The organism is Salininema proteolyticum, from assembly GCF_042685645.1.
Taxonomy (GTDB): Bacteria; Actinomycetota; Actinomycetes; order Mycobacteriales; family Micromonosporaceae; genus Salininema; species Salininema proteolyticum.
The window spans coordinates 2,209,407-2,266,306 of the sequence record NZ_JBHUNX010000001.1 but is presented as its reverse complement, the minus strand read 5'-3'; the positions used below and the strand labels follow the sequence as shown (position 1 = coordinate 2,266,306).

At 69.9% G+C, this 56,900-nt stretch carries 49 protein-coding genes (1 of these 49 only partly in view); 31 read left to right on the top strand and 18 right to left on the bottom strand.

Annotated features, from left to right (window positions below):
- Positions 1-51: 51 nt before the first annotated feature.
- Positions 52-567, bottom strand: coding sequence for a hypothetical protein (locus tag ACFTE1_RS10530; protein WP_380622064.1), 516 nt, complete (start codon positions 565-567; stop codon positions 52-54).
- 181 nt (positions 568-748) lie between these two features.
- Between ACFTE1_RS10530 and ACFTE1_RS10525 the strand changes: the two genes are divergently transcribed.
- Positions 749-1,693: an NADP-dependent oxidoreductase gene (locus ACFTE1_RS10525; protein WP_380622066.1), complete on the top strand. Its 945-nt coding sequence runs from the start codon at positions 749-751 to the stop codon at positions 1,691-1,693.
- 34 nt (positions 1,694-1,727) lie between these two features.
- Here the strand turns inward: ACFTE1_RS10525 and ACFTE1_RS10520 are convergent, their stop codons facing one another.
- The 3 genes from ACFTE1_RS10520 to ACFTE1_RS10510 form a co-directional block, all read right to left on the bottom strand.
- On the bottom strand, positions 1,728-3,599 hold the full coding sequence (locus ACFTE1_RS10520) for an endonuclease/exonuclease/phosphatase family protein (RefSeq protein ID WP_380622069.1): 1,872 nt from the start codon (positions 3,597-3,599) through the stop codon (positions 1,728-1,730).
- Positions 3,600-3,825: 226 nt separating this feature from the next.
- Positions 3,826-4,785: an ADP-ribosylglycohydrolase family protein gene (locus ACFTE1_RS10515; protein ID WP_380622071.1), complete on the bottom strand. Its 960-nt coding sequence runs from the start codon at positions 4,783-4,785 to the stop codon at positions 3,826-3,828.
- A gap of 152 nt (positions 4,786-4,937) precedes the next feature.
- Positions 4,938-5,870: a COX15/CtaA family protein gene (locus ACFTE1_RS10510; RefSeq protein WP_380622073.1), complete on the bottom strand. Its 933-nt coding sequence runs from the start codon at positions 5,868-5,870 to the stop codon at positions 4,938-4,940.
- Positions 5,871-5,969: 99 nt separating this feature from the next.
- On the opposite strand from ACFTE1_RS10510, the gene ACFTE1_RS10505 reads away from it, so the two are divergent.
- From ACFTE1_RS10505 to ACFTE1_RS10455, 11 genes are all read left to right on the top strand, one after another.
- Positions 5,970-6,683: a helix-turn-helix transcriptional regulator gene (locus ACFTE1_RS10505; RefSeq protein ID WP_380622076.1), complete on the top strand. Its 714-nt coding sequence runs from the start codon at positions 5,970-5,972 to the stop codon at positions 6,681-6,683.
- A 7-nt stretch (positions 6,684-6,690) separates the two neighbouring features.
- Entirely contained in the window at positions 6,691-8,124 is a 1,434-nt protein-coding gene (gene sufB / locus ACFTE1_RS10500) for a Fe-S cluster assembly protein SufB (protein WP_380622078.1), read from the top strand.
- A gap of 51 nt (positions 8,125-8,175) precedes the next feature.
- Complete coding sequence (sufD, locus tag ACFTE1_RS10495; protein ID WP_380622080.1) at positions 8,176-9,345, top strand: Fe-S cluster assembly protein SufD; 1,170 nt, start codon at positions 8,176-8,178, stop codon at positions 9,343-9,345.
- Entirely contained in the window at positions 9,342-9,680 is a 339-nt protein-coding gene (locus ACFTE1_RS10490; RefSeq protein ID WP_380622082.1) for a bifunctional 3-phenylpropionate/cinnamic acid dioxygenase ferredoxin subunit, read from the top strand. The genes sufD and ACFTE1_RS10490 overlap by 4 nt, the downstream gene beginning before the upstream one ends.
- 44 nt (positions 9,681-9,724) lie before the next feature.
- On the top strand, positions 9,725-10,483 hold the full coding sequence (sufC, locus tag ACFTE1_RS10485) for a Fe-S cluster assembly ATPase SufC (RefSeq protein ID WP_380622084.1): 759 nt from the start codon (positions 9,725-9,727) through the stop codon (positions 10,481-10,483).
- A gap of 103 nt (positions 10,484-10,586) precedes the next feature.
- Positions 10,587-11,855 carry a cysteine desulfurase gene (locus ACFTE1_RS10480; protein ID WP_380622086.1) on the top strand — a complete coding sequence of 423 codons (1,269 nt, stop codon included), beginning with the start codon at positions 10,587-10,589 and terminating at the stop codon, positions 11,853-11,855.
- Between the two features lie 27 nt (positions 11,856-11,882).
- Positions 11,883-12,329 (top strand): Fe-S cluster assembly sulfur transfer protein SufU, encoded by a 447-nt coding sequence (gene sufU / locus ACFTE1_RS10475; RefSeq protein WP_380622088.1) that lies wholly within the window; start codon positions 11,883-11,885, stop codon positions 12,327-12,329.
- Positions 12,330-12,338: 9 nt separating this feature from the next.
- Positions 12,339-12,734 (top strand): metal-sulfur cluster assembly factor, encoded by a 396-nt coding sequence (locus ACFTE1_RS10470; protein WP_380622090.1) that lies wholly within the window; start codon positions 12,339-12,341, stop codon positions 12,732-12,734.
- 74 nt (positions 12,735-12,808) lie between these two features.
- Positions 12,809-13,483 carry an acVLRF1 family peptidyl-tRNA hydrolase gene (locus ACFTE1_RS10465; protein WP_380622092.1) on the top strand — a complete coding sequence of 225 codons (675 nt, stop codon included), beginning with the start codon at positions 12,809-12,811 and terminating at the stop codon, positions 13,481-13,483.
- A 223-nt stretch (positions 13,484-13,706) separates the two neighbouring features.
- Entirely contained in the window at positions 13,707-14,825 is a 1,119-nt protein-coding gene (locus tag ACFTE1_RS10460) for a S1 family peptidase (RefSeq protein WP_380622095.1), read from the top strand.
- A gap of 217 nt (positions 14,826-15,042) precedes the next feature.
- Entirely contained in the window at positions 15,043-15,720 is a 678-nt protein-coding gene (locus tag ACFTE1_RS10455) for an LPXTG cell wall anchor domain-containing protein (RefSeq protein WP_380622098.1), read from the top strand.
- A gap of 192 nt (positions 15,721-15,912) precedes the next feature.
- Here ACFTE1_RS10455 and ACFTE1_RS10450 read toward each other — a convergent pair whose 3' ends face one another.
- The 5 genes from ACFTE1_RS10450 to ACFTE1_RS10430 form a co-directional block, all read right to left on the bottom strand.
- Positions 15,913-16,146, bottom strand: a complete 234-nt coding sequence (locus ACFTE1_RS10450) for a LapA family protein (protein WP_380622100.1) — start codon at positions 16,144-16,146, stop codon at positions 15,913-15,915.
- Positions 16,147-16,156: 10 nt separating this feature from the next.
- Positions 16,157-17,845, bottom strand: a complete 1,689-nt coding sequence (locus ACFTE1_RS10445; protein WP_380622102.1) for an MDR family MFS transporter — start codon at positions 17,843-17,845, stop codon at positions 16,157-16,159.
- A 105-nt stretch (positions 17,846-17,950) separates the two neighbouring features.
- Positions 17,951-18,670: a type 1 glutamine amidotransferase gene (locus tag ACFTE1_RS10440; protein WP_380622104.1), complete on the bottom strand. Its 720-nt coding sequence runs from the start codon at positions 18,668-18,670 to the stop codon at positions 17,951-17,953.
- A 165-nt stretch (positions 18,671-18,835) separates the two neighbouring features.
- The gene (locus ACFTE1_RS10435) at positions 18,836-19,444 is read right to left on the bottom strand and encodes a response regulator transcription factor (protein WP_380622106.1); all 609 of its coding nucleotides are present in this window, start codon (positions 19,442-19,444) and stop codon (positions 18,836-18,838) included.
- On the bottom strand, positions 19,441-20,589 hold the full coding sequence (locus ACFTE1_RS10430; protein WP_380622108.1) for a sensor histidine kinase: 1,149 nt from the start codon (positions 20,587-20,589) through the stop codon (positions 19,441-19,443). The genes ACFTE1_RS10435 and ACFTE1_RS10430 overlap by 4 nt, the downstream gene beginning before the upstream one ends.
- Before the next feature lie 50 nt (positions 20,590-20,639).
- Here ACFTE1_RS10430 and ACFTE1_RS10425 point away from each other — a divergent pair, with 50 nt between their 5' ends.
- Genes ACFTE1_RS10425 through ACFTE1_RS10415 form a run of 3 tightly spaced genes read left to right on the top strand, consistent with a single transcriptional unit; the run spans position 20,640 to position 22,653 of the window.
- Positions 20,640-21,683 (top strand): ABC transporter ATP-binding protein, encoded by a 1,044-nt coding sequence (locus tag ACFTE1_RS10425; protein ID WP_380622110.1) that lies wholly within the window; start codon positions 20,640-20,642, stop codon positions 21,681-21,683.
- 11 nt (positions 21,684-21,694) lie between these two features.
- On the top strand, positions 21,695-22,435 hold the full coding sequence (locus tag ACFTE1_RS10420; protein ID WP_380622113.1) for a hypothetical protein: 741 nt from the start codon (positions 21,695-21,697) through the stop codon (positions 22,433-22,435).
- Positions 22,436-22,446: 11 nt separating this feature from the next.
- Complete coding sequence (locus ACFTE1_RS10415; RefSeq protein ID WP_380622116.1) at positions 22,447-22,653, top strand: hypothetical protein; 207 nt, start codon at positions 22,447-22,449, stop codon at positions 22,651-22,653.
- A gap of 70 nt (positions 22,654-22,723) precedes the next feature.
- Here ACFTE1_RS10415 and ACFTE1_RS10410 read toward each other — a convergent pair whose 3' ends face one another.
- A complete protein-coding gene (locus tag ACFTE1_RS10410) occupies positions 22,724-23,968 on the bottom strand; it encodes a Mur ligase family protein (RefSeq protein WP_380622237.1) in 1,245 nt (414 codons plus the stop codon).
- Between the two features lie 252 nt (positions 23,969-24,220).
- On the opposite strand from ACFTE1_RS10410, the gene mraZ reads away from it, so the two are divergent.
- The 5 genes from mraZ to ACFTE1_RS10385 all read left to right on the top strand — a co-directional run bounded on the left by mraZ (position 24,221) and on the right by ACFTE1_RS10385 (position 29,755).
- Positions 24,221-24,655, top strand: a complete 435-nt coding sequence (gene mraZ / locus ACFTE1_RS10405; protein WP_380622118.1) for a division/cell wall cluster transcriptional repressor MraZ — start codon at positions 24,221-24,223, stop codon at positions 24,653-24,655.
- Complete coding sequence (gene rsmH / locus ACFTE1_RS10400) at positions 24,652-25,611, top strand: 16S rRNA (cytosine(1402)-N(4))-methyltransferase RsmH (RefSeq protein WP_380622121.1); 960 nt, start codon at positions 24,652-24,654, stop codon at positions 25,609-25,611. The genes mraZ and rsmH overlap by 4 nt, the downstream gene beginning before the upstream one ends.
- Positions 25,612-25,613: 2 nt before the next feature.
- Positions 25,614-26,195 (top strand): hypothetical protein, encoded by a 582-nt coding sequence (locus ACFTE1_RS10395; RefSeq protein ID WP_380622123.1) that lies wholly within the window; start codon positions 25,614-25,616, stop codon positions 26,193-26,195.
- Positions 26,196-28,463 carry a peptidoglycan D,D-transpeptidase FtsI family protein gene (locus tag ACFTE1_RS10390; RefSeq protein WP_380622124.1) on the top strand — a complete coding sequence of 756 codons (2,268 nt, stop codon included), beginning with the start codon at positions 26,196-26,198 and terminating at the stop codon, positions 28,461-28,463.
- Between the two features lie 350 nt (positions 28,464-28,813).
- Entirely contained in the window at positions 28,814-29,755 is a 942-nt protein-coding gene (locus ACFTE1_RS10385) for a proteasome assembly chaperone family protein (RefSeq protein ID WP_380622125.1), read from the top strand.
- 68 nt (positions 29,756-29,823) lie between these two features.
- Here the strand turns inward: ACFTE1_RS10385 and typA are convergent, their stop codons facing one another.
- A complete protein-coding gene (gene typA, locus ACFTE1_RS10380; protein WP_380622127.1) occupies positions 29,824-31,692 on the bottom strand; it encodes a translational GTPase TypA in 1,869 nt (622 codons plus the stop codon).
- A gap of 324 nt (positions 31,693-32,016) precedes the next feature.
- On the opposite strand from typA, the gene ACFTE1_RS10375 reads away from it, so the two are divergent.
- The 5 genes from ACFTE1_RS10375 (at position 32,017) to ACFTE1_RS10355 (ending at position 38,481) form a co-directional block, all read left to right on the top strand.
- Positions 32,017-33,336, top strand: coding sequence for an RNA-guided endonuclease InsQ/TnpB family protein (locus ACFTE1_RS10375; protein WP_380622129.1), 1,320 nt, complete (start codon positions 32,017-32,019; stop codon positions 33,334-33,336).
- A 49-nt stretch (positions 33,337-33,385) separates the two neighbouring features.
- Positions 33,386-34,471: a sporangiospore maturation cell wall hydrolase GsmA gene (gsmA, locus tag ACFTE1_RS10370; protein ID WP_380622132.1), complete on the top strand. Its 1,086-nt coding sequence runs from the start codon at positions 33,386-33,388 to the stop codon at positions 34,469-34,471.
- A 66-nt stretch (positions 34,472-34,537) separates the two neighbouring features.
- The gene (locus ACFTE1_RS10365; RefSeq protein WP_380622134.1) at positions 34,538-35,353 is read left to right on the top strand and encodes an ABC transporter ATP-binding protein; all 816 of its coding nucleotides are present in this window, start codon (positions 34,538-34,540) and stop codon (positions 35,351-35,353) included.
- A 45-nt stretch (positions 35,354-35,398) separates the two neighbouring features.
- Complete coding sequence (locus tag ACFTE1_RS10360; protein WP_380622137.1) at positions 35,399-36,385, top strand: ABC transporter substrate-binding protein; 987 nt, start codon at positions 35,399-35,401, stop codon at positions 36,383-36,385.
- Positions 36,385-38,481 carry an iron ABC transporter permease gene (locus ACFTE1_RS10355; protein ID WP_380622140.1) on the top strand — a complete coding sequence of 699 codons (2,097 nt, stop codon included), beginning with the start codon at positions 36,385-36,387 and terminating at the stop codon, positions 38,479-38,481. Before ACFTE1_RS10360 ends, ACFTE1_RS10355 begins: the two co-directional genes overlap by 1 nt.
- 85 nt (positions 38,482-38,566) lie before the next feature.
- On the opposite strand, the gene ACFTE1_RS10350 is transcribed toward ACFTE1_RS10355, so the two are convergent.
- Positions 38,567-39,742 carry a macrolide family glycosyltransferase gene (locus ACFTE1_RS10350; RefSeq protein ID WP_380622142.1) on the bottom strand — a complete coding sequence of 392 codons (1,176 nt, stop codon included), beginning with the start codon at positions 39,740-39,742 and terminating at the stop codon, positions 38,567-38,569.
- A gap of 356 nt (positions 39,743-40,098) precedes the next feature.
- Between ACFTE1_RS10350 and ACFTE1_RS10345 the strand changes: the two genes are divergently transcribed.
- From ACFTE1_RS10345 to ACFTE1_RS10330, 4 genes are all read left to right on the top strand, one after another.
- Complete coding sequence (locus tag ACFTE1_RS10345; RefSeq protein ID WP_380622145.1) at positions 40,099-41,970, top strand: CASTOR/POLLUX-related putative ion channel; 1,872 nt, start codon at positions 40,099-40,101, stop codon at positions 41,968-41,970.
- Positions 41,971-42,106: 136 nt separating this feature from the next.
- Positions 42,107-42,832, top strand: coding sequence for a class I SAM-dependent methyltransferase (locus ACFTE1_RS10340; RefSeq protein ID WP_380622147.1), 726 nt, complete (start codon positions 42,107-42,109; stop codon positions 42,830-42,832).
- Between the two features lie 288 nt (positions 42,833-43,120).
- Entirely contained in the window at positions 43,121-44,293 is a 1,173-nt protein-coding gene (locus ACFTE1_RS10335; protein WP_380622149.1) for a cytochrome P450, read from the top strand.
- Positions 44,290-44,502, top strand: a complete 213-nt coding sequence (locus ACFTE1_RS10330; RefSeq protein ID WP_380622151.1) for a ferredoxin — start codon at positions 44,290-44,292, stop codon at positions 44,500-44,502. Before ACFTE1_RS10335 ends, ACFTE1_RS10330 begins: the two co-directional genes overlap by 4 nt.
- A gap of 285 nt (positions 44,503-44,787) precedes the next feature.
- On the opposite strand, the gene ACFTE1_RS10325 is transcribed toward ACFTE1_RS10330, so the two are convergent.
- A complete protein-coding gene (locus ACFTE1_RS10325; protein ID WP_380622153.1) occupies positions 44,788-45,858 on the bottom strand; it encodes an epoxide hydrolase family protein in 1,071 nt (356 codons plus the stop codon).
- A gap of 63 nt (positions 45,859-45,921) precedes the next feature.
- Between ACFTE1_RS10325 and ACFTE1_RS10320 the strand changes: the two genes are divergently transcribed.
- Positions 45,922-46,896, top strand: coding sequence for a helix-turn-helix transcriptional regulator (locus tag ACFTE1_RS10320; protein WP_380622155.1), 975 nt, complete (start codon positions 45,922-45,924; stop codon positions 46,894-46,896).
- A 186-nt stretch (positions 46,897-47,082) separates the two neighbouring features.
- Here ACFTE1_RS10320 and ACFTE1_RS10315 read toward each other — a convergent pair whose 3' ends face one another.
- Positions 47,083-47,952, bottom strand: coding sequence for a hypothetical protein (locus ACFTE1_RS10315; protein WP_380622158.1), 870 nt, complete (start codon positions 47,950-47,952; stop codon positions 47,083-47,085).
- Positions 47,953-48,276: 324 nt separating this feature from the next.
- Here ACFTE1_RS10315 and ACFTE1_RS10310 point away from each other — a divergent pair, with 324 nt between their 5' ends.
- Positions 48,277-53,382 (top strand): S8 family serine peptidase, encoded by a 5,106-nt coding sequence (locus tag ACFTE1_RS10310; RefSeq protein ID WP_380622161.1) that lies wholly within the window; start codon positions 48,277-48,279, stop codon positions 53,380-53,382.
- Between the two features lie 413 nt (positions 53,383-53,795).
- On the opposite strand, the gene ACFTE1_RS10305 is transcribed toward ACFTE1_RS10310, so the two are convergent.
- From ACFTE1_RS10305 to ACFTE1_RS10290, 4 genes are all read right to left on the bottom strand, one after another.
- Positions 53,796-54,749 (bottom strand): LuxR C-terminal-related transcriptional regulator, encoded by a 954-nt coding sequence (locus ACFTE1_RS10305; RefSeq protein WP_380622163.1) that lies wholly within the window; start codon positions 54,747-54,749, stop codon positions 53,796-53,798.
- A 247-nt stretch (positions 54,750-54,996) separates the two neighbouring features.
- A complete protein-coding gene (locus ACFTE1_RS10300) occupies positions 54,997-55,206 on the bottom strand; it encodes a hypothetical protein (RefSeq protein WP_380622165.1) in 210 nt (69 codons plus the stop codon).
- 182 nt (positions 55,207-55,388) lie between these two features.
- Complete coding sequence (locus tag ACFTE1_RS10295; RefSeq protein WP_380622167.1) at positions 55,389-56,159, bottom strand: SDR family NAD(P)-dependent oxidoreductase; 771 nt, start codon at positions 56,157-56,159, stop codon at positions 55,389-55,391.
- 69 nt (positions 56,160-56,228) lie between these two features.
- Positions 56,229-56,900 carry the 3' portion of a helix-turn-helix transcriptional regulator gene (locus ACFTE1_RS10290; RefSeq protein WP_380622170.1) on the bottom strand. The gene runs 279 nt beyond the window's last position, so 672 of the gene's 951 nt are visible here — the last part of the coding sequence; its start codon lies off the right edge, out of view — the gene reads right to left on this strand; the stop codon is at positions 56,229-56,231.

The window sequence follows — 56,900 nt, the reverse complement described above, 5'->3', positions numbered from 1 at the left end:
CGCGGGATTGTTGGCGTGCCTACCCCACGGTTAAAACCGGGGGTCTGCGCACTACGGATTTTCGATCGTCGCCGACAGGACGGCCATGGCCGCCATGGACCCGTCGCCGGCCGTATCCGTCAGGGCGGGGAAGTTCGACGGCCCGAAGACGAAGGGACGCAGGTCGAACCCCGGTTGACCGACGGGGAACGGTCCGCGCGCCCACTTTTCCACCCGCCTGTCGAAGCAGAGGACGTTCATATACGCCGGCACTCCCCAACGGTGGGCGACATTGGCGATATAGGCGGGCCAGGCCCAGCGCCTTTTCCCTCCTTCGGCACTCGTCGGCTTGTCAACGCTACGTTGGACCTCGTTGACGATGGCGGCGGTGATCGGTTCGCCTGACCTGCACACGCTGACGTTGTCGCAGTTGAGAGAGCGGATCTTGGTGTCGCTCGCCACCTCTGACCCGGGCAGTACGGTATCGCAGGGAGGTCGGTCCAGTCCGGCGAGAGTGAGCAGGTCGAGTGCGATTTCCGGCTGCCGCTGGAGGATCCTCAGCGGCACTTCGTGTTCTGCTGTGACCATCGCCTTAGCATAAGAATCGGCGGGCCGCAGCCGTTCGCGCGACGCACACTGTCTTCAGTCGGATAGCGGACAGAGGGAAGCGGCGCTAATCCCATCGCTGTCAAGGAGGGGTTTCCTCTTTCCCGCCAAAGCCACTGCGTTACCGTCTTGGGAGAAGCGACTTTTCTACAGGAGGTGCTCGATGCGCGCAGTGGCAGCCGACAGCCTGGACGTCGATCCGACGGTCCAAGAGGTCCCCGACCCGCGACCCGGAGCGGGGGAGCTGCTCGTCGAAGTGAAGGCGGCGGCCATCAACCCGTTCGACCACAAGGTGGCACGAGGGGAGATCCTGCCGGACCTGCCCCGCGACTTCCCCTATGTGTACGGAGGCGACTTCGCGGGCGTCGTCACCGCACTCGGCGAGGGCGCCGGGAGCTTCTCCGTGGGAGACAAGGTCTTCGGACAGTTCCTCTCCAATCCCGGCGGTCACGGGTCGAACGCCGAGTACGTCGCGGTCCCGGAGAAGGGAGCCGTCACCGCTATCCCCGAGGGCGTCTCCTTCGCCGAAGCCGCGTCCATCGGCACCGCCGGCATGACCGCGCAGCAGATCGTCGACTCCGCCAACCTCAACGCCGGGGAGTCCCTGCTGATCATCGGCGCGGGGGGAGGCGTCGGGTCCTTCCTGATCCAGCTCGCCGCAGCTCGCGACCTCCGAGTCATCGCGGCGACGCGTGGCGACGAGCGGGCACGCCTCGGCGGGTTCGGGGCCGCCCGCACGATCGACGTCGACGAAGAGAGCCTCGGAGAGGCCGTCCGCGACGAGTACCCCGACGGAGTCGACGCGCTGGTCGACCTCGCCTCGCAGGACTCCGAGGTCTTCGCCCAGCACGCGGCGCTCGTAGGCGACGGCGGAGTGGCCCTGACGACCAACTTCGTGGCCGACGAGTCCCGGACGCCGGGGAACATCGAGGTGATCAACTTCGGCATGCAGGGCTCGGCGAGCTCCCTCGACACCGTCGCGGCGGCGATCGCCGCCGCGACCCTGAAGGCCCCCATCGAGTACAGCGTCTCGATCGACGAGGCCCCGGAGCGCATCGCGGAACTGCGGTCGGGCAAGGGGCGCGGCAAGGCCGTCATCGTCTTCTAGAAGCCTGGGAACAGCGCGAGAAGGGCCGGCGGGTTCACCGCCGGCCCTTCTCGTCCAGAGTGAGCGTCGCGGCGATCGGGCGGTGGTCGGAGTGGCGGACGGCGGGATTGTCCGCCTCGGCGGCCGAGACGCCGGGCGAGGCGAGGATGTGGTCGATCTGCGCGCCGTCCCCCAGCGAAGTGGGGAAAGGCCGGTAGGGCGCGAGCGGGTCCTCCAAGCCCCAGCCGGTCAGCCTGTCCCAGGCCGATCCGGTCGGTCCGGCGGGAGAGAGGTTGAGGTCCCCGGCGACGATCACGTGCCGCCCCTCCTCGACGGCCGTGCCAACGCGCCTGCCGAGCGAGTTGACCTGCCAGTAGTCGGCCCACGATCCGTCCTCCTCGTAGGCGGGCTGGAAGTGCGTCGCGAAAAGGGAGACGGGTTCGCGGTGCCAGTCGAACCGCGCCTCCAACGCCTGGGCGCCGGTCGGGCCGCTCTCCGGGAGCGGGCGGCTGCGCGTTTCCACGGGGAACCGGCTCAGGAGCGCGTCGCCCCAGAGGGAGTCGGCGGCGGGTGCCCAGTGGACCTCCATATCCATCGCGGCGGCGAACTCCCGCAGGGTGTCTTGCCCGCCGTTGAGCATCCAGCCGCGATCGACCTCGGTCAGCACGACGAGGTCGGCGTCGAGGTTCCGCAGCGCCGCGATCTGTTCGGGGACGGCGTAGCCCCCGTCCTGGCCGAAGCCCATTCGGATGTTATAGGCGGCCAGGCGAATGGAGTCGGGAACGGCCGTCGTGGCAGGCGCGGCGGGCAGGTGGGCCACGACGATCCCGGCCGCGGCGGCCAGAGCCGGAACGACCGCCCACCGCTTGCGGAACGGCGGTGTCAGGAGCGGCTGGCACTCGCGCGATGACCGGTGCACGGCGAAGGCGGCCGCGGTGAGAGCGGCGGCGGCGAGGAACGGCACCGATCCGTTCGGATAACCCATGTCGTAGGCGGCGAAATAGGCGAAGGTCAGCAGCAGGAACGCGAGGAAGCCGAGCAGCAGCCAGGTGGAGGGACTGCCGTTCGGGCGGCGGGGCAGTGCGCAGGCCTGGCCCAGCAGGAAGGCCAGCGCGAGGAAGCCGACGGCGGAGAACGCGACCGCCGGAAGCCCGGGCCCGTCGCCGCCGACGCGGGTGGCGAAGGTGGTCAGTGCGGTGCCGAGGACGAGGATCCCGCCCCACAGCCAAGGGCCCGGCCGTATCTCGCTCTTGAAGCCGATGACGCCGAACGCCGCCCACGCTGCCGTCGGAGCGGCCAGGGCGACGGCGAAGGGGGCGGTCCCGGTCGAGGCGATCGCGAACGGGCCGTTGGCGAAGTACAGCAGGCTCAGGAACAGGGCCGGGCCGAGCAGGAAGAACGAGGCGGGGTGGCTCTCGGCGGCGTGGTGGCGGGCGCCGATGACGGCGGCGATCGCGGCGAGCGCGAGCAGACCGCCCACGGCGGTCGGAACGAGGCCGTCGCGCCAGACGAGGTCGGGGCCGGGCCAGAGGGCGCCCAGGGTCGTGCGGGCGGCGACGGCCAGGAAGACCGACGCGAAGAAGGCGCGGACCGGGATGAACCGGGTCGCCAGCGCGAGATAGGTGAGTGCGGCGACCGTGCCCGCGGTCGCCGTGGCGGCCATGGGCCACCCGTCGGGGGTGAAGGGGAGGGCGGTCCGGGCCGCTATCGCGCCGAGGGCGAAGAATCGCAGGAGGGCGACCTTGCGGCGGAGCCGCCCCGTCAGGAGGAGCAGGGCGAAGGGCAGGAGGAAGGTTCCCAGGGCGTAGGCGCCCATCAGTTCGGCGGGGGTGCTCCCCGCGTCGCCTACGACGGTGGTGAGGCCCGGCAGGAAGACCGCCAGGAGCTCCAGGAGTAGGTAGGACAGGAGGGCAAGTTCGAAACGCACACGCATAGTGAATCCTGTCTATATTTTTGGTGGGATTCAGGATGCCATAAAATCGTGCGCGAGTGAAGGGGGAGGTCACGGGGGATAACCGGCCAGTAGGGGTAGGGGAGGCGCCGTGTCGGCCGATCCCGTTTCGGGACAGGGGAAGCGATGTCTCCGCGGTCGCGGCGGCTCGGCTCGCAGGGGCCGGGAATCCGCCACGACCCGGTGTGTGGTCCTCAGGACCTCAGTGGAACTCCTTGGCCAGGCGGCCGCCGATCTTCAGGATCGTCGCCTGTCCCTCCACCTGTTTCCACTGGTCGGGCAGAGCCCCTTCTCCGAACGCGGCGCCCACCAGGTTCCCGCAGACCGACCCGGTCGAGTCGGAGTCGCCTCCGTGCGACACCGCGGCGGTCAGGGCCGAAGCGGGGTCGGGGGCTCCCAGCGCGCAGTACACGCCGATGCCGAGCGCCTCCTCGGCCGTCCACCCCTCGCCGAGGTGGCGCGCCGATCCCGGCTCGGGCGGAATGCGCCCCGCCAGTTCGTAGGCGGCGTTTAGCGCGTCGGCCGTCTCGGAGGAGGAGGGGTCGCGCTGGAGGTAGAGGAGGGTGTCGTCGACGGCCCGGTTGAGGTCGGCGCCGTTCATGATGTGGGCGGTGATCATGGCGAACGCCCCGGCCGCCTCGGCCGCGGTCGGGTGCCCGTGGGTGATGGTCGCACAGCGGGCGGAGAGGTCGTAGGCGGCTTCGGGGGATAGTCCCATCAGCCCGAACGGGGCCGAGCGCATGACGGTTCCGCAGCCCTTGGAGTCGGGGTTGACGCCCGGGCGGCCCCCGTTGCGGAGTCCGGTGATGCAGGCCTGCCCCGGGGCGCGCCTGTTGTAGAGCCATTCCTCGGAGGCGAGCCCGTGGGCGTGCACGTGGGGCATGGGGAGGCGCTGCGTGTCGAGCCAGTCCAGGTAGGACTTGCGGACGGCGCCGAACTCCTTGCCCGGCCGCGCCTCCAGCAGGCCCTGGGCGGTGAAGAGCGTCATCTGGGTGTCGTCGGAGACGAGGTTGCTGTGCATGTCCCGCACCCCTCCGCTCCCGAACTCGCGCTCGATGGCGCTCCAGGAATGGAACTCGACCCGGTAGCCCAGGGCATCGCCTATGGCGCCTCCGAGGAGGCAGCCGTTGATTCTCTCCGTCGGGGATGGAATGTGAGACATGGCATAGAGTGTAAGTCACTCCTGCGACAGCGCCTCATGCAGTCCGAACCGTCACCCGCGGTGAGGGATCGGCCCGATTCGCACGGGTTCTCGCGGCCCCGGCGGAACCTTCCGCGTCCGCGGGCGGGACCGGCACGTGCCGCGCGAAGCGTTCAGCCGGCCTGGGCGGCGACCGGCTCGCTCTTCTTCGGCTCGGGGACCGTCTCCCTCAGGCGCACCGAGAACTGCAGCGACACGGCCGCGATCATGAGCAGCGCCGAGCCGAGCATGTGCATGCCCACGAGTATTTCGGGCAGGTCGGTGTAGTACTGGACGTATCCGATGAGGCCCTGGCCGGCGATGACGGCGACCAGCGCCCAGCCGGCGCGCTTGACCCGCTCGTGCGCCGAGACGGACTTGAACACCAGCATCATGGCGACGACCAGGCCGATCAGCAGCCAGACCCCGTCGGCGTGCAGCTGCGTCACGGCGGCGGGGTCGAAGCCGGTGCGGCGTGCGTTCTCGTCGCCGGCGTGGGGGCCGGAGGCGGTCACGAGGACCCCCAGCGCGATGACCGCCGCCGAGACCCCGAGGACGACGCGCACCAGGGCGGTGATCCACCGGTCGGTCAGGGCCAGGCGCGGCCCGTCGCTCTCGCCGGCGCGGACGAACAGGGTGGTGGCCAGGGCGACCAGCACCATGGAGAAGAGGAAGTGGGAGCTGACCACGTAGGGGTTGAGGTCGCTCCAGACGGTGATGCCCCCGATGACGCCCTGGAAGGGCATGCCGGCGAGGATGACCGCGGAGAGCGTGACGAGGCCCTTGCGGCGGGGGCGCTGGAGCCACGCGGCGACGAGGGTGATCGCGGCGATCGCGATGAGGACGCCGGTGAGGGTGCGGTTGCCGAACTCGATCGCGCCGTGGACGCCCATCTCGCGCGTGGCGACGAGGGAGTCCTCGGTGCACTTGGGCCACTCGGAGCAGCCCAGGCCGGAACCGGTCAGGCGGACGGCCCCGCCGGTGACTATGATTCCGACGTTGGCGATGAGATTGGCCAGGGCCCAGCCCCGGAGTGCCTTCTGGGAGGCGAACCAGCGGTGCAACACGCCCACACCATAGCCCCGGGCGCACTGGCTGGTCCGTCACACTCCCGCCCTCAGAGATCGACGCCGCAGAACTATTTTAGTAACATTATAGTTGTGGAAATGGTGACGAGGGCTACGAGCAGTCACTCGACCGAGGGGGAGACCCGTCGGCGAGTGTCGGAGCTCCTGCTGGAACGCGGTCACGCGACCGTCAGCGAGCTCGCCTGCGCCCTGGGCATCTCCGCCACCGCGACCCGGCGTCACCTCGACGCCATGGAGGCCGAGGGGCAGGTCGAGTCGACCCGCCCGAAGGCCGCCGGAAGGGGGAGGCCGGCCAAGCACTACCGGCTGTCCGCCGGAGCACGGCAGAATTTCGGACATACGTACGATAACGTGGCTCTGGAGGCCCTGCGGTGGATACGCGACAGGGAGGGCGACGGGGCCGTGCAGTCCTTCGCCGAGTCCCAGGTCGCCATGCTCGAGGAACGCTGCCGGCAGGCGCTGGAGGACTGCGAGTCGGACGACCCGTGGCACAAGGCGCAGGCTCTGGCGGGGGCGCTCTCGGGCGAGGGATACGTCGCCACGGCCTCCACGCTCGCCGGAGGGGGCCAGCTGTGCCAGCACCACTGCCCCGTGGCGGGGGTGGCGGCGGAGTTTCCGCAACTGTGCGAAGCCGAGACAAGGGTCATCAGCAAGCTCTTGGGCGTCCACGTGCAGCGCCTGGCGACCATCGCCAACGGCGACGGAGTCTGCACGACCTACGTCCCGGGCCCGGTACCGTTGCCCGACCCCGCGTGCCGAGCCGACAAGACACAACCGACAGGTCAGAGGTGAGATTTAGATGACCGACGTGAAGAACACCGGTCAGCTGACCCAGGATGAGGCCCTGGAGTCGCTGAAGAATTACGAGTACGGCTGGTCCGACCCGGACGCCGCCGGCGCCAAGGCGAAGCGCGGCCTGACCGAGCAGGTCGTCCGCGACATCTCCGAGCGCAAGAGCGAGCCCGACTGGATGCTCCAGCGCCGTCTCAAGGGTCTGAAGCTCTTCGACCGCAAGCCGATGCCCAACTGGGGCGCGGACCTGTCAGGTATCGACTTCGACCGCATCAAGTACTACGTCGAGGCCTCTGAGAAGCAGGCCGAGAGCTGGGAAGACCTTCCCGAGGACATCAAGAAGACCTACGACAAGCTGGGCATCCCCGAGGCCGAGCGCCAGCAGCTGGTCTCCGGCGTGGCCGCCCAGTACGAGTCGACGGTGCTCTACCACTCCATCCGCGAGGACCTGGAGCAGCAGGGCGTCATCTTCATGGACACCGACACCGGCCTCCGCGAGCACCCCGAGCTGTTCGAGGAGTTCTTCGGAACGGTCATCCCCACCGGCGACAACAAGTTCGCCGCGCTGAACACCTCCGTGTGGTCCGGCGGATCGTTCATCTACGTCCCCAAGGGCGTCCACGTCGACATCCCGCTGCAGGCCTACTTCCGCATCAACACGGAGAACATGGGCCAGTTCGAGCGCACGCTCATCATCGCCGACGAGGGCTCCTTCGTCCACTACATCGAGGGCTGCACCGCGCCGGTCTACTCCTCCGACTCGCTGCACTCGGCCGTCGTGGAGATCGTGGTCAAGAAGGACGCGCGCGTCCGCTACACGACCATCCAGAACTGGTCGAACAACGTCTACAACCTGGTCACCAAGCGCGCCGTGTGCGAGCAGGGGGCGGCCATGGAATGGGTCGACGGCAACCTCGGCTCCAAGGTGACGATGAAGTACCCGGCGGTCGTCATGACCGGCGAGCACGCCAAGGGAGAGGTCCTGTCCGTGGCCATGGCCGGCGCCGGCCAGCACCAGGACACCGGCGCGAAGATGACCCACGCCGCGCCGAACACCTCCTCCAGCATCATCTCCAAGTCCATCTCGCGCGCCGGGGGACGCACCTCCTACCGCGGACTCGTGCAGGTCAACGACGGGGCGTCCAAGTCCGCCTCCACGGTCAAGTGCGACGCGCTGCTGGTCGACACCGTCTCGCGCTCCGACACCTACCCGTACGTCGACATCCGCGAGGACGACGTGGACATGGGCCACGAGGCCACGGTTTCCAAGGTCGGCGAGGACCAGCTGTTCTACCTCATGAGCCGCGGCCTCACCGAGGACGAGGCCATGGCGATGATCGTCCGCGGCTTCATCGAGCCGATCGCCAAGGAACTGCCGATGGAGTACGCCCTGGAGCTCAACCGCCTGATCGAGCTCCAGATGGAAGGCGCCGTCGGGTAGCGGCCGCGAGCAGACAGACCGAAGCCTCCAGAGAGACTGAAAGACACACGCATGAGCATTGAGGTAGCCGCCAGGCCCCACTCCCACGGAGCCGGATCCGAGAAGCCTCCGAAGACCAAGTCGCAGAACCTGCGCTCCTTCAAGGCCGCCGACTTCCCGGCCCTGACCGGCCGGGAGGAGGACTGGCGCTTCACGCCGGTCGCGCGGTTGAAGGGCCTGGACAAGGACGACACCGCCAAGGCCGACACGGTCAAGCGCACCGCGCCGTCCGTGCCCGCCGGGGTCAAGGTCGAGACCATCGCCAAGGACGACCCGCGCCTGGGCTCCATCCTGACGCCCTTCGAGCGTCCCAGCGCCCTGGCCTGGGAGAACTCGAAGGACGCACTGCTGGTGACCGTCGAGGGCAAGGTCGAGGATCCGCTGCGCCTCGACATCCTCGGCGAGGGCGCCGAGGGCGCGAACTGGGCCCACATGTACATCGACGTGGCCGCCGAGGCCGAGGCGACGCTGGTCATGCACCACACCGGCTCGGCCGTCCTGTCCGACAACGTCGAGATCGCCGTGGGCGACCACGCCACGCTCGACCTCGTCTCGATCGTCGAGTGGGACCGCGACGCGGTCCACGTGCAGCACCAGAAGGCCCGCCTGGGCCGCGAGTCCAAGCTCAACCACCTCGCCGTCTCCCTCGGCGGGGACCTGGTCCGCCACTTCCTGTCGATCGACTTCGCCGGCAAGGGCGGCGACGTGGACGCCTACGGGCTCTACTTCGCCGAGGGCGGCCAGCACCTGGAGCACCGCCAGCTGGTCGACCACTCGGTCCCCGACTGCCGCTCCAACGTCGCCTACCGGGGCGCCCTGCAGGGCCGGGACGCGCACACCGTCTGGGTCGGCGACGTCCTCATCGAGGCCGAGGCCACCGGCACCGACACCTACGAGGTCAACCGCAACCTCGTGCTGACCGACGGCGCCCGCGCCGACTCGGTGCCCAACCTCGAGATCGAGACCGGCGAGATCGTCTCCGCCGGCCACGCCTCGGCGACCGGCCGGTTCGACGAGGAGCACCTGTTCTACCTGCGCTCCCGCGGTATCCCGGAGGACGAGGCCCGCCGCCTGGTCGTCCAGGGCTTCTTCAACGAGATCCTCGTGAAGGTCCCCGGCGACGAGCTGCGCGAGCACCTGATCGAGGCCGTCCTGGCCCGACTGGAGGAGAGCGCCCGATGAGCGGCGACTTCCTCCACGTCTGCCCGCTGGGCGACCTGCCCGACGGGGAGGCCGTCCGCGCCGAGATCGACGACCTGGCCATCGCGCTGGTCCGCAAGGGAGACGAGGTCTACGCGATCTCCGACAAGTGCAGCCACGCCGACGTCGCCCTCTCCGAGGGGGACGTCGAGGACTGCACCATCGAGTGCTGGCTGCACGGGTCGACGTTCGACCTGCGCAGCGGGAAGCCGACGGTGCCTCCCGCCACCATCCCCGTCGACACCTACCCGGTGGAGGTGCGCGACGGCGAGGTGTACCTGAGCCTCACACCGCAAGGGTCCGCCGACGCGGCCTGAGACAACACGAAGCTTTATATCCCGAAGGAATACTGGTAAAGAAAATGAGCACTCTGGAAATCCGCGACCTGCACGTTTCGGTCAACACCGACGAGGGCGCCAAGCCGATCCTCCACGGAGTCGACCTGACGATCAAGTCGGGCGAGACGCACGCCATCATGGGCCCCAACGGCTCGGGCAAGTCCACCCTGGCCTACTCCCTGGCCGGCCACCCGAAGTACGAGATCACCTCGGGCTCGGTCACCCTGGACGGCGAGGACGTCCTCGAGATGGAGGTCGACGAGCGGGCCCGCGCCGGCCTGTTCCTGGCCATGCAGTACCCCGTCGAGGTCCCCGGCGTGAGCGTCTCGAACTTCCTGCGCACCGCCAAGACCGCCATCGACGGCGAGGCTCCGAAGATCCGCACCTGGATGAAGGAGCTCAACGGCGCCATGTCCGAGCTGAAGATGGACCCCGCGTTCATCAACCGCAACGTCAACGAGGGCTTCTCCGGCGGTGAGAAGAAGCGCCACGAGATCGTCCAGATGGAGCTGCTCAAGCCCAAGATGGCGATCCTCGACGAGACCGACTCCGGCCTGGACGTCGACGCCCTGCGCGTCGTCTCCGAGGGCGTCAACCACGCCAAGGAGACCACCGACACCGGGCTGCTGCTCATCACGCACTACACCCGCATCCTCCGTTACGTCAAGCCCGACTTCGTCCACGTCTTCGTGGCCGGGAAGATCGCCGAGGAAGGCGGTCCGGAGCTGGCCGACAAGCTCGAGGAAGAGGGCTACGCCGCCTACGAGGCCGCCGCGGCCTAGGACCACCGCGCCGGGGCGGCCCGCCCGCCGCCCCGGCGGACCCCTCGCCCTCAACGGGGCCCTGTATCCGAAACACTCCTCGCGACAGTTAAGAGGGAATGCAGTGACAGCATCACCGACGTTCGACGTGGAGGCCCTCCGCGCGGACTTCCCCATACTCGACCGCCAGGTCAACGGCCACCCGCTGGCCTACCTGGACTCGGCCGCCACCTCGCAGCGCCCGGTGCAGGTGGAGGAGGCCGTGCGAGCGTTCACGCGCCATTCCAACGCCAACATCTCCCGCTCGGTCCACACGCTGGGCGCCGAGGCCACCGAGGCCTACGAGGGCGCCCGCGCGCGCATCGCCCGCTTCATCGGCGCTCCCGCCGCCGAAGAGGTCGTCTTCACCAAGAACTCCACCGAGTCGATCAACCTGGTCGCCTACGCCTTCCAGAACGCCGGCGTCGAGAAGGGCTCCGACCCGCGCTTCATCCTCGGACCCGGCGACGAGATCGTGGTGACCGAGATGGAGCACCACGCCAACCTCGTTCCCTGGCAGCAGCTGGCCGAGCACACCGGCGCCACGCTCAAGTGGCTGGGCATCACCGACGCCGGCCGCCTCGACCTGTCGAACCTCGACGAGGTCGTCACCGAGCGGACCAAGATCGTCTCCTTCGTCCACGTCTCCAACCTCCTGGGGACGATCAACCCGACCGAGCAGATCGTCCGGCGCGCCAGAGAGGTCGGCGCCCTGGTCGCGATCGACGGCTCCCAGGCCGTCCCGCACCTGCCGGTGGACGTCTCCGCCATCGGCGCGGACTTCTACGCCTTCACCGGCCACAAGATGCTCGGTCCGACCGGCATCGGCGCCCTGTGGGGGCGCTCCGAGCTGCTCGCGGCGATGCCGCCGTTCATCTCCGGCGGGTCCATGATCGAGACGGTCACCATGGAGCGCACCACCTTCGCCGCGCCCCCGGCCCGCTTCGAGGCCGGGACGCCGCCGATCGCGGAGGCCGTGGGCATGGCCGCCGCCGCCGACTACCTCGACAAGATCGGCATGGAGGCGGTCCGCGACCACGAGCGCGACCTGGCCGCCTACATGCTGCGGCGCCTCGGGGACGTCGACGGGCTCACCGTCGTCGGCCCGCGCGACACCGCCGACCGCGGGGCCACGGTATCGTTCGACATCGCCGGAGTCCACCCGCACGACGTCGGGCAGGTGCTCGACGCGGACGGCGTGGCCGTGCGCGTGGGCCACCACTGCGCCAAGCCGACCTGCATCCGGTTCGACGTGAACGCGACGACCCGCGCGAGCGCCTACGTGTACACGACCACCGAGGAAATAGACCGCCTGGTAGAGGCGTTGGACAAGGTGCGCGGCGTCTTCGCCTGACACCGCCGAGTCCGATAAGGGAAGCATATGAATCTGGACGAGCTTTATCAGGAAGTGATCCTCGATCACTACAAGAACCCGCGCGGTGCGGGCCTGCGCGACCCCTTCGAGGGGGAGTCGCACCAGGTCAACCCGACGTGCGGTGACGAGATCACGTTGCGTGTCCACCTGGAGGGCGACAAGGTCGCCGACGTGTCCTACGAGAACGTGGGATGCTCGATCTCGAAGGCCTCCGCCTCGGTCATGTACGAGTTGATCAAGGACGTCGAGGTCGGCTCCGCCATGGAGAAGCTCCGGGAGTTCACCGAGCTGATGAACTCCAAGGGCCAGGGGGAGGCCGACGAGGAGACCCTCGAGGACGGTGTCGCGTTCGCGGGCGTCTCGAAGTACCCCATGCGCGTCAAGTGCGCGCTGCTGGGATGGATGGCATTCAAGGACGCCCTGGTCAAGGCCGAGGCCGGACACGAGAACTAGGAGGGGACCATGAGCGAGACCCAGGCTGAGACCCCGGCCGCCGAGACGGCCGAGGAGACCCCGTCGCAGGACGGGGCGGAGAAAGTGAAGCACGAGGACATCCTCGAGGCCATGAAGGACGTCGTCGACCCCGAGCTGGGCATCAACGTCGTCGACCTGGGCCTGGTGTACGGCGTGCACGTCGACGAGGAGCTGACGGCGACGATGGACATGACGCTCACGTCGGCGGCCTGTCCGCTGACCGACGTCATCGAGGACCAGACCCGCTCGGCGCTCACCGAGGGACCCGGCGGGGGACTGGTGAAGGACGTCCGCATCAACTGGGTGTGGATTCCGCCGTGGGGTCCGGACAAGATCACCGACGACGGACGCGACCAGCTGCGCGCTCTGGGCTTCAACGTCTAGGGTGAGTTAGTCTTGGAGGGACCGGCCCGCGGGCCGGTCCCTTTTCGTATACCCCCGGACAGGAAGGCACTGCCATGGCCCGAGTTCGCCCGGCCCCCGGCGGCGGCCGCGTCGTCGAGGTCGAGCCCGAGCGGCTCGACCGGTGGATCGGCGGCTTCGCGGAGCGCAACGGCGGCATCGCGTCCCGCGAGCTTGCAGGGGACGTCTGGACCCTCCGGGGCGGTGACGGCACCGTCGCCGAGGTGACGTGGCTGCTCGATCCGGGGGCGCCCGTCCGCTGGAACGCCGACGGGATCGCGGTGGAGAACTTCCCGCTGGCCGCCGAGTCCGAGCTGCGCCTTCCCCGCCGCTACGGGATCCTGGTGGTGCGCAAGGGTGCCCACAGCGTCGCGATCGTGGACGAGCGGGGGCGGGTGGTGCGTTCCAAGACGGACTCCTCCTATGTGCAGGGCAAGACCAAGGCCGGCGGGCAGTCCCAGCAGCGCTTCGCACGGCGCCGGGGCGAGCAGGCCAAGGCGGCGCAGAAGAAGGCCGTCGCCGCCGTCCGCGCGGTTCTCGGGGCGGCCGAGTTCGACGTGCTGGTCGCCGGCGGCCCGGCCGAGTCGGTGCTGTCCGAGGCTGGGCTCGCCTCCTTCCGGCCCTCCGTCCACTTCGGCGACGTGGGGGAGCCCAAGCGGGCCCTGGCCCTGGAGCTGTGGGAGCGGGCGCGGTCCTTTGAGATCCTCGTACGCGGGGGTGTACAGGGATAACCCTTGCCCCCGGGCCCCGGTTCGTCAATGTGCGGGGTCCGGTGCGGCGTCCGGGCACCATTCTGGGCAATCGGTACAGTCTCTGAATCAATACTTCTATACATCAACATATTCCGATAGTCTCTAGCCATCGGCGGGCCGAGGTCCGCCGGATCCACACAACAGGGCCACCGGGCGAACACGCAGCCCCTCCCGGTGCCACAAAGGACAAGGATTGCACACTATGGCTAGAACGCACAGGAGCTTCGGCCGGGCCTTGAGACGGCTGGGGGTGGTCGCCGCGGCCTCCGCGGCGCTCCTCATCGGCTCATTCTCCGCCACCGGCGCGGTCGCCAACGAGACCGAGGGCGACGTCGGCGCGAACATCGTCGGCGGCGGCCCCGCGACCGAGGAGTACCCGTTCATGGCGGCTCTGCTCAGCGGCGGACGCCAGATCTGCGGTGCCACGCTCGTCTCGGACCGCTGGCTCGTCACCGCCGCGCACTGCACCGGCGGCAGCATGTCGGTGCGGCTCGGCTCGCACAACCGCTCCAGCGGCGGCGAGGTCGTCCCGGTGTCCCAGTACATCAACCACCCCAGCTACAACGGCGGGAACCACGACATCGCCCTGCTGGAGCTGTCGCGGTCGGTCTCCTTCGAGCCCGCCCAGATGGCGTCCTCCGCTCCCGGCAGCGGAACCGGCGTGCGCCTGCTCGGATGGGGCCAGACCTGCCCGCAGCGCGGCTGCGACGGTGGATCGGAGACGTTGAAGGAGCTCAACACCAGCGTGCTGGCGTCCTCCAACTGTCAGACGTGGGGTCAGGGCGACCTCTGCATCGACGGCAGCACCTCCCAGACCGCCTGTTACGGCGACTCCGGCGGACCGGCCCTGCAGAGCACCGGGTCCGGCTGGGTCCTCGTGGGCGACACCTCGCGGGCCGGGGACTACAACTCCACCTGCGGGACCGGCAATGTCATCTACACCTCGGTGGCCGACCACCGCGACTGGATCGACCAGTACGTCGACGGCTCCGACCCCGGACCCGGTCCGGGCGGCTGCGAGGACCGCTCCAACGGCGAGAACGGCTCCCTGTCCAACGGGCAGACCGCGGTCCACCCCGACGGCAGCTACTTCCAGGCCGGGGCCGGCTCCCACAGCGGGTGCCTGAAGGGCCCGGACGGGACCGACTTCGACCTGCACCTGCAGCGCTGGAACGGTTCTTACTGGCAGACGGTCGCCTCGGGCACCACGCCCCAGTCGGAGGAGACGGTCTCCTACGACGGATCGGCCGGCTACTACCGCTGGATCGCCGAGTCCTACAGCGGTTCCGGGTCCTACTCCATCGGATGGGACCAGCCGTAGGCATTGCCGAATAGAGAGGGGCTCGAGTTTCCCGGGCTCCTCCGCACCGGCCGGTGGCCGGCGGAACGGCGACCCCGTCCGCCGGTCACCGGCTTGTCACCGCCGTGCATAGGACAGTCAATAGAAGACTCTCATTTTTCCTGGTGATACGATTTTCGCGTCCATGATTCCGCCCGCGCGGACACCACCCCGACCCGTCTTATCCAGGAGGATTTCCTTGCCCCCCAAGACACTGATTCGCGGCGGAGCCGCGATCGCGGCCACCGCGGCCGCTCTGGCCTTCCCGTCGGCGGCCTTCGCCACCACGACGGTGGGCATCAACGACGACCACCTCGACAAGCCCGCCACCGAAGCCGAGCAGGGCTGCGAGGACGGCTACCTCGGCGAGGTCGACGAGTCCCTCGACTACTGGGTCTTCGTCCTTCCCAAGGCGACCGGGGACCAGTTCGTCTCGGTGACGGTCACCTACGACAAGGGCGACGGAATCCAGGAGACCCTCGCGATCCCCGGAGACGGCTGGATCGTCGAGGGCAGCGGCGACAACAAGGCCGTCCTGCCCACCGAGGCCGGCTGGACCATCGCCTCGGCCGAGGCCGAGATCGAAGGCGACGGCAAGAAGGACTTCTTCAACCTGACCCACACCTGCGCCGCCACCGAGGAGTCCGGCGAGAACCCGGAGGGCCCGGACAACCCGGACGAGTCGGAGAACCCCGACGAGACCGCTCCCGCCGAGGAGGAGGGCTCCACTGAGGAGGTCGCCGACGAGGGTGAGGAGACCCTGCCGACGACCGGTGCCTCCCGCACCGCCGTCATCGGCGGTGCCGCGGCCCTGGCCGCCGCCGGCGCCGGAACGCTGTTCTTCCTGCGCCGCCGCAACGCCTCTGCGGAGCACTAAGGGCAGTAGCCCGAGCTGAACGCGGATGTAACGTGTCGGCCCCCGCCCAACGGGCGGGGGCCGACACGTGTTCCGGGGCAGGCAGAAGGAAAGCACGCGCGCCCCCGCACGGAGACGGTGAACTTCAGCCGGGCCCGTTAGCGACGTCTGAGGGGGCGGCCCGACCGAGGCCGACGGGGCGGCGAGAACCGCTCAGTCGGCCTTTTTCTTCGCCGAGCGCCGCCGCAGCAGCGCCCCGACGGCCCAGCCGGCGGCGAAGACGACGACCAGCATGATCCACATCGGCATCTCGACCTTCGCGACCCACAGCCGGACGGACACCTCTTGGGTGTTGGCGATGACGAACCAGGCGGCCAGGCCGATGATGACCACGGCGCCTATGATGCGCGGCAGCGGGCTCTTCCGCGCGGATTCGGACTCGGACATGGCGGCCTCCTCAAGGTCCGTGACGGGCGTCCAGTGTAGGCCCGGGAGGCGCCCGCGGTCCGGAGAACGGCCCCGCTAACACCTGTTTGGTGGCCCGGGCGTCGTCGGCCCTGGCCTTGTCGTCGGAGGGCTTGGGCGTGTGCACGTCGCCGCGCAGCTTGAGGTCCGGCAGGAACAGAGTGAGGATCACCGAGACGACGGCGATGGAGGCGGCCACGAGGAACACCCTGTCCATGGCGTCGGTGAAGGCCAGCTGCGCGGCCTCCTGGACCGGACCGGGCAGGCGGTCGATGACGGCGGGCGACTCGAGGTCGCCCCCGGAGAATCCGGAGTCGCGCATCTGCTGGAGCTGCTCGGGCGTCAGCTCCTGGACGACGGCGGGCATCTGCTCCTCGAGGCGGTTGCCGACCGTGGAGTTCATGACAGCGCCCAGCGCTGTGGTGCCGACGGCGCCGCCGAGCGAGCGGGCGAAGTTGTTGGTGGCGGTGCCCGCGCCCAGGTCCTCGACGGACACGATGTTCTGCATGGCGAGCACCAGGGGCTGCATGAACATGCCCATGCCGACGCCCAGGACCACCAGGTAGGCCGCGCCGACGGTGAGGTCGATGTCCACGTGCACCTGGCTGAACAGCCCGAGCCCGACGGTGGTGACCACGGACCCGGCCACGAGGAAGGGCTTGTAGCGGCCGGTCTTGGTCGTCAACTGCCCCACGACGACGGAGGAGGCGACGACCGAGATCGCCATGGGCAGCAGCATGAGCCCCGCCTGGGTGGGGGAGTAGCCGCGAACGCTCTGCAGGAACAGGGGGATGTAGACCATTCCCGCGAACATGGACACGCCGAAGATGAAGGCGATGAGGGCCGCCAGGGAGAAGGTGGCCTTCCTGAACATCCGCAGCGGCAGGATGGGCTCGGAGGCGCGGGTCTCGGTGACGATGAACGCGACGGTGAGGACCGCCGCCGCGACCAGGAGCGTGATGATCGTCGGCGAAGACCAGGCGTACGTGCCGCCGCCCCAGGTGAGAGCGAGCATGAGGCTGACGACGGCCGGCACCAGGAGCGCGGCGCCGAGGATGTCGATCTTGTGGCCGCGCCGCTCGGCGGGGTGGCGGGCGAGCACGCTGTTGACGGCGAGGACGGCCACCACGCCCAGGGGAATGTTGATGTAGAAGATCCAACGCCAGTCGAAGTCGGCGAAGAAACCGCCGAGCACGGGGCCGAGCACGGAGGACACGGCGAAGACGCCGCCGAAGTACCCCAGGTACTTGCCGCGGGCGCGGGGAGAGACCACATCGGAGACGATGGTGAAGGAGAGCGTCATGAGGCCGCCGGCGCCGATGCCCTGGAGCCCGCGGAAGACCACCAGCTGCCACATGTTCTGCGAGATACCGGCGAGGGCGGAGGCGATGAGGAAGATGACGATGGCGGTGACGATGACCCTGCGCCGCCCGAACTGGTCGGACAGCTTCCCGTAGAGGGGCGTCGTCGCGGTGAGCGCGACGAGGTACGCGGTGACCACCCAGGTGTACTCGTCCATCCCCTGGAGGTCGCCCACGATGGTCGGCAGGGCGGTGCCCACGATGGACTGGTCGAGCGCCGCCATGAACATGGTGACCATGAGGGCGCCGAAGAGGGCGATCAGCTGCCGTTTCGGCAGCAGGGTCCCGGGGACGTCGGCTTCTGCGGGTTTCTCGCTCACGCCACTCATCGTAATGACGTGAGCGTCCGCCGCATCGGCCATTGCGTGAAAACGGCCCGGCGGAGAGCCGGGCCGTCTCAGATCAAGCGTGGTCGCGGGGGAGTGTCAGCCCTGGTCACTGGCCAGGGCCGAGAGGCGCTCCTCGCGGAGCCGGTTCGGCCACGTGTCGTCGAGGGGCTGCAGCTGGCGGCCGCCGGTGGCCCACGAGATGAGCAGGTCGGCCAGGAGCGGGTTGCGGGCGAGCGCGGGGCCGTGCATGTAGCTGCCCACGACGTGGCCGGCCCAGGCGCCCTCGTGCTGCCCGTCGTTGCCGATGCCGTGCGTGACCTTCGCCAGCGGCTGGACCGCGGACCCCAGGTGGGTGCGCCCGCCGTGGTTCTCGAAACCGGTGATGGGTCCGATGCCCAGGTTCGGGTGGGACTCCCCGGCGACCTCGCCGACGGCGCGGCTCTCGCCGCGGTCGGAGCGCAGGTCGAGGATGCCCAGCCCCTGGCAGCGCTCGCCCGAGGCGACGAAGCTCTCGCCCAGCAGCTGGTAGCCGGCGCAGATGCCGAGGACGGGGACGCCCCGGTCGGCGGCCTGGCGGAGGGTGCCGTCCTGGACGAGCCGCTGGGCCGCCACGGCCTGGGGGCCGTCTTCGCCTCCGCCGATGAGGTAGAGGTCGGCCTGGTAGGGGAGCGGTTGGTCGGAGCGGACCCCGATGGGCTCCACCTCGATGCCCCTCGCGCGGGCGCGGTGGGCTATGGCCAGGAGGTTTCCGCGGTCGCCGTAAGTGGAGAGAAGGTCCGGGTAGACCCACACCACACGCAGGTAGCTGTTTGACACGCGCCCAGTTTAGCATTGCCGGAACCGCTGGCCCGCTGGGAAAAATGCGGGGGTGGGCCGCCTCGCCGGAAGCGGGACGGCACGGCTCCCTCCCTGTTCCCGGGTCGCATGGGCGGAGGCCGTCGTGTTTGGAGCCGGGGTGCCGCCTCGGTGAGGACGGGCCGCTCAGATCCAGCCCTGCTCCCAGGCTTCGCGGGCGGCGGCATGGCGTGTGCGGGCGCCGAGTTTCGCCATGGCGGAGGACAGGTAGTTGCGGACGGTCCCCTGGGCCAGGTGGACTTCGGCGGCTATCTCCTTGACCGACCCGCCCTTGCGGGCCGCCGCGAGCACTTCCAGCTCTCGGTCGGTCAGCGGGCACGCCCCCTCGGTGAGCGCCGAGGCGGCGATGGCCGGGTCGACGTAGCGTTTCCCGTCGCGGACGTCGCGCAGGATCCGGGCGAGCTGCTCGGCCGCGGTCGTCTTCGGGACGAACGCCGAGACCCCGGCGGCCAGGGCGCGGCGGAGGACGCCCGGCCGCGCGTGGCGGGTGACCAGCACGGTCTGGAACCCCTCTCCGGCCTCGGCGCTCATGCGCTCGGCGACGACCAGCCCGTCGGCCGGGGGCATCTCCAGGTCGAGCACGGCGATGTCGGGCCGGTGGCGGCGGAAGGCGGCGAGCGCCTCGTCCCCGTCGCCGGCCTCGGCGACCACCTCCAGGTCGGGCTCCAGGTCGAGCAGGGCCGTCATCGCGCCGCGAATGAGCGCCTCGTCGTCGGCCACCAGCAGCCTGATCACGGGCGCTCCGCGGGGAGGGAGGCGGAGACGGTGAACTCGCCGCCGTCCCAGGCGGTCGCGAGCGTTCCCTCGCGGAAGCGTTCTTCGAGCATGGCGAGTCCGTTCCCGTGCGGTCCGGGTGCGGGGGCACCGTCGTTGACTATGACGACGTCAATGGTATCGGCCCCGGCCTCGAGCGTCAGGGCCGCCCGAGTCGCCTCGGAGTGGCGGAGGATGTTCGTGGTGGCCTCCCGGACGAGCAGCCCCAGGGCCTTCTGCCGGTCCGGGGCGGCCTCGAGGGAGGCGGGGGCGTCGAGGTCGACGGCGATCCCGGCCGAGGTGAGGATGCGGGCGGCGTTCTCCACCTCGGTCGCGAGGGTGATCTCGCGGTAGCCGGTGACGAGTTCGCGGGTGTCGCTGAGGCCTTGGCGGGCCAGGGACTCGATGTCGTTGAGCTGGGCGGCGGCGGCCTCGGGGTCGGCGGCCATGAGCCGTCGCGCCAGCTCGGCCTTGAGGGTGATCGCCTGGAGGTTGTGCCCCTGGATGTCGTGGAGCTCGGCGGCGAAGCGGAGCCGCTCGTCGGCCACGGCCAGGTCCGCGGCCAGGCCGCGGGCCTCCTCCAGCTGGACGGCCACGCGATAGTTCCACACCTGCGTCCACGTCGACCAGGCCATGAACGAGGCCAGGAGTGCTCCGACGGGGGCGAGGACGAGGTCCATCCGGCCGAGGAGCGCCGGAACCGCCATGACGGCCATGACCGCCAGCCCGAAGTACGAGAGGCGGCGGGCCACGTGGCCGTGTCCGGCCGAGGCCAGCGGATATGCGCCCAGCCCGGTGGCTGCCAGGGCCCACGGGAAGGGGTTGCCGGCGTCGTAGGTCACCGCCACTGCCGCCAGCCAGACCGCGATGCCGATCAGCCAGTGGGTCCGCGAGAGCGGAAGCGTCTCGACGTCGAGGGTCTGGACCCCCGAGAGGATCGCGAAGACTCCCGAGGCCAGGAGCAGGGCGGCGGCGACCACGGCCCGGACCGGGTGGTCGACCATGGAGGGCGCCAGGGCGAAGACCGCCCCGGCGGTGAAGAACATCGGGAAGAGGACCAGGGTCAGCCAGGTGTAGGACCTCAGCCGCGCCAGGTCGCGCCGAGGCGAGTCGGTGAGCGGGTGCATGCTGCCATTTCAGCACCTCCCGGCCGTGGAATCCACTCGGGGAGCGGCCGATGACAAATGTCATCGCGATCGGTGACGAGTGCCCGGGAGACCGCGGCGGAACGGCACTACCGGGCGCGAGCGGCACGGGCGACAGTGGAGTCATGGAAGCGAACACCTTGCACAGCACGACGACCGCCCCGGATCCGGCGGCCCTGCCCCCGGCGTTCTCCGCCCGGGGCCTGACGGTGAGGTACGGCTCGTTCACCGCCGTGGACACTGTGGACTTCTCCGTGCGGCCCGGGCAGATCTTCGCCCTCCTCGGCACGAACGGGGCCGGCAAGACCACCACGGTGGAGACCCTCCTGGGCCTCCACCGCCCCCATGGCGGACAGGTCCGGGTGCTCGGCGTCGACCCGGCGGCCGACCGCCGCCGGCTCTCCCGCGAGGCGGCCGTCATAGGCCAGGAGACCGGCTTCGCGGAGGACCTCACCGTCGCCGAGACCGTCCGCCTCTGGTGCGGGCTGCACCGGCTCCGGCCGCCGTCGGGGCTGCTGGAGAAGGTCGGCCTCGACCACCGCTCCGGCATCCGCGTCGGCGCCCTGTCCGGCGGTGAGAAGCGCCGCCTGGACCTGGCGCTGGCCTTGGTCAACCGGCCCAAGGTGCTCTTCGCCGACGAGCCGACCACCGGCCTGGACCCCGCCTCCCGCAAGCAGACCTGGAAGATTCTCCGCGGCCTCGCCGACGGGGGAACGGCCGTCCTCCTGACCACCCACTACCTCGAAGAGGCCGAGCGGCTGGCCGACCGCATCGCGATCATGAACGCGGGCAGGCTGGTCGCCTCCGGCACCCTCGCCGAGATCACGGCCGGGCTCCAGGCCACCGTCTCCGGAGCGGTCTCGCCCCGGCCGGACTGGCGCCCCCTCCAGGGCGAACTGTCCGGATCGCTGTCCTTGGAAGGCAAGGAATTCCGCATCACCACGGGGGCGCTCCAGGACGACCTCCACCGCCTCCTCCAGTGGGCGGCGCGCTCCGGAGTGGAGCTGGAGGGCCTCGAAGCCCGGCAGGGCTCCCTCGACGACCTGTTCACCACCATCGGCACCCACGCCGGATAGGAGACCCTCCCATGGCTTCCACCGCCGCCGCGCCCGCCTGGGCCGCCCTCGCCTCGGCCGAGGCGAGGCTCATCGTCCGCAACAAGGCCGTCCTGCTGACGGCGCTCGCCCTCCCGCTCGTCTTCGGGCTGGCGGTCATGAACTACGACCTCCCCGCCGGAGGAACGGGATCGATCGTGGGCCTCCAGGTGATCGGGACCCTCCTGTTCACCGTCTACCTGGGATTCACCATGACGCTGGTCTCCCGCCGCCAGCAGCTGCTGCTCAAGCGGATGCTCTTCGCCCCCGTCTCCCACGCGACCCTCATCGGAGGCCTGCTCGCTCCCATGGCGGTCGTCGCCTTCGTCCAGACGGCGCTGCTGGCCGGACTGGCGGGAGCCGCCACGGGAACCGCGCCGCAGCGAGTCGACCTGCTGATCGCCGCCGTCCTCGTCGGCACCGCCATGTCGGCCGCCCTCGGGTTCGCCACGGCCTCGTTCACCAAGACGGCCGAGTCGGCACAGTACACCACCATTCCCGGTTTCATCGTCATCGCCGCCGGCACTCTGGCGGTCCTGTCGAAGACGCCCGGCGAGGTCGTTCCGTGGGTGCTCGCCGTCCCCGGCGCGGCGGTCGTCGAGCTGGCCCGCCTGGGCTGGAACGGGGGAGGGGACACCGCGTACGTGCTCACCGCCTGCGGCCTGGTCATCGTCGGAGCGGCCGTCCCCGCCGCGGTCGCCGCGAAGGTCTTCCACTGGAATCCCAAGCGATAGGAAGGGCTCCGATGTTCGAAGAGATACTGCGCTCCTACACCACGCTGCGGCTCCCCGACCGGCCGGCGACGGAGATCGCGGCGGCGGTGATCGCCCTGGCGGTCATAGTCCCGCTGTCGCTGTGGCGCTTCGACGGAGCCACCGTCCTCGTGCTGCCCGCGATCGCCGTCGTCTACTGGGGGATCAGGGTCGCGATCGTCCTGGGGCGCCGAGACTGAGGAGACCGGGGAACAGGAAGGAGAGGGGACCGCCGGAACACCCCGGCGGTCCCCTCGCTCGTCGCGGGCGTCAGTTGACGCGGTTGAACTCCTTGCGGATGTCCTGGAAGGCGGTGTAGTTCGCCACGACCTCGGCGTCTCCGGCCGGGACGGACTCGATGGCCGCCGAGATGTCGTCGACGACGTGGAAGGTCACCCCGTCGATCTGGAGGCGGACGGCCAGGTCGGTGCGCCGGTCGCCGATGACGATGACGTGGCGTCCGCGCAGGCTCGAGAAGTCGACGTCGTAGATCCACGACGTGTCGAAGCCGTCGACCTCGCGCGCGTTGAGGGCGAGGACGACCGGCAGTCCGTCGCGGACCATGTCGAAGTTCTCCAGCCAGCCGGCCGGGTTCTTGGCCAGCAGCAGCCGCAGGCGGCGCCCGTCGCGCTCGACGGTGGCGTAGCGTCCGGCGACGGACTCGACGGTGGTCAGGCGCGGGGCGGCCTGGTGGGGCGAGACGCCGAACTGGGCGGCCACTGCCAGCGCCATGGCGGCGTTGGCGCGGTTGATCTTGCCCGGCAGGCGCAGGTCGATCTCGACGCGCGATCCGTCGGGGGCCATGACGGCGCTGCCCTGGTCGGCGACGGTCCACGTGGGGTTGGGGCGGGTGAAGCCGCAGGAGGGGCAGCGCCAGAACTCGCCGAAGCGGTCGAGGTGCTTGCCGCAGACGGGGCAGATGGAGGAGTCGGCCGTCCAGTTCTGTCCGCCGGCGACCCAGACCACGCGCTGCGCCGGCTGGGCGGCCCACACGATGAGCGGGTCGTCGGCGTTGGCGACCACGACCGTCTCCTGGATCTGGTTCTCGATGATCTCGCGCCACTTGGCGGCCAGCGAGGTCACCTCCATGGCGCGGTCGAGCTGGTCGCGGCTGAGGTTGAGCAGCGCCACGACCTTCGGGCTGGTCGCCTCGAGCAGCTGCCCGAGGTAGTGCTCGTCGACCTCGAGGGCCGCCAGCTCGGCGCCCATCTGCTTGGCCAGCGCCGTGGTGTGCCCGGTGGGCATGTTGGCGCCGAAGGAGTTCGTCGCCACCGCCCCGGCGGCCTCCATGGCCGCGGTGGCGAATCGCGTCGTGGTGGTCTTGCCGTTCGTGCCCGACACGAGGGCCACCCCGCGCCCCTCGGCGAGGAGGTTCAGCAATTGGGGCTCGACGACGAGGCCGACGCGGCCGCCGATGACGGAGCCGTCTCCCCTGCCGGTCGCACGCGAGAGGGCAGCGGCCCCCCGCAGCAGAACAGTCGCGAACTTCGCACGCGCCGTCAGCTTTCCGCTCAACGCAGCCACCAGACCTTCCACTCGGATGACGTTTCGGGACGGATTAAGTGTGGCACATCGGAGCGCCGCGCCCCCACTCGCCGCAGGGGGAAGCAGCCCACTCCACTTCACACCACCCCCGTCCAACAGCGGAAAGAGGACAACAGGGCTGAATTTGAGGCACATTCGGGCCCAGGTGTGGGGCAGAGTGGAGTAAAGTGGGGCGAAGTAGGAAACCGGACCCGACCGGTCGGTGCGGAAGGAGGCGCGGCCATGTTCCTCGGCACGCACACTCCCCGCCTGGACGACAAGGGGCGCTTGGCCTTTCCCGCCAAGTTCCGCCCCGCGCTCGCCGACGGACTGGTCGTCACCAAAGGACAGGAGCGCTGCCTGTACGTCTTCACGCTCGCCGAGTTCACCAAGCTGGCCGGCGAACTGGACCAGAGCCTGACGGCCCCCAAGGCCGTCCGGGCCTATAACCGTGTGTTCTTCGCGTCAGCCCATGACGAAAGTCCTGACGGCCAGGGGCGGGTGACCCTACCCGCACGGCTGCGCGAATACGCTGGTATCGAGCGGGACACCGTCGTCATCGGCGCGATGAACCGCATCGAGGTCTGGGACTCCTCGGCCTGGGACTCCTACCTGGAGTCCACCGAGGACGCCTTCGCCGACGACGCAGAAGACGAAGAGCAGGAGAACGATTCATGAGCGCACCGCATGTCCCCGTCATGCTGGAGGAGATCCTCGACTACCTGAAGCCGGCGCTCGGCGCGCCCGGAGCGGTGGCCGTGGACGGCACTCTCGGGGCCGGTGGCCACACCGAGGCCATGCTCGAGGCGCACCCGGAGCTGACGGTCATCGGGCTCGACCGGGACCCCAGCGCACTGGCGATCGCCGGAGAGCGCCTGGAGCGCTTCGGCGAGCGGTTCGTCCCCTACCAGGCCGTCTACGACGCCATCGGCGACGTGGCCCGCGAGCTGGGCCGCGAGTCGGTCGACGCCGTCCTGTTCGACCTCGGCGTCTCCTCGATGCAGATCGACCGGACCGAGCGCGGGTTCGCCTACTCCACCAACGCGCCCCTGGACATGCGCATGGACCCCGGCGACGGTCTCACCGCCGAGCGAGTCCTCGCCACCTACGAGGAGAAGGACCTCGCGAGGATCCTCCGCGTCTACGGCGAGGAGAAGTTCGCCTCGCGCATCGCCAGAGCCGTGGTGGAGGCGCGCTCCTCACGCCCCATAGCGACCTCCGAGTCCCTGGTCGACCTCGTCCGGGAAGCGATCCCCGCGGCCGCGCGCCGCAAAGGGGGCAACCCGGCCAAGCGCACCTTCCAAGCGCTGCGCATCGAGGTCAACCGCGAACTCGACACCTGGGAGCGGGCCCTGCCCGCCGCCCTGGACCTCCTGGCACCGGGAGGACGCATAGCGGTCCTGTCCTACCACTCCCTGGAGGACAGGATCACCAAGCGGGAGCTGTCCCGACGCTCCAAGTCCACCTCGCCCAAGGGACTGCCGGTGGAACTGCCGGGGACCGGGCCCACCTTCAAGGCCCAGTCCAACAAGGCGCGGCAACCGTCCGCCGCCGAGCAGGCCCGAAATCCGCGCTCCGCACCCGCCCGACTGCGCTGCGCCGAACGACTGACCGACACGTCGCCAGGAGGATGACCATGACCGACAACGGGCCCCGCGCCAACGCAGACGAGATCATCCGGGCCGCGCGCCGCCGCGCCCGGGCCGAGGCCTCGCGCTCCCGCCAGCAGCAGGCCGCGCTGGAGGATCCGTCGACCGTCGGCGACCTCACCGACGGCGGCCTCGCCCTCGACCCCGCCTACGAGGTCGAGACGGCCCCCGAGGCGCCGGCCGCTCCCCGGACCGCGCCGCGCACCTCGCCGCGGCCCCGCCGCGCCGCGGAGCCCTCGCGCCGGGCCCTGACGGCGCCGGACATCGCCGCCGTGCCGCGCCCGGCCTTCGTCACCGGCGTCATCTCCCTGGTGGCCGTGGCCATCGTGGGGCTCCTGCTCCTCAACGCGTCGATCAACAACGACTCCTACCGCCTGGACGAGCTCAAGGACCAGCAGGCGTCGATGACCGAGACCGAGCAGGCCCTGGACGACGAGCTGTCCCAGCTGAAGACGCCCAACAACCTCGAGGCCGCCGCCGAGCGCCTCGGCCTCGTCGAACCGGAGAAGGTGACCTATATGGACCTGGAGACCGGTGAGAAGTTCGACAGCCCGAGGAGCGGAGATTAATTGGCGCCCTCAGACGACAACTCACAGCGCGAGCCCTCGTCGATCTCGAGGGCCCGCCGGTACTCCCCGCGCGGAAAGACCCTGCGCGAGTCCAACCCCAACCAGCGCAAGCGCACCAGCGCCCAACGCGAGGAGCCGCCGGCGCCGGCCGACGGCGACCCGAGGGCCGAACGCCGCCGCCGCGCCGCCGAGCGCTCGCGCCGCCGCCGCGAGGCCGAGGCCGCCGAGGCGCCCCCCTCCGCCCCGGCCGACACGGGACGCCGCAGCGGAAAGACCGCCTCCGGCACCCGAAAGCGCCCCCCTCGCCAGGAGTCCGACGGTGCCTCGCGTCCCGCGGGAGAGCGCCGGCGGGCCTCCGGCTCCACGGCCGCCCCAAAGAAGCGCGCTCCCAAACAGGGCTCCCCCAAGAAGCGCGCTCCGAAACAAGGACCACCGGGCACCAAGCGGAAGACCCAGTCCCCGACCGCCTCCCGCTCCCCGCGCGCCCCCAAGACCGCCCCCCGCCCCCGCCGTGAACGGACCCAGGTCCGCAGCCTCCACGGACACCCCCAGATGGGCGACCCGCGCCGTCGCATGAAGATCATGGCCACCTTCGTCATCCTCCTGCTCGTGGTCTCCGGCGCCCGCCTCATCCAACTGCAGCTTTTCGACGCCGCACGCTACGCCGAGGCCGCGCACGCGCAGCGGCTCACCGTCGAACCGGTGCCCGCCGCCCGCGGAACCGTCCTGGACCGCAACGGAAACCGCCTCGTCTACACCGTCGACGCCAACTACATCGGCGTGGACCCGCAGATGGTCGAGGGCGACCCCGGCGAACTGGCCGCCCAGCTCGCCCCGCTCGTGGGCCGCCCCGCCTCGGAGCTGGAACCCCTCATCGCGACGGACACCTCCCCGGACGGCAAGGAGGTCCGCTTCGCCTACCTCCAGCGGGGCGTCGACACCGCCATCGGCAAGAAGATCGAGGCCATGGAGAACCCGGGACTCGTCGTGGGCCACGACGCCCGCCGCGTCGCGCACGGCCGCGACCTGGCCGCCAACATCCTCGGCTTCACCAACATCGACGGACAGGGCATGGCCGGCATGGAAGCCTCCTACGACGACTGGCTGGCGGGCAAGGACGGCGAGATCTCCTACGAGCGCTCGGCCGACGGAAAGCGCATCCCCGGCGCCTTCTACCGCGAGGACCCCGCCGAGCCCGGACGCGACCTCGACCTGACCATCGACTGGGACCTCCAGTACCAGACCCAGCAGATCCTCGAGGACGCGATGGACGACTCGTCCGGCAAGTGGGGGTCGGCGATCGTCATGGACTCCGCCACCGGAGAGGTCCTCGCCATGGCCTCCAGCCCCACCTACGACGCGGCCGACCCTGGCGACCTGAAGGACGCGCAGATGCGCGACTACGCCACCGGCCAGGTCAACGACCCCGGATCGATCCACAAGGCGATCACCTTCGCCGCCGCCCTCAACGAGGGCGTCATAGGGCCCGACGAGTCCTGGTACGTCGACCAGACGATCAACAAGGGCGGGACGGTCTACCAGGACACCTACCCTCACGGCGGCGCCGAGCTGCGCGTGGAGGGGATGCTCGCGCAGTCGTCCAACGTCGGGACCATCGAGGCGGCCGACCGGCTCGGCGCCGAGGCCCTCTACGAGTACCAGCAGGAGTTCGGGCTCGGGAAGCCGACCGGTGTCGGCATGCCGGGCGAGGCGCCGGGCATGCTCCTGCCTCCCGACGAGTGGTCGGGCACGTCCTACGGCTCCATCCCCATCGGACACGAGAACACCGCCTCGCTCATTCAGATGGCCGCGGCCTACAACGTGATCGCCAACGACGGCGTCTACAAACAGCCCAACCTCGTGACGGGCGAGGCCGCCGGCGAGAAGAGCGGCCACGACGGCGACCGCGTCCTGAAGGCCGAGACGGCCGAGGAGATGCAGCACCTCCTGCAGGCGCCGATCTACGCCGACACCGGAACCGGTAAGAACGCCGCCCTGGACGGCTACGCCATCGCCGGCAAGACCGGTACGGGCAAGCTGGTCCAGGACGGCGAGTACCAGCCCGGCAGCGTCGCCTCCTTCGCAGGGTTCGGCCCCGCCGACGGCGACGCGCGCTACGTGGTCGCCGTGAGCATCTACGACCCGAGCAACCAAGGCGGCGGCGCCGTGACCGGAAAGGCCTTCGGGGAGCTCAACGAGATGGCGCTGCAGTACTACGGGGTCAAGCCCGACCCGGAGGCGAGCCCGGAGTTCCGCGAGTTCGCCTAGACGAATGTTTCCCATCGGCGCCGCGCGGAGCGTCGGCGCCGACCTGGAGTTCTACGCAAGGAGCGGAATCGTGTCCCAGTGCGTCAGATCCGTTCTTTCGCGTGGTCGAGGCGTCCTGGCAGACGTCCGACCACCCGAAAGGGCGGAGATGGCGTGCTGGGGCGCGATTCCGCGGTCACCACCGATAGGAAGCAATCATCTAGCGGCTCCGTCGACGGCGTTCCGCGGCCGGGGGACCACCCGGACTTATCCGGGCGAATCCGCACGTAACGTACGACTCGGATCCAATGCGAGGTGGAACAACGGGACGGGCCCAGGCGTTAGGATTGCAGGACAGTCGACTAGTAAGGATGACGAGCTTGAATCACGACCCGTGGACCCTCTGCGACATCCTGTCTGAGCCGTCCGAGGTTCGCGGAGCCCCGCTGCTTTATTTCTTCGAGGGCTTCATGGACGCGGGGTCGGCCGGACAGGGCGTGGTGGACTTCCTGCTGGACGCCTATGACCACGAACCGGTGGCCAGCTTCAACGTCGACGCACTCATCGATTACCGTTCCCGCCGTCCACCGCTGACGTTCGAGATCGACCGGTGGAGCGACTACGAGGCCCCCTCCCTGGTGGTCTACCTCCTCCACGACAGCGCCGACAATCCGTTCCTACTCCTGCACGGACCCGAGCCGGACTTCGCCTGGGAGCGGTTCACCGACTCGCTGGAGAGCCTCATCGACCACTGGAACATCCCGGTGGCCGTCGGCTTCCAGGGCATACCCATGGGCGTTCCCCACACGCGCCCGGTGGGCCTGACGGTGCACGCCACCAGGCCCGAACTGGTCTTCGACAACCGTCCCATGTTCAACGAGGTGACCGTCCCCGGCCACATGGCGGGACTTCTCGAGTACCGCCTGGGGCAGTCGGGGCGCGACGTGGTCGGCCTGTCGGCGCACGTGCCCCACTACGTCATGCAGATGTCCTTCCCGGCGGCGACGATGCGGCTGCTGGCCGGCGTCGAGCACGCCACGGGGCTCTCGCTGCCCAAGGACGAGGCGTTGGAAGAGGACCAGAAGCGCGTCATCGAGGAGATAGCGGCGCAGGCCGAGGAGTCGGAGGAGGTCGCCACCGTCGTGGAGTCGCTGGAAGAGCAGTACGACTCCTACGAGGAGGCGGCCGAGAACGACGACATGCTCCGCGAGGGGCGGATGCCCACGGCCGACGAACTGGGAGAGGCCTTCGAACGCTTCCTGGCCGAGCAGGACAATAAGAAGAACGACGACAAGAAGAACAACGACGAGTGACCGATGAGACGGAGAGAGGGCCGGTTCCCCGCGGAACCGGCCCTCTCTCCGTTCAGTCGCAGACGCCTTTACTTCTGGTGCTTGGCGCGCGAGGTGAGGCGGCCGCGCTCCTTCTGGTCGAGGATCACCTTGCGGATGCGGATCTTCTCCGGCGTCACCTCGACGGCCTCATCGCCGCGGCAGAACTCCAGAGCCTGCTCCAGCGAGAGGTTCTTCGGCGGCACCAGGCGCTCGGCCTCGTCGGCGGCTGCCGAGCGGACGTTGGTGAGCTTCTTCTCCTTGGTGATGTTGATGTCCATGTCGTCGGGGCGGGAGTTCTCTCCCACGACCATGCCCTCATAGACCTCGGTGGTCGGGCTGACGAACAGCGTGCCGCGCTCCTGCAGGTTGTACATGGCGTACGAGGTGGCCTTGCCTGTGCGGTCGGAGACCAGCGAACCGGTCTGGCGCGTCTTGATCGCCCCGGCCCACGGCTCGTAGCCCTCGAAGACGTGGTGGGCGATGCCGGTGCCGCGGGTGACGGTGAGGAACTCCGTGCGGAAGCCGATCAGGCCGCGCGCGGGAATCAGCCACTCCATGCGGACCCAGCCGGTGCCGTGGTTGATCATCTGCGTATTGCGGCCCTTGCGGACGGCCAGCAGCTGGGTCACCGATCCCATGTGCTCTTCGGGCACGTCCACGGTCAGGTTCTCGAAGGGCTCGTGCAGCTTGCCGTCGATCTCCTGGGTGACCACCTGGGGTTTTCCGACGGTCAGCTCGAAGCCCTCGCGGCGCATCTGCTCGACGAGGATGGCCAGCGCCAGCTCGCCACGGCCCTGGACTTCCCAGGCGTCGGGGCGCTCGGTCGGCAGGACCTTGAGGGAGACGTTGCCGATCAGCTCGGTCTCGAGGCGCTCCTTCACCTGGCGCGCGGTGACCTTGGTCCCCTTCTCGCGGCCGACGAGCGGGGAGGTGTTGGTGCCCAGCGTCATGGAGACGGCCGGCTCGTCCACCGTGATCAGCGGCAGCGGCTCGGGATTCTCCACGTCGGCCAGGGTCTCGCCGATCATGATCTCGGGGATTCCGGCGATGGCGATGATGTCGCCGGGGCCGGCCTTCTCGGCGGGCTTGCGCTCCAGGCCCTCGGTGATGAGTAGCTCGGAGATCTTCACGTTCTGGACCGAGCCGTCGCGCTTGCACCAGGCCACGGACTGGCCCTTGCTGATGGTGCCCTCGTGGACGCGGCACAGGGCCAGGCGGCCGAGGAACGGCGAGGCGTCCAAGTTGACCACCTGGGCCTGGAGCGGCTTGCCCTCGGTGTACTCGGGCGCGGGAACGTGCTCCAGCAGGACGTCGAACAGCGGCTTGAGGTTGTCGGAGTCGGCCGGGACCTTGCCGTCCTCGGGCTGCGTGGTCGAGGCGACGCCGTCGATGGCGGCCGCGTAGACGATGGGGAACTCGATCTGGTCCTCGTCGGCGTCCAGGTCGAGGAACAGGTCGTAGGTCTCGTTGACGACTCCGTCGATGCGGGCGTCGGGTCGGTCGACCTTGTTGATGACCAGGATGATCGGCAGGCGGGCCTCGAGGGCCTTGCGGAGCACGAAGCGGGTCTGGGGGAGCGGCCCCTCGGAGGCGTCGACGAGGAGGGCGACGGCGTCGACCATGGTCAGACCCCGCTCGACCTCGCCGCCGAAGTCGGCGTGGCCGGGGGTGTCGATGATGTTGATGACCATGTCGCCGCCGTCGGGGTTGGCGTAGTGGACGGCGGTGTTCTTGGCGAGGATGGTGATGCCCTTCTCCCGCTCCAGATCCATCGAGTCCATGACCCGGTCGTCGACGCGCGCGCCCTCGCGGAACGCGCCCGCCTGTTTGAGCATGGCGTCCACCAGGGTGGTCTTGCCGTGGTCGACGTGGGCGACGATGGCGATATTGCGCAGGTCATTCCTTTTCTTAAGCACTCGTCCATTGTCGCCCACACCGGGGGGCGCCGACGGCCAGGTGGCGGTAGTGAGACGGAACCGTGCGGGAACGGCCCGGAAGTTCACCGCTTTAGCGTAGGAGGCCCTGTCGTTTACGGTGCTGTTGGACAACGGGCAAAACGGACGAGCCACTATCGGGCGTTACCGGGTCGCGCTCGCTGAGGACCGTGCTTCCGAGGGAGATTTGTCCCTTTGCCAACAGCACCGTTTACGGCGGGGAGGGGTGCGCTCGGTACGGGTGCGGTGCTGGAATATGGGCGGACCAGGAGGTCAATGCCAGTGTCAGACCTTGTAGGTAGGTTTGTGGGCGTGTTCCTCCGGTATCGGTTTCGGCTCTATCCGACCGCGCCGCAGCGCAGGGCGTTGGCGCGGACCTTCGGGTGCGTGCGGGTGGTGTTCAATGACGCGGTGGCCGCCCGGCGGGACGCCTTTCGGTCGGGCTCGCAGTATCCGACCACCCCGGAGCTGGATCGCAGGCTCATTACGGAAGCGAAGAAGACACCGGAGCGCGCCTGGCTTTCGGAGGTGTCGACCGTTCCTCTGCAGCAGGCATCGCGCGACTGCCACACCGGGTATCGGAACTTCTTCGCCTCCAAGGCCGGCAAACGGCAGGGTCCGCGGGTGGGGCCGCCCCGGTTCAAACGCCGCACGGCTACGCAGACGGCCCGCTACACGCGACGCGGATTCCAGATCAAAGACAACGGCAGAGTCTATATCGCCAAGGTCGGCAACCTCCGTGTCGCCTGGTCACGGGAACTCCCTTCCAACCCGTCGTCGGTCACGATCATCAAGACCCCCACAGGCCAGTACTACGCGTCGTTCGTAGTCGCGGTAGATGACGGGACGGACCTGCTCGACCCGCTCCCCGACGACCAGGACACCGGGATCGACCTAGGATTGAAGTCGTTCGCTGTGCTGCGTGGCGGGAGGGTGATCGACAACCCGAAGTTTTTCAGGCGGCTGGAGCGGAAGCTCCGCAAAGCGCAACGGTCGCTCTCCCGCAAGCAGAAGGGATCCAACAACCGGGCCAAGGCACGCCTCACAGTGGCGAAGGTCCACGAGAAGATCAAGAACACCCGTTCCGACTGGATCGATAAGCAGGTGGCCCGGATAGTTGCCGAGAACCAAAGCATCTATACCGAGGATCTCAACGTCAAGGGCATGGTCCGAGGCCGTGCCGCGAAGTCGGTGGCGGACGCATCGTTCGGGCTGTTCCTCTCCCGTCTGGAGTCGAAGGCGGCCCGCGCGGGGCGGACGTTCGTGCGAGTGGACAGGTTTTTCCCCTCCACCCGGCTGTGCTCCGACTGCGGGGCCTTGAGCGGACCAGCCGGGCTGGAAGGCCTGAAGGTCCGCCGGTGGGAATGCGGGTGCGGGGCCGTCCACGACAGGGACGCCAATGCCGAAAAGAACATCAGACGCGAGGGACGACGCCTCGTGCAAGCCGCCGCAGGGCATGCGGAGGCTCAAAACGCGTGTGGACAGCATGTAAGACCGGACAAGTCCGGCAGCGCTGGAAACTCCCATCCGGGAAAGAAGCACGAACCCACCCGTACGAGCTCTACAAGGGCTTTAGCCGGGAAACCTCGCCGCCCACGGCGAGGCGGAAGTCAACGATTGGGGTAAAAGATCGGGAACCCGACATGCGACACAGCGTGTTCATTAGGCTACGTTCATGGCCCAACGTATGATGACTGTCACTATCGCCTCATTGGCGCTCGTACTGGGACTCGGGGCGGTCGCCGCCGAGCCCGCCCACGCGGCGCAGCCGGTGGGAGCGGTGAACGTTCCGGGCGGGCACCTCAACGTCCGCTCCGGCCCCTCGGCGACCCACGAGGACGTCGGCGACCTCGACCACGGAACGAGGGTCGAGCCCTCCTGCAAGGTCCGCGGGGAGATGGTCGACGGGGCCTCGCGCCGCACCTCCACCTGGGTGGCGATAGGAAAGGACCGCTGGCTGAGCAACGCCTACCTCGACTGGTCGACCAAGTTCCCCGTGGCGTGGTGCGAGGCGGGGAAGACCTCGGCCACCTCGGCGAAGGTCTCTGCCGGCGGAGCGAGCCTCAACGTCCGCGAGCGCGCCTCCACGGGCTCGTCCGTCGTCGACCGCCTCGAGGACGGCAGCGGCGTCACGGTCTCGTGCCAGGTCTGGGGCACGCGCATCGAGGGGGACAACGCCTGGTACCGACTGGGGAAGGGCCGCCACGTCTCGGGCAGGTACGTCTCCTGGAGCGGAGGCCGGCCGTGGCTGCCCTGGTGCGGCCAGGACGCGCCGACCTTCCCGCGCGGCGGGCACCAGGGGTTCATCGACCGCCATTCCGCGGCGGCCCAGGAGTCGCAGCGCCGGACCGGCGTCCCCGCCTCGGTCACGCTCGCCCAGGCCGTTCTCGAAACCGGCTGGGGCGAGAGCGCCCTCGCCGTGGAGGACCACAACATCTTCGGCATGAAGTGCTTCGGGTCGCCCGGGGACTTCGCCGTCGGCTGCCGCGACTACGGGACCTTCGAGTGCACGCCGTCGGGCTCCTGTGAGAACCAGGACGCGACGTTCCGGGCCTATCGGTCCATCGCCGACTCCTACCGCGACCACGGCGAGCTCCTCTCCGGCTGGTCCCGCTACGCTCAGGCCATGGCGCACAGGGGCGACCCGAAGCGGTTCGCCCGCGAGCTGCAGAAGGCCGGGTACGCCACCGACCCGAAGTACGCCGACAAGCTCATCGGGATCATGGGCGACTGGAACCTGTACGCGTACAACAAGGTTTGAGCCGTGACCGGATTGTGACCAGGTCCGGGGTGTCCCCGGTGAAGAGGATAGGCTATCCTAACTTCTATGCCGGATCGCGCTGGACTGCGAGGGGCGCGACTGCGTCTCTCCTATAGGGACAAAGAGGTGGTGCACGGTGCCGACCTCGCCGTGGAGCCCGGACGGGTCACCGTCCTCATCGGGCCCAACGGCAGTGGGAAGTCGACCCTGCTCAGGGGGTTGGCCCGCCTGCACCGCGCCGACGCCGGCACCGTCTCGTTCCCCGACGGAACCGACTCCTCCACCCTGCACCCCAAAGAGTTCGCCCGCTCCGTGGCGCTCCTCTCCCAGTCGAGGCCCGCCCCCGGCGGCATCACCGTCGCCGACGTCGTCGCCTACGGGCGCCACCCCTACCGCGGGCGCTTCCGCCACGGCGACGCCGAAGGGGCCGCCGTCGTCGAACGCGCCATGAAACTGTGCGGAGTGGAGCACATGGCCGACCGTGGCGTCGAAGCACTGTCCGGCGGAGAGAAACAGCGCGTCTGGTTCGCCACCGCGCTCGCCCAGGACACCGACACGCTCCTGCTCGACGAGCCCACCAACCACCTGGACCTCCGCTACCAGATGGAGACCCTCGACCTCGTCCGCGACCTGGCCGACGACCACGGCACCGCCGTCGGCGTCGTCCTGCACGACCTCAACCAGGCCGCCGCCGTGGCCGACACGATCGTGCTGCTGCACGGCGGCGAGATCAGAGCCGCCGGCACCCCCGACGAGGTCCTCACCTCCGAGAACCTCAGCGACGTCTACGGCATCGCCATCGACGTGGACCGCGACGAGGGCGGACTCACCTGCCGACCGGTGAGCCGGCACCGGTCCCGCCGGGCCCTCACGGCGGCCTGACCTTCCCCTTCAGCCCGTTTGCAACCACCATCACGAAGGACACCCATGAAGACCCTACTGAAGACTGCCCTGCTCTCCGCGGGCGCGGTGGGCCTGGCGTTCACCTCCGCCTGCGGCACCAGCGAAAGCGGCGGCGGCAGTGACAAGGACGCCGCCGGCGACCCCGTGACCGTCACCGACGCCACCGGCACCGACGTCGAGCTCGACGGCCCCGCCCAGACCGTCGTCGCGCTCGAATGGCGCGAGGCCGAGACCCTGATCAGCCTCGGCGTCGAGCCCGCCGGAGTCGCCGACGCCGAGGGCTACTCCACCTGGGTCGGCGGCGTCGAACCGCTGCCCGAGAGCACCGTCGACGTCGGCACCCGCGCCGAGCCATCCGTCGACGCCATCGCCGAACTAGAGCCCGACCTCGTCATCGCCACCGGCGCCCGCAAGACCGAGGTCGTCGAGTCGATCGAGAAGTTCGTCCCCGTCTTCATGACCCAGGGCACCGACGTGGAGGACCAGTTGGGCAACTCCGCCTCCGACACCACCGACATCGCCGCCCTCACCGGCAAGGAGGCCGAGGCCGACGAGCTTCTCGGCAAGGTCGAGACCCGCCTGGCGGAGGTCGAGGAGGCCATCGCCGCCTCCGACAACGCCGACGTTCCCTTCCTCATGGGAGACGGATCCAAACAGGACTCCACAGTCACCGTCCGCCTCTTCGGCGAGGGCTCCAACCTCGGCGCCGTCGCCAAGGAGGTCGGACTCGAGAACCTCTGGGACGGCGAAGTCGACGAGGCCTGGGGCCTGGGCAACTCCGACGTCGAAGGTCTCGCGAAGTTCCAGGACACCGACCTGTTCTTCATCTACTCCAACTCCGACGGCGAGAGCGCGCTGACCGACGGGCTCAAGGACAACGCCATCTGGCAGGACATGAACTTCATCGAGAAGGACATGGTCCGCGAACTGCCCGCCGGAACCTGGACCTTCGGCGGACCCTCCGCCACGCTCCAGTTCCTCGACGTCCTCGAAGAGATCTACACCGACTGATGGACACACTCGCGCCGCCGGAGCGGGGCCGCACGGCCCCGTCCGCCAAGACACCGCAGACGAACCGATCGGCCACCGCCGCGGCCCTCGTCCTCACGACCACGGCGGTCCTCGCTCTGGCGGCGTACCACCTCACCCAGGGCACCTCGAGCGTCGGCATCGCCGACCTCTGGGACCTGGCCACGGGCAGCGGAGACGACCTGACGCTCCAGATCCTCACCGCCTCCCGCCTCCCCCGCGTCGCCGCCGCCCTGGCCGTCGGCGCCGCGCTCGGAGCCTCCGGGCTGCTCCTGCAGTCGGTGGCCCGCAACAAACTCGCCAGCCCCGACACCCTCGCGGTCAACGCCGGCGCCTACCTCGCCGTCACCGCCAGCGCCGCCTTCGGCGTCAGCCTCCCCTTCCTCCCCGGACTCGGCACCGCCTTCCTCGGAGCGCTCCTCACCGCCGGACTCGTCCTCCTCGTCTCCGGCGGGGGCACCGCCTCCACCACCCGCCTCATCCTCGCCGGCTCCGCCGCCGCCATGGCCGCCACCGCCCTCACCAACCTCCTGCTCATCCTCTTCCAGGAGAAGACCACCGGCCTCTTCGCCTGGGGATCGGGCAACCTCAGCCAGGCGGGCTTCGGCTCCACCGCCGCCACCGCGGGCATCGTCCTCGCCGGACTCGTCATCGCCGTCCTCCTGGGCGGGCGCCTCGACGTCCTGCGCCTCGGCGACGACACCGCCTCCAGCCTCGGCGTCCCCGTGCGCCGCACCCGCCTCACCGCCATCGTCGTCTCGCTCCTCCTGGCCGCCTGCGCCGTCTCGATCGCCGGTCCGGTCGGATTCGTCGGCCTCACCGCGCCCGTCATCGCCGCCGCCATCGCCTCCCGCGTGCCCGGACTGACCTCGCACCGCTCCCTCGTGCCCTTCGCCGCGCTGACCGGAATGCTGGTCCTCCTCACCGCCGACGTCCTCCTGCGCGCGGCGCTGGGGGCCGAAGTGAGCCTCGTCGTGCCCGTCGGCGTCGCCACCACCATCGTGGGCGCCGCGGTCATGATCCACCTGGCCCGCCGTGTCACCGACCCCGGCATCGGCTCCCACTCCGCCGACGTCCGCACCACCGGCATGGGCAGGGTCCGCTACACACTCCTCGTCGCGGGGCTCTTCACGGCCGTCGTCGCGGCCATGTTCGCCGGAATGCTCGTCGGCGACGCCACCGTCCTCGGCGGCGACATCGTCAACTGGCTCCAGCGGACCACGGGGCCGGCCTACACCTTCCTGCTGGACCAGCGCTTTCCCCGCGTCCTCGCCGCAGTGCTCGCCGGCGCGGCCCTCGCCGTCGCCGGAACCGTCACCCAGGCGACGTGCCGCAACCCCTTGGCCGAACCCGGGGTCCTCGGAGTCACCGGCGGGGCCAGCGTCGGCGCGGTCGCGCTCATCACCTGGGCACCGGACTCCGGCACCTGGGCGATCATGGGCGTCGCCACCGCAGGGGCGCTGCTCACCTTCGGACTGATCTACGCGCTGGCCTGGAGGGGCGGACTGAGCACCGCCCGACTGGTGCTCATCGGCATCGGCCTGTCCGCCATCGCCGCGGCGCTGGTCGTCCTCATCATCGTCTACTCCGATCCGTGGAACACGCCCAAGGTCATGACGTGGCTGTCGGGCACGACCTACGGGCGCACGCTCGAACGGCTCGCGCCGGTGTCCCTGGCGCTGCTGGTCATAGCACCGGTCCTCTACGCCTACCGGCGCGACATCGACCTGCTGGCGCTGGACGAGGACACGCCGCGCCTGGTGGGGATCCGCCTGGAGCGCACGCGCCTCCTCGTGCTGGCGCTCTCGGCGGTCCTGGCGGCCGCGGCGGTCGTGACCGTCGGCGTGGTCGGATTCGTCGGACTCGTCGCCCCGCACATGGCCAGGGCGGTCGTGGGGTCCAAGACGGGAGCGGTCATGCCGGTGGCGACCGCGATCGGCATCCTACTGGTGTCCGTCGCCGACACCCTGGGGCGCTGGGTCATCGCGCCGGCCCAGGTTCCGGCCGGACTCGTGTGCGCCATGATCGGCACGCCCTACTTCATCTACCTGCTGTGGAGGACGAGGGCGCGCTCCTGATCCACGGCGGGACCGCGGTCGGCGCGCTCCTTGAGCACCGCCGTTCCGGGGTCGGCGCGGCTCCGTTCGGAACCGCGCCGTCGCCTCAGTCCAGAAGCGCCTCGATGAGGTCGGCCGCCCGCTTCGTGCCGCCCTCGGCTTTCGTCTCGGCCTGGATCCGGGCCGAGCGCTCCGCGACCTTCCCGTCGGAGACCAGTTCCTCCAGGGCGGTCCGCAGGGCCTCCGCGGTGGCGTCTTCGGTGTCGATCCGGCGGGCCACGCCCAGTTCGACCAGCCGGTCGGCGTTCATGAACTGGTCGGCCGCCTGCGGGACCGCGATCATGGGAACGCCCGCCAGCAGTCCTTCGCTGGAACCGCCCATCCCGGCGTGGGTGACGAAGGCGTCCGCCTCGTCCAGGATGGCGCGCTGCGGAACCCAGGAGTGGACCTCTACATTGGTGGGAATCTCTCCCAGGTCCTCGGCGTCGACGTACTTCCCGATCTGGAGCACCACGTGCCAACCGGGCAGGTCGCCGAACGCCTTCAGGCACTCGCGGTAGAAGTCGGGCCGGCGGGTGAAGGTCGATCCGAGGGAGACCAGCAGGACGTTGTCGGCGTCGGCGGGGCGGGCCCACCCGTCCCCGCCCTCGCGGAGGTCGAAGCACGGGCCCACGAAGGTCACCCTGTCCGTGTCGACCCGGTCGGCATGCGGCTGCATGGCGGAGGGGATCAGCGCCAGGGCCTGCTCGGGGACGCCGGAGAACTCCACTCCGTCGGTGGGGGAGACTCCGCACTCGGTGAGCCACCGCGTGAACTTCGCGCTGTACTCGTCCGCTCCGGGCAGGCTGAGAATGTGTTTCCCGACCTCCTCGAAGTAGGTGTCCCAGGCGACCATGGCCGGCGACAGCTGGAGTGCGGGGCGGCCCTGTCGCTGTGCGATGGCGCGCGCCTGGTAGCCGCCTATGTCGTACATGTAGAGGTCCGGAACGTCGCCGTCATAGGACTCGTGCAGCTGCGGCAGGGACTGGACGGCGTTGTCGAGGAAGAGGTTCATCGCGCCGACGGGGTCCTCGGGCCAGTCGTTGTCCTGTGTGGGCAGGATGGAGGTGTTGGCCACGAACTCGGCGCCCGACTCCGTCACGAGGGCCTCGACAGACGGGTCGTTGGCGTACGTGACCCGGTGCCCGCGCGCGACCAGCTCGCGGATCACCTCGAGGCTCGGGTAGACGTGGCTGACGGCGGGGATTCCGACCATGGCGATATGGGTGCGGCGCTTCTGCATGGGCTATCACTCGATTCCGTGGAAAGGCGGGAAGAACGAAGTGGACCGAGGGCCCGCTCCACGGGCTCGCGACGCCGTTCGGCGTCCGTCCATCCTGGGCGGTTCGGCCACTGGGCCAGTCTAGGAACGGCGGAGCCGGTCCGCAATCGGTTTTCGCCACCGCGCGCGATCCTCCTCCGCCCGTTCGGACCGCGCGCCCGCCACCGGCGATCACCTGCGGTGAGGTTTGGATGATGGTGCGTGCCAGTGGACGTGCCAAGGTATTAGTGGACGACCGCCTCCCGCAGACCCGGCCGCGCGCCGCCGACATCCCTCCGGCGCACTTCCCGAGCCAACCCTGAAAGGAACACCATCCGATGTCCGACTTCTCCTTCAAACAGCGGGCGCGCTACTGGTTCGACAACACCATGTCCAAGGGGACCAAGGCGCTCATCGGATGGCTCACGGTCATCACCCTGGCGCTCACCGCGCTGGGCGGGGCCCTCCTGATCGCCGTCGACCGGAGCGAGGGCGTCACGGGCAACCTGTGGACCTCCTTCGCCCACATCCTCGACGCGGGGACCATTCTCGGCGACGACACGTCGAACCTCCCGTTCATGATAGTCATGTTCACCACCACCATCGGCGGACTGGTGATCCTCTCCTCGCTCGTCGGCGTGTTGACCACCGGCCTGGACGCGAAACTCGAGGAGCTCCGCAAGGGCCGCTCCGTGGTGGTGGAGAAGGGCCACACCGTGATCCTCGGCTGGTCAGACCAGGTCTTCATCGTCATCTCGGAACTGGTGGAGGCCAACGAGAGCGAAAAGGACGCGTGCGTGGTCGTCCTCGCCGACCGCGACAAGGTCGAGATGGAGGACGAGGTCCGCTCCAAGCTCCCCGACCTCAAGACCACCCGAGTCGTCTGCCGCACCGGCGACCCGGCCGACCCCGGCGACATCGCCATCGTCAACCCCGGCCAGGCGAAGAGCGTCATCCTGCTCACCTCCGACGAGGACGACCCCGACGCCCAGCTGGTCCGCAGTCTCCTGGCCGTGACCCAGGGAGGGGACCCGCTGCCCTGCCACGTCGTGGGCACGGTCGGCGAGAGCCGCAACCTTCCCGCCGCGCGCCTGGCCGGAGGGCGGGCCGCCCACGTGGTCGACGCCAACGACCTCATGGCCCGGCTGATGGTGCAGACCTGCCGCCAGTCCGGCCTGTCCGTCGTCTACACCGACCTGCTCGACTTCGACGGCGACGAGATCTACATGGTCGCGGAGCCCCGGCTCGAAGGACGTCCGCTCGCCCAGGCGCTGCACGCCTACCGGACCTCCTCCCTCATCGGCGTCATGACGCAGGACGGCCGGTGCATCGTCAATCCGCCCACGTCGGCCGTCCTCCAGCCGGGGGACAGGCTCATCCTGGTAGCCGCCGACGACTCGGCGATCGCACTGGACGGCTCGGAGCCGACGATCGACGAGGGCGCCATGGTCTCGGTCGCCGACGCTCCCAACCGTCCTGAACGGACACTCATCCTCGGGTGGAACGCGAAGACGCCCAAGGTGCTGGAGCAGCTCGACCAGTACGTGGCCCCGGGATCGGTCACGGACGTGGTCACCGACCACCCCGAGGCGGCCGAGGCGGTCCGCGGGATCGGGCCGACCATGCGCGTCCAGGGACTCAACTTCCGCAGCGACGACACCACCGACCGCCGCCTGCTGGAGACCCTCGGTCCGGGCTCCTACGACCACATCATCGCCGTCTGCTCCGACGACGTGGAGCCCCGCATAGCCGACTCGCGCGTCCTGGTGACGCTCCTGCACCTGCGCGACATGGCGGAGCGGTCGAACACCCGCTTCAAGGTGGTCTCGGAGATGGCCGACGACAGGAACCGGTCCCTCGCGCAGGTGACCCAGGCCGACGACTTCATCGTCAGCGACAAGCTCATCAGCCTGCTGCTGACCCAGACCTCTGAGAACCCGCACCTGTCCCAGGTGTTCGCCCAGCTGTTCAGCCCCGACGGGTCGGAGATCTACCTCAAGCCGGCCGACCGCTACGTCCGCCCGAACACGCCGGTGAACTTCTACACCGTCGTCGAGTCGGCCCGTCGCCGGGGACAGATGGCGATCGGCTACCGCCTGGCCTCCCGGTCGAAGCGGGAACCGGACTTCGGCATCGTGCTCAATCCCGACAAGGCGGAGCAGATCTCGTTCCAGCAGGGCGACAAGGTGATCGTCCTCGCCGAGGACTGACCGGCCCGGGGAGGCCGCGACGGCCGGGGGCGGCCACGGCGGAAAACCGGTGGAGGCGAACTGCCCGGTGTGCGACATTGGCGGGGGAGGCCCGGGAGACCGGTTCCCCGGGCCGCGCCGAAGAGGAGGGCACCGCATGGCCGAGATCGACGTCGCATGGTCCGAAGGCGACTCCGAAGAGTTCATCGAGTACGGGCACTTTTTCGTTCCCCAGCGCGAGAAGCAGGCGGACGTCGTTGCGGCGATGGCCGGCGTCGACGGTCCGGACGCCCGGATTCTGGACCTGTGCTGCGGTCAAGGGCTGCTCAGCCGGGCGTTGCTGCGTGCCTGCCCGGAGGCCCGGGTCGTCGGCATGGACGCGAGTCCGACGATGCTGGACCGCGCTCGCGAAGACCTCTCGGAGTTCGGCGGGCGGTTCACGACCGAACGGTTCGACCTGGCCGCGACGGAATGGCGCGATCGCGCCACCGCCCCTTCCGCCGTCGTGTCCTCCCTGGCACTGCACCATCTGGACGGCGAGGAGAAGAAGGCCCTCTACCGCGATCTGCGACGGATGCTGGCGCCCGGCGGACGGCTCGTCATCGCCGATATCGTGCAGCCGGTGAGCGAGAGGGGCGTCGAACTGGCCAAGCGGTCGTGGGAGGACGCCGTGCGGGAGCGGAGCCTCGCCGAAGGAGGGGACCTCGCCGCCTACCGGAAGTTCCACGAACTGAAATGGAGCAACTTCCACTACCCGGACCCGATGGACAAGCCCTCCACGCTGCCGGACCATCTGGCGTGGTTGACGGAGGCCGGATTCTCCGAAGTGGATGTGTACTGGATGGACGCCGGACACGCCGTCTACGGAGGCGTGGCGCCATAGACGGCGTGTCCGGTCTGCGTCTGTGTCGAAAATGGGCCGTGCGGCTGTTTTAATGGCCGCACGGTGGAAGGGGTTTCCGATCGCGTTCGGGGCCCTCCGTCCAGCAGCATGCGCGAGAGATGGGTCCTATTAGGAAAGTCAGGTTTGCGACAACTCCTGCGATGATGTTGTATCTCGCGTGATCGGCTCCTATCCTGTGGAGAATCGTGACCCATATCGCACAACCAGTCACCTTTGGGGGCCATCGTGTCTGAACAGAAAACACAGCAAGCGACCATCCCGTTCGGGATGCCATACCAGAGAGAGACCCGGTTCGATCCCCCGTCGGCCCTCATGGACCTGCAGGATCAGCCCATGCGGCGCATCAAGTACTATCCCGACGAGGTGGAGGGCTGGCTCGTCACCGGCCACGCCGAGGCACGGAGGATCCTCGTTGACCAACGCTTCGCCTCGGGAGAGAGGTTCCGGCTCTCGCCGACCGAGATGCCCCATATATTCGTTTCCTTCTCTGAGCAGACCCCGCCCGGATTCTTCCTCCTCAACGACCCGCCCGAGCACACCCGCCTGCGCCGCAAGGTCACCGGCGTGTTCACGGTCCGCAGGCTGAAACAGCTGGAACCGCGCATCGCCGACATCGTCAACGAGCGGATCGCCGCCCTGCGGGCGGCGGGCGCCGGGGCCGACCTGATCACCGAGTTCGCCCTTCCGGTGCCCTCGCTCGTGATCTGCGAGATGCTGGGCGTGCCCTACGGCGACCGCGATGAGTTCCAACAGGGCTCCGCCGACATGCTCGACCTGGAGGTGCCGGTCGAAAAGCGCAACGAGGCCATGGGGCGGATGCTCCAGTACATCCACCGGCTCATTCCCGCCAAACGCGCCGAGCCCGGCGACGACATGCTCAGCGACCTGGTCGCCGACCCCGACATCTCGGACGAGGAGGCCGCCGGCGTTGGCATGATGATGCTGGTGGCGGGGCATGAGACCACCGCGAATATGCTGGGTCTCGGCGCGCTCGCCCTCATCGAGCACCCCGAGCAGCTGGTCCGCCTGACGTCCGACCCGGAGCTCTGGGGGACGGGAGTGGAAGAGCTGCTGCGGTACTTGACGGTCGCCCACAACGGCATCATGCGGATCGCCAAGGAGGACGCCGAGATAGAGGGGAAGCTCATCCGCGCCGGGGAGCACATAACAGTAGCCCTCCACGCGGCCAACCGCGACCCGTCGCAGTTCGACCGGCCCAAGGAACTCGACCTCGACCGTGACCCGCGCGGCCACCTGGCCTTCGGGCACGGCCTCCACCAATGCATAGGGCAGCAGCTGGCGCGCATCGAGATGCGCATCGGCCTGCAGAGGCTCTTCGAAGAGTTCCCCGACCTCCGGGTGACGGTCCCCTATGAGGACATTCCGCTGCGCAGTGACATGGCGGTCTATGGTGTCCATTCCCTGCCGGTGGCCTGGTGACCGAGGTGCGCATCAGCGTCGACCAGGAGGTGTGCGCCAGCGCGGGCACGTGCGCGTTCACGGTTCCCGCCGTGTTCGACCAGGACGATGAGGACGGACGCGTGGTGGTTCTGAGGGAGGAGGTCGTCGGAGGCGGCCTGGCCGAGGACGTGAGGACGGCGATCATGCTCTGCCCGTCCGGAGCGATCCGCGAGGCCGAGGAGGGCTAGCAGAAGGACGGGGCGGAGCTCTATTTCGGTGATAACCAGCGATGACAGTCGCCCGCTACCATCGGAGACGACGAACCACGACGAGGCGACCGCCGTCCACGACCGCACCGCGGCAACGGAGAGGAGTTTCGGATGTCCATGGCGGAGGTGTTCGTCATGCGGGACGGACTGATCTCCGAGCGCCGGGCGTGGGTCATCCCGTTGACGGAGAACGACCACCGGTGAGCGGGGTCCGCCCGGACGTTCGCGATTCCGGGAACGCCCGGGCGTTCCCGGAATCGGTGGTCACCCGTGCTCGCGGAAGAAGGCGCGCAAGTCCGCCACCAGGGAGTCGGACCGCTCCAGGGAGAGGAAGTGCCCGCCGTGGTCGAGTTCGGTCCAGCGCACGATGTCGTGGTCGCGCTCGGCCCACGGGCGGACGGTGACGTCACCCCGGGACAGGGGGACGCCGGTCGACGCAGACTTCCGGGCGGACGGCGGCGCGGCCGAGTCCCAGGCCTCCGCGCCCTCACCGGCGCCGTCTCCGGAACCGCCGTCGCCCCAGTCCAGTGCGGACATCTGTTCGTAGTAGGTCTGCGCGGCCGAGCCCGCGGTTCCGGTGAACCAGTAGAGCGCCACCGTCGTCAGCATCCTGTCGCGGTCCACACTGGCCTCGGGCAGGCCGTCCTCGGGCTCGGTCAGCTCCTTGAACTTCTCCACGATCCAGGCGAGCTGCCCGATCGGGGAGTCGGTGAGCCCGTAGGCGACGGTCTGGGGCCGTTTGCCGTTGCACTGGAGGTAGGCGTCGTTGTAGTTCTGCATGGCGTCCCATCGCCGCCGGTCGGCCTCGCTCAGGTCGTCGAGCTCTCTGTCGGCCCCGACCGGGAAGGTGATCATGCCGTTGAGGTGGACCGCGGTCACGCGCTCGGAGTCCGCCCGCCCGATCTCGGGGCCGACCCAGCTGCCCGTGTCGTAGCCGTGGAAGCCGTACCTCTCGTAACCGATCCGCGCCATGAGCCCGGCCAGGACCTCCGCCATGCGCGCGGCGTTCATGCCGGGGCCGTGGAGCGGGGTGGAGAACCCGAATCCGGGCAGTGAGGGGATGACGAGGTGGAAGGCGTCGGAACCCTCGCCTCCATGGGAGACCGGGTCGGTCAGCGACCCTATGACTTCGGCCTCCTGGGCCCGCCAGTCGAAATCGCGCCCCCAGTACTCGGCCAGCCCTTTGAGGTAGGAGACTGGGACGCCACGGCTCCACCCGACTCCGGGCAGTTCGGCGGGCCAGCGGGCGGTGGACAGGCGGGCCCGCAGATCGTCGAGTAGCGACTGCGGAATGTCGATGCGGAAGGGCTGCGGTGCAGCGGTTTTGTTCGTCATGGAGGCCACGGTATAGCCCTGTTAGGCCGGTATTCGTCCTAAGTTCGGACTAGCCTGGGAGGCATGGCGGACACATCGGCGAGAATGCTGCGGCTCCTGTCCCTGTTGCAGACGCGGCGCGAGTGGTCGGGCGGGGAGCTGGCCGAGCGCCTGGGCGTCAGCCCGCGAACGGTGCGGCGAGACATCGAGAGGCTCAGGGATCTGGGCTACCCGGTGGACGCGGAGCGGGGGACCGCCGGGTACCGGCTGGCGGCGGGGAAGGCGATGCCGCCGCTCTTGCTGGACGACGAAGAGGCGGTGGCCGCGGTGATCAGCCTCCGCACGGCCGCCGCGTCGGTCGTCGGCGTGGGGGAGGCGGCGCTGCGGGCTCTGGCGAAGCTGGAGCAGGTACTTCCCGCGCGCCTCCGGCAGAGCGTGTCCGCGTTGCAGACGGCGACGGTGCGTGCGGGGGAGGAGCCCGGTCCGCAGGTGGCGGCCGGGACGCTCACGCTCGTCGCGGACGCGTGCCGGCGGCGCGAGAGGCTCCGCTTCGACTACGCCGCCCATGGCGGCGAACGGACGCGGCGGGACGTCGAACCGCACAAGCTGGTCAGCTGGGGCAAGCGCTGGTACCTCGTCGCGTGGGACACCGCTGCGGGCGACTGGCGCCTGTTCCGGGTCGACCGGATGGAGCCGAAGACCCCCGTCGGACCGGGGTTCGCCGAGAGGACGCCGCCGTTCGACGACGTGGGCGCCTATGTCGACGACCGTCTCTCTTCTCAGGCTTGGGCCTACCGTGCCGTGGTCCGTCTCGAGGAGCCGGCGAGCGCCGTCGTCGACCGGATCTGGCCGGGCATGGGCGTTCTGGAACCGGCGGGCGAGGGTGCCTGCCTGTTGCGCGTGGGCGCGGAGACTCCGTGGGACCTGGCGTGGATGGTCACTTCGGTGAACGCCGATTTCAGGGTCGTCGAGGGACCGCCGGAACTGGACGGGGTGCTGCGGGGTTTCGGGGAGCGGTGCCTCGGTGCGATACGGGGCGACGGGGAGAGCACCGGGTAGAGCGTTCTCAGAATCAGCGAACTTCAGCAAGGCCGGGAGGCCGAGGGGGCGTCGGCCCTGACAGAGCGGGGCCTCGCGGTGCTCGGCCTGCTGACAGAGGCGTAGTGCTCGCCTTCCCCGCTGCAGGGCGTGCTCGGAACGGGAACCGGTGCGCGGGGCCGAAAGCCCGCCCGCATGGCGGGCGGCTTACCGTTTTCCCTTGCCGGGCTTGGACGGTTCGCGGCCCTCCGACCCGTCGTCGCCGTGCTCCCCGGGGTCCGGACGTCCCGCACCCGGCGGGTCGTCGGGGCGGTCCTTCGCGCCGGGACCGTCCTCGCCGGGCCTTTCGGGCGAGCCGTGTCCCGGCTCGTCCCGGCCCGGGTCTCCGCGGCCGGGGCGATCCTGTCCGGCTCCGTCCTGGCCGGGGCGGTCGCCGCCGCCGGGGTCCTCCGGTTTGCCGGGGGCCCGGCCGGGTCCGCCGGGTTCGGGGCGGCCCTCCGAGCCCTCCGACTCCGGGTCGGGGCGGTCGGTCTTCCCCGCTCCGCCGTCTCGGCCGGCGGCCTCCTCGTCGTCACGCTGGTGGTCGGCCAGGTCCTCGCCCTCCGTCCAGTCCTCGGAGACCTCCGGTCCGGGTTCTTGGGGGCGGCACACGACACGCAGGTCCTCGAGGACGGTCCGCTGGCGGCCGGTGGAGCCCTCGCTGTGCTCGCTGATCAGGAGCGACACGGCGATCGGCGCGTCCTTGCCGTTCAGCCACCGCACCAGGTCGGCCACGGGTTCGGTGCCCAGGTCCCCGTCGGCGACGGCGCGGACGACGGTCTCTCCGCAGTGGTCTTCGCCCGGGGCCGGGTAGAGGTCCCGGTGGTCGGAGCCGATGTACTCGCGGGCCCGGACGGAGGCCCAGCGGGACAGCGACTCGTCGTTGGACGAGAGGATTCCGGCGGGGGCGCCGCGAAGGATGCGCAGGGTATGGGGCACGGGCTCGGGGGCGCCGCCGTGCGGGGGGTGGCAGGCCGCGATGGCCATGGCGGCGGCCAGGGCGGCGGGGATCGTCAACAGTCGCGGGAGTCGGATCATGGTCTTCTGCTCGCCGGGGTGTGCGGGTGTGTAGGGGAGCGGGACACCCGGCGGAACGCCGTCGTGAAGCCGCCCACTCACTGTATCGCGCGCCTCCCCGACAGGGAACGGGCAAGGACCGGGAGCGATGGATTATCACATATCGCGGGGAGCGCCGCCGTGGGGCTTCGCCTGTCCGGAACTCGCCAATGCCCACAAGACGCCAGCTCCAGGCATGGACGACGGGTATCGGCCCGCCATAGCATTCTCGGGGACAAGACCGGACGATACGGACGGCGGCACCCCAGCACCCTGCGGCGCCGTCCGGAACGGAAGACGGAGCCCGTGACAGACGATATGAGAAGACGCCCGCCGGCGAAACCCGCGGCGGCCCTGGCGGCGACGGCACTGGCGCTGTCGCTCCTGGCGGCCGGAGCGGCCGACCGGACCGACGCCAGCCCGCACACCAAGATCGACCCCGAGCTCAGGGCGCAGTTCGCGAGCGAGGGCACGGCCACCTTCATGGTCGACCTCGACGGCGACCTCGACCTGCCCCGGTCCTCGGACGGAGAGGGGGCCTACGAGGCGCTGAAGGCCAACGCCGACGCCGCCCAGCGGCCCTTGGCCGACCTCCTCGAGTCCGAGGGAACCGACTACGAGTCCTACTGGGTCACCAACAGCCTCAAGGTGACCGCCGACGAGGACACCGCCGAGGACCTGGCCGGTTTCGGCCGCGTCGAACGACTGCGCCCCGAAGGCGCCATGACCCTGGACGAACCGGTCTCCACCAGTGCGGCCGACGCCCCCGAGGGCAACGCCTGGGGCGTCGAGCACATAGGCGCCGACCGGGCCTGGGACGAGTTCGGCGCCACCGGCGAGGGTGTAGTCGTCGCCAACATAGACTCCGGCGTCGACTACACCCACCCGTCGCTGATCGGGAACTACCGGGGCGCCAACGGCGACGGAACCTTCGACCACGAGTACAACTGGTTCGACCCGGCCGGCGGCTGCGCCGGCTCCCCGTGCGACACCAGCGGACACGGCACCCACGTCATGGGCACCATCGCCGGGTCCGACGGCATCGGCGTGGCGCCGGGAGCGACCTGGATGGCGGCCAAGGGCTGCGAGAGCGACACGTGCTCGGAGTCCAGCCTCGTCGCCTCCGCCCAGTGGCTCATCGCCCCGACCGACGCCGCCGGAGAGAACCCGCGGCCGGACTTGGCACCCGATGTCGTCAACAACTCCTGGGGCGGCGGCCGCGGCGTCGAGTGGTTCCCCGAGATCCTCGGCGCCTGGGAGGCGGCCGGGATCTTCGTGCCCTTCGCCGCCGGCAACGCCGCCAACGGGCAGTGCTCCACGGTGGACTCGCCCGGCGACAACGCCGGTACCTACACCGTCGGCGCCATCGACGAGAACGGCGTCATCGGAGGCTTCTCCGGACGCGGACCGTCCATGACCGAGGGCAAGCCCGACATCGCCGCCCCCGGCATCGACGTCGTCTCCGCCGTGCCCGGCGGCGGGTACGCGGCGAACACGGGAACCTCCATGGCCGCGCCGCACGCGGCCGGAGCCGCCGCCCTACTCTGGTCGGCCGCCCCGGACCTCTACCGCGACAGGGACGCGACGGCGGCGATCCTCGGCGAGACCGCCGTGAACGTCGACGACACCAGCTGCGGCGGCGACGCCGAACGCAACCACGTCTACGGCGAGGGAGTCCTCGACGTTTACGAGGCCGTCAGCGCCGCGCCCCACGGGGAGACCGGATCGCTCTCCGCCACCGTCACCGACGGGGCCACCGGCGAGCCGATTGCCGACGCGAACCTCGCCGTCACCGGAGAGAACGACCGCACCGTGGCCACCGACGACCAGGGGAGCGCCGACCTGCGGCTCTCCGCCGGCACCTACGAGATAGAGGCCTACGCCTACGGCTACGAGCGCGCGACGACGACGGTCGAGGTGGCCGCCGACGAGGAGGCCGCGGTCGAGCTCGTCCTCGCCGCCGCAGAGGAGGCCTCCCTCTCCGGCACCGTCACCGACGCCTACGGACGTCCCCGCGCGGGGGCCGAGGTCAGACTCAAGAACACGCCCCTGGAACCGGCGACCGCCGACGCCGGGGGACGCTTCGCCTTCGACGAAGTGGCCGCCGGAACCTACGACCTGGAGGCGAGCCCCGGAGACCCGGCCCGCTGCATGGGCAAGGCCGCCCGGACGGTCGACACCGCCGACGGCGAGACCGCCGTCGAACTGCCCTGGCGGACCGACGCCCTCGGCTGGTCCTGCCGCGACACCGGCTACGACTGGCAGCGCACCGGCGACGACGTCGCGCTCATGGGCGACGAGGACGCCGCCACCGTGGACCTGCCGTTCCCCGTCTCCTTCTACGGCGGCGAGTTCGACCGGATCCACCTCAACACCAACGGGATCCTCAACTTCTCCGGCCCGCGCGTCGGCGATTTCGAGAACCAGGGACTCGGCACCGCCACCGGCCCCAACGGCTTCATCGCCCCCTTCTGGGACGACATGGCCGTCGGAAAGCACACCGAGGTGTCCACCGGAACCTCCGGCGCCGCGGGAGAGCGGACCTTCACCGTCACCTTCGGGGGCCTGGAGACCGCGGACGGCGAAGCGAGCGTGAGCTTCCAGGTCGTCTTCGCGGAGGAGGGCGGCTTCACCGTCCAGTACCGCGACCTCGACGGCCGGAACGCCCACGGTGACAACGCCGTGGTCGGCATCGAGGCGCCCTCGGGCACCGTCGCCACCGCCTACTCGGAGCACTCCGCCGACCTCTTCGACGGCCTCGCCGTCCACTACGACGGCCCGGCCGAGGCCGCCGCGACGACCGACTTCGCCGCGCCGCGGTTCGACGCCGAGACCGCCGAGAGGACTCTCCAGACCCTCGAAGAGGCCCACGGCGCCGAGACGGGGGAGACGCCCGCGGAGGAGGAACCGGCCGAAGAGCCCTCGGAGCCCTCCGCGACGGCGCGCATGGACTCCGACAACGGTCTCGCCCGCCGCCTCGACCTCCCCGAAGCCGGAGGACAGTACCAGCTCAACCAGTACGGAACCGTCGCCCGCCTCGACGAGAACGGCGAACGCGTCTGGCGCAACGGGACCGAGGGCATATACGAAGCCTGGGGCGTCACCCCGGCACGCCCGTGGGACACCGGCGACCCCGCCTACCTCATCCCGCAGGGACTCGCGTCCGTCGGCCCCACCGCCGGCGACGCCGAGGCGAACGCCGTCGTCCACGACTTCACCGGAGACGGCGTCGAAGACCTCGTCTACATCGCCTACATCGGAGAGACGCCGAGCTTCAACGTCTCCGTCCCCGGCTGGGACGGCCTGTACGCCGGCACCATGGTGACCCTGCTCGACGGCGCCACCGGAGAGCTCCTGTGGAGCGACTTCGCCCCGAAGGCCGAGACCCTCGAAGTCGTCGGCGACACGCTCGTCGTGGCCGACAACCCGGTCCGCAGCCGCTACGCGGCGGGCGCCTACCGGTCGAAGCTCTACGGCTACGCCTTCGACGGAACCGGATTCGACCGCGCCTGGACCGTGGAGGGCCAAGGCGAGTACGGCGTCTGGGCCGACCTGAAGGCCCTGCCCGACGGCCGGGTCGCCGCGGCGGACGCCGACGCCCTCCAGGAGGGCACCGCCCGCCTCCTCGTCCTCGACGCCGCCACCGGTGAGACCGTCTGGGAGACGGAGCCGGAAAACGGCATCCGCGAGCTCGACGTGGACGAGGGACGGGGCGGCGTCATCGCGACCGAACAGACCCCGTTCGGCCCGGGGCTCTCCTACTCCGTGGCCTCTTATGCGCTCGCCGACGGTGAGAGGACGGAGATCACGAGGCGCCACAACGCCTACGCCTCCGATCTGCGCGTCGCCGACGTGAGGAAGGGAAAGGACGCCGAGTACCTCGTCGCCGAGGTCCTGTTCGACTTCAACGGGGCCGTCGCGGCCGCCCAGGAACGCGTCGTCGACGGCGACGGCGACCAACCGGTCCCCTCGATGACCGTCAAACGGAGCCTGGGCGAGCGCGGCGACGGTCCGCTCATCGTCGGCACCGCGGTGGAGGGCAGCCGCGTGGTGCTCAACTGGGCCAGCGACGACGGACGGGGGCGTCCGGGCTTCCGGGAGGCCGGCTACAGCGGCGGCATCGGCGTTTTCGACGCCAAGAAGGGCCGCGAACTGTGGAGGAAGACCGGCCCGGCCGCCTCCCCGGCCTACTCCACGACCGAGGACGGCACGGTCACGACCGTCGCCGCCGACCACACCGCCTACACCTACCGCCTCAAGGACGGAGGCCTCGTCGACAAGCGCGCCAACCTCGGCGACCTGTCGCACCTGGCCGCCACCGAGGTCGACGGCGACGGCACGGCCGACGTCATCGCCGGGGGCAGGGCCCACGGCCTGTTCGCCTTCGACGGCACGGACATCGACGACACGCCGACGGTCCTGTGGAACACGACCCTCCCGGGCATGGTCCACGACCTGAAGCTCGGCGACGTGACCGGCGACGGCCGCGAAGAGGCCGTGGCGGCCACCGGAGAGCACATCGTCGTGATGGACACGGCGACCGGAGAGGTCGTCTCCCAGACGGCCCTCGACGGCCTGGTGTGGAATGTGGAACTGTACGACCTGGACGGAGACGGCGCCGAAGACGTCCTCACGGGCGCCTCGCGCCTGACCGCTCTCACCGGAAGCGGAGAGCGGCTGTGGTCTTACGGCGGCGACGAGGTCGTCTTCTCGACCGTCAGCGCCGACCGGGACGGCGTCTTCGCCACCTACGGCGCCGACGAGAACGGAACGGCCGCACCGGCCATGGTCGCGCTCGACCACGGCGGCCGCGAGGTCTGGACCGACACGCCGGACGACGCGAAGGTCGGAAGGGCGATGCTGTGGAACAGCGTCCTGGCCGACCCCGCCATTCCCTACGCCGACGGCCACGCCGTGGCCGTCGCCTGGCAGAGCCCGGTCAACACCTCCACCGGCCGCGGCAACACGGTCATCGAGATCCGCGACGCCCGCACCGGGGAGATCGTCCTGGACCACGAGAACGGCGGCGAGGTCACCCACATCGGATTCACCGCTACGTCCGAAGGGCTTCTCCAACAGCGGTTCTACGGACTGACCGTCTACGACGGCACCGGCGCGCCGGCCGACTCCTCCTTCACGGTCCAGCCCTGGGCCGCGGTGGAGACGGAAGAGCCCGACGGCAGAACCGTCGTGGCCGGATCGGGCCGCATCACCGTCACGGACACGGAGACGGGGGAGAGCCTCTCGTACAGCAGCGAGCTCTCCATCGGATCGGTCGCCGCGGTCCCCGGAGCGGGCGTGGTGTTCGGCGCCTTCGACCAGTCCACCTACGACCTGGTCCAGAACATGCAGGGATCCGGCTACTGGAGCTCGGACAACGGCCGGAGGGGACTGGAGGTGTGGACCTGGTGACGCCGACTTAGCCACCCCGACCCCTCGCACCGACCCGGGGCGGGACGGCGGACCGCTCGGTCCGCCGCCCCGCCCCGGTCTCGTGTCCGGAAGACGCCAATGTCGTGAAAACGCCAGGTCAAGGCCTAGATCAAGAACGCCGATCCACGTAGTATTCCTAGCGGACGGGCCGTGCGACGGCAGCGAGCGCGGACGCCCCTCAGGGTCCGCGCCGGGTGCACCCCGATGTCCCTCATCCGCCCGGTCGGAGAGCACGGCCCCGTCCGACGCCGCGCCCGCCTGCGATGCGCGGCAGGCCCTCCGCTCGAGGGCCGTCCCCCGGTCGGTTTCCGGCCGCCGGCCCTCCCCGGCCGGATGCCGGAAACCGACCGTTCACGACGAGGCGAGCCGCTGTTCCCGGCCGCGGGCCGTCCTCAGATCCAACCGCGCTTGGCCGCCGTGACCCCGGCCTGGAACCGGTTCGTGCTGCCCATCCTCTCGAGGAGGGCGTTGACCTTGCGGCTGACCGTCCGCGTGCTGACTCCCAGGCGGCGGGCGATGGCCTCGTCCTTGATCCCGGTGGCCAACAGGCGCAGCAGCTCCCGCTCGTCGGAGTCCAGGTCCAGGGAGGACTCGTCGGCCGCGAACGCGGGGACCGACAGCTCCCAGGTCGCGGCGAACAGCTCGTCCAGCGCGTCGGTGAGCACGCTGGGACGCAGATGGAGGGCCGACGTCGCGACCTGCCCGGGCCCGCCGAGCGGGATCATCGCCTCTGATCCGTCGACCAGCAGCATCTTGAACGGCAGGCGGTCGCGCACCTTCGACTCCTCGCCGAGCTCGGCCATCGCCTCCAGATTGGCCATGTGGTCGGGGTGCGACAGCACCGAGGACTCGTAGACCACCCGCGTCCCCACCCCTCGCGAGAGCGTCGACTCCTCGGAGTCCTCCACCGGATTCGACTCGCCGAAGGGCGGCTTCTCGAAGACGCGGATCGTGCGGCGGGCGCCGCCGATGAGCCGGTTGAGGCCGCGGACCATCTCCGCCCTACCGGTCAGCTTCGCGACGACGGGGGAGGAGTCCTCCGCCTCGGCGCCGTGGCGGAAGTGCTTCCCCAGGGCGGGAAGCGACTCCATCATGGAGGATAGGTCCTCCTGCTGGCCGGTGAGGAGCGACAGGAGCGCCGTCTCCGGACTCCGGGGCAGGAGGCGCCCGTCGCGGACCTCGATCAGGGAGAGGGCCTCGAGCCGGGCCACGGCCTCGGCGAACTCCTCCCGGGAGAGGGCGCCAGCCGCGGAGGCCTCGTCGTAGGTGGCCGGAGAGGGGAAGTGGACCAGGAGGCTGTAGAGCTCCTGAGCGGAGGGCGGAAGAGCGGAAGAAGGCGGGGGCATGGCGGACCTCGGGCTGGACTGGGCGTGCGGGCGGCCGCTCGGCGGTGAGGCCGGCCGGAACCACCATCCTAATCGGGAACGGGCCGTCAACGCCCGGCGACCGGTCGGCGTAGCGGCTATACCGGCGTCGACGTGGGGCTCCGCGAGGCCGGTCCGCTGAGGGGCGCCCCGCAGGGCCCGCCCCCTCGGGGTGCGACCGCCGCACGGCGCCGTCCGTATCCCGGTGGCCGGGCCACCGGGACGGTCGTCACACGCCGATCGGATTGTGCTCCCACGTCTCGTCCACGCTGCGCTCCAGGGACTCGATCTCCTCCCGGGCGGCGGGAGCCGTCAACTCCTCGATCTCCGACCGGGCCCTGTCGCGGCGGCGCTTGGCGTAGATGCCCCCGCCGATGGCCGCAGTGGCCGCCAGCGCGCCTCCCGCGATGGCGGTCCACTGGCGTCTCCCTAGTCTCATCTCGTACCGTTCCTTTCCTCATCGGGCCGGTCTCATCGGGCCGGTGGTGGCCCATGCGGGGAATGGTAGGCGCGGAAGGGGACCCCGGTCCGGCGTCTCGGCAAAACGGCCCCCGCTCCCCGGCGGCGGCCGAAACGGCGACGCAGCGGCCGCCGGGCGTGTAATTACAACGGACCCGCCCCTCACTTCTTGCGGAGCCGGCGCCTGCTGATCGAGGCCAGAGCGCGTCCGCTCAGGCTCAGCGGGAGACGCCTCCCCACGGCCATGAGCGTCTTGTACCGCCAGCCGGGAACGCTCACGGCCTTGCCCCGTCGCATATCCGACAGGCCCTTGGCGACCACGTCCTCGGCGTTGAGCCACATCGATTTCGGCAGCTTGGACATGTTCATCTCGGCGCGCTGGTGGAACTCGGTGCGCGTGAACCCCGGACACAGCGCCGTCACGGACACTCCCCGAGCGGCGACCTCGGCGGCGGTGGCCTGGCTGAAACTCACCACCCACGCCTTGGACGCCGCGTAAGTGCTGCCGGGGAAGAACGCCGCCACCGAGGCCACGTTCACCACGCCGCCGCGACCGCGCTCGACCATCCCCGGCAGCGCCGCCAGCGTCCCGCGCAGGACGGCCTCCATGTGCAGCCGGGCCATGACCGCCTCCCGCTCGGCCGAGACGGTCAGAAACGGTTCGCTGTGGCCGAATCCGGCATTGTTGACCAGCAGGTCGACGCCCTCGCGGCAGCGCTCCTCGAGCGCCTGGACGCCCTCTTCGGTGGCTAGGTCCGCGACCAGCACCTCGGTCTCGGCGGGAAGCTCCTCGGCCATCTCGCGCAGGCGCTCGCCGTTCCTCGCCGAGAGGACGAGGTCGTGGCCCTCGTCGGCCAGGCGGCGGGCGAAGGCCGCGCCTATTCCGGCCGTCGCCCCGGTGACCAGGGCGACGGGACGTTTCTTTTCAGACATGCCATGAGGCTATCCCACAAGGGGATCGGCACGGTAGACCGCCCGAACCCGCGGGTAACCCGGTGGGGCTCAGATCCAACCGCGTTTGGCGGCCAGCAGCCCCGCCTGGAAGCGGTTCGTGCCGCCCATGCGCTCCAACAGCGCGTTCACCCGGCGCGACACGGTCCTCGGGCTGACGTGCAGGCGGCGGGCGATCGCCTCGTCCTTGATCCCGGCGGCCAGGAAGCGCAGCAGCTCCCTCTCCTCGACGCTCAGCTCGACGGCCGAGCGGTCCGCGGAGAAGGCCGGCACCGACAGCTCCCACAGTGCGGCGAAGAGGTCGGAGAGCGCCTCGGTGAGAACGCTGGAGTGGACCAGGAGGACCGAGTCGAAGGACCGGCCCGGCCGCCCCAGGGGGATGGCCGCCTCGTCGGAGTCGACCAGGAACAGGTGGAAGGGCAGGCGGTCGCGGATCCGCGACTCTTCGCCGAGTCCGGCCCTGGCCTCCATCCCGGCCACGCGGTCGGGCAGGGAGAGCACGGAGGACTCGTAGACGACCTGGACGGCCGCGCCCCGGCTGAGCGGGGACGGACCGGAGCCGTCGAAGGGGCCGGACTTGCCGAACGGCGGCCTCTCGAAGACCTGGACGATGTCGGCCGCGCCCTCGACGAGCCGGTTGAGCTCGCGCACGCTGTCTTCGCGTCCGGTGACCTTCTCGACCATCGGGGCGGTCTCCATCGCCTCGATCCCGTGCCGGTAGTG

Excerpts from the sequence above, each read along its gene's own strand:
- ACFTE1_RS10515 (WP_380622071.1), bottom strand. The coding sequence starts at position 4,785 with ATGTCTCACATTCCATCCCCGACGGAGAGAATCAACGGCTGCCTCCTC.
- ACFTE1_RS10460 (WP_380622095.1), top strand. The coding sequence starts at position 13,707 with ATGGCTAGAACGCACAGGAGCTTCGGCCGGGCCTTGAGACGGCTGGGG.
- ACFTE1_RS10470 (WP_380622090.1), top strand. The coding sequence starts at position 12,339 with ATGAGCGAGACCCAGGCTGAGACCCCGGCCGCCGAGACGGCCGAGGAG.
- sufD (WP_380622080.1), top strand. The coding sequence starts at position 8,176 with ATGAGCATTGAGGTAGCCGCCAGGCCCCACTCCCACGGAGCCGGATCC.
- ACFTE1_RS10360 (WP_380622137.1), top strand. The coding sequence starts at position 35,399 with ATGAAGACCCTACTGAAGACTGCCCTGCTCTCCGCGGGCGCGGTGGGC.
- ACFTE1_RS10345 (WP_380622145.1), top strand. The coding sequence starts at position 40,099 with ATGTCCGACTTCTCCTTCAAACAGCGGGCGCGCTACTGGTTCGACAAC.
- ACFTE1_RS10465 (WP_380622092.1), top strand. The coding sequence starts at position 12,809 with ATGGCCCGAGTTCGCCCGGCCCCCGGCGGCGGCCGCGTCGTCGAGGTC.
- ACFTE1_RS10300 (WP_380622165.1), bottom strand. The coding sequence starts at position 55,206 with ATGAGACTAGGGAGACGCCAGTGGACCGCCATCGCGGGAGGCGCGCTG.
- ACFTE1_RS10350 (WP_380622142.1), bottom strand. The coding sequence starts at position 39,742 with ATGCAGAAGCGCCGCACCCATATCGCCATGGTCGGAATCCCCGCCGTC.
- gsmA (WP_380622132.1), top strand. The coding sequence starts at position 33,386 with ATGGCCCAACGTATGATGACTGTCACTATCGCCTCATTGGCGCTCGTA.
- mraZ (WP_380622118.1), top strand. The coding sequence starts at position 24,221 with ATGTTCCTCGGCACGCACACTCCCCGCCTGGACGACAAGGGGCGCTTG.
- ACFTE1_RS10490 (WP_380622082.1), top strand. The coding sequence starts at position 9,342 with ATGAGCGGCGACTTCCTCCACGTCTGCCCGCTGGGCGACCTGCCCGAC.
- ACFTE1_RS10325 (WP_380622153.1), bottom strand. The coding sequence starts at position 45,858 with ATGACGAACAAAACCGCTGCACCGCAGCCCTTCCGCATCGACATTCCG.
- ACFTE1_RS10530 (WP_380622064.1), bottom strand. The coding sequence starts at position 567 with ATGGTCACAGCAGAACACGAAGTGCCGCTGAGGATCCTCCAGCGGCAG.
- ACFTE1_RS10505 (WP_380622076.1), top strand. The coding sequence starts at position 5,970 with ATGGTGACGAGGGCTACGAGCAGTCACTCGACCGAGGGGGAGACCCGT.
- ACFTE1_RS10365 (WP_380622134.1), top strand. The coding sequence starts at position 34,538 with ATGCCGGATCGCGCTGGACTGCGAGGGGCGCGACTGCGTCTCTCCTAT.
- ACFTE1_RS10450 (WP_380622100.1), bottom strand. The coding sequence starts at position 16,146 with ATGTCCGAGTCCGAATCCGCGCGGAAGAGCCCGCTGCCGCGCATCATA.
- ACFTE1_RS10320 (WP_380622155.1), top strand. The coding sequence starts at position 45,922 with ATGGCGGACACATCGGCGAGAATGCTGCGGCTCCTGTCCCTGTTGCAG.
- ACFTE1_RS10395 (WP_380622123.1), top strand. The coding sequence starts at position 25,614 with ATGACCGACAACGGGCCCCGCGCCAACGCAGACGAGATCATCCGGGCC.
- ACFTE1_RS10425 (WP_380622110.1), top strand. The coding sequence starts at position 20,640 with ATGACAAATGTCATCGCGATCGGTGACGAGTGCCCGGGAGACCGCGGC.
- sufC (WP_380622084.1), top strand. The coding sequence starts at position 9,725 with ATGAGCACTCTGGAAATCCGCGACCTGCACGTTTCGGTCAACACCGAC.
- sufU (WP_380622088.1), top strand. The coding sequence starts at position 11,883 with ATGAATCTGGACGAGCTTTATCAGGAAGTGATCCTCGATCACTACAAG.
- ACFTE1_RS10315 (WP_380622158.1), bottom strand. The coding sequence starts at position 47,952 with ATGATCCGACTCCCGCGACTGTTGACGATCCCCGCCGCCCTGGCCGCC.
- sufB (WP_380622078.1), top strand. The coding sequence starts at position 6,691 with ATGACCGACGTGAAGAACACCGGTCAGCTGACCCAGGATGAGGCCCTG.
- rsmH (WP_380622121.1), top strand. The coding sequence starts at position 24,652 with ATGAGCGCACCGCATGTCCCCGTCATGCTGGAGGAGATCCTCGACTAC.
- ACFTE1_RS10335 (WP_380622149.1), top strand. The coding sequence starts at position 43,121 with ATGCCATACCAGAGAGAGACCCGGTTCGATCCCCCGTCGGCCCTCATG.
- ACFTE1_RS10355 (WP_380622140.1), top strand. The coding sequence starts at position 36,385 with ATGGACACACTCGCGCCGCCGGAGCGGGGCCGCACGGCCCCGTCCGCC.
- ACFTE1_RS10415 (WP_380622116.1), top strand. The coding sequence starts at position 22,447 with ATGTTCGAAGAGATACTGCGCTCCTACACCACGCTGCGGCTCCCCGAC.
- ACFTE1_RS10525 (WP_380622066.1), top strand. The coding sequence starts at position 749 with ATGCGCGCAGTGGCAGCCGACAGCCTGGACGTCGATCCGACGGTCCAA.
- ACFTE1_RS10305 (WP_380622163.1), bottom strand. The coding sequence starts at position 54,749 with ATGCCCCCGCCTTCTTCCGCTCTTCCGCCCTCCGCTCAGGAGCTCTAC.
- ACFTE1_RS10430 (WP_380622108.1), bottom strand. The coding sequence starts at position 20,589 with ATGCACCCGCTCACCGACTCGCCTCGGCGCGACCTGGCGCGGCTGAGG.
- ACFTE1_RS10420 (WP_380622113.1), top strand. The coding sequence starts at position 21,695 with ATGGCTTCCACCGCCGCCGCGCCCGCCTGGGCCGCCCTCGCCTCGGCC.
- ACFTE1_RS10340 (WP_380622147.1), top strand. The coding sequence starts at position 42,107 with ATGGCCGAGATCGACGTCGCATGGTCCGAAGGCGACTCCGAAGAGTTC.
- ACFTE1_RS10295 (WP_380622167.1), bottom strand. The coding sequence starts at position 56,159 with ATGTCTGAAAAGAAACGTCCCGTCGCCCTGGTCACCGGGGCGACGGCC.
- ACFTE1_RS10385 (WP_380622125.1), top strand. The coding sequence starts at position 28,814 with ATGACGAGCTTGAATCACGACCCGTGGACCCTCTGCGACATCCTGTCT.